At 64.8% G+C, this 56981-nt stretch carries 51 protein-coding genes and 3 pseudogenes; 25 read left to right on the top strand and 29 right to left on the bottom strand.

Annotation, left to right across the window (positions count from 1 at the left end; translation table 11 throughout):
- The first annotated feature begins 335 nt into the window (after positions 1–335).
- Both L810_RS45470 and L810_RS20800 read left to right on the top strand, forming a co-directional pair.
- Positions 336–581 carry a carboxymuconolactone decarboxylase family protein gene (locus L810_RS45470; protein WP_230945775.1) on the top strand — a complete coding sequence of 82 codons (246 nt, stop codon included), beginning with the start codon at positions 336–338 and terminating at the stop codon, positions 579–581.
- 8 nt (positions 582–589) lie between these two features.
- Positions 590–1894 carry an MFS transporter gene (locus tag L810_RS20800; RefSeq protein WP_021160259.1) on the top strand — a complete coding sequence of 435 codons (1305 nt, stop codon included), beginning with the start codon at positions 590–592 and terminating at the stop codon, positions 1892–1894.
- Between the two features lie 235 nt (positions 1895–2129).
- Here the strand turns inward: L810_RS20800 and L810_RS20795 are convergent, their stop codons facing one another.
- The gene (locus L810_RS20795) at positions 2130–2531 is read right to left on the bottom strand and encodes a hypothetical protein (RefSeq protein WP_042975545.1); all 402 of its coding nucleotides are present in this window, start codon (positions 2529–2531) and stop codon (positions 2130–2132) included.
- Between L810_RS20795 and L810_RS20790 the strand changes: the two genes are divergently transcribed.
- Positions 2514–3755, top strand: coding sequence for a YncE family protein (locus L810_RS20790; protein WP_218921738.1), 1242 nt, complete (start codon positions 2514–2516; stop codon positions 3753–3755). The genes L810_RS20795 and L810_RS20790 overlap by 18 nt on opposite strands.
- 20 nt (positions 3756–3775) lie before the next feature.
- Here the strand turns inward: L810_RS20790 and L810_RS20785 are convergent, their stop codons facing one another.
- Positions 3776–6289, bottom strand: coding sequence for an EAL domain-containing protein (locus L810_RS20785; protein WP_021160257.1), 2514 nt, complete (start codon positions 6287–6289; stop codon positions 3776–3778).
- A gap of 275 nt (positions 6290–6564) precedes the next feature.
- On the opposite strand from L810_RS20785, the gene L810_RS47410 reads away from it, so the two are divergent.
- Complete coding sequence (locus L810_RS47410) at positions 6565–7008, top strand: hypothetical protein (protein WP_155836324.1); 444 nt, start codon at positions 6565–6567, stop codon at positions 7006–7008.
- On the opposite strand, the gene L810_RS20780 is transcribed toward L810_RS47410, so the two are convergent.
- The gene (locus L810_RS20780; protein WP_042975541.1) at positions 6975–8141 is read right to left on the bottom strand and encodes a porin; all 1167 of its coding nucleotides are present in this window, start codon (positions 8139–8141) and stop codon (positions 6975–6977) included. The genes L810_RS47410 and L810_RS20780 overlap by 34 nt on opposite strands.
- A 1750-nt stretch (positions 8142–9891) precedes the next feature.
- Between L810_RS20780 and L810_RS20775 the strand changes: the two genes are divergently transcribed.
- Positions 9892–10107 carry a hypothetical protein gene (locus tag L810_RS20775; protein WP_042975539.1) on the top strand — a complete coding sequence of 72 codons (216 nt, stop codon included), beginning with the start codon at positions 9892–9894 and terminating at the stop codon, positions 10105–10107.
- 148 nt (positions 10108–10255) lie between these two features.
- The gene (locus tag L810_RS20770) at positions 10256–11323 is read left to right on the top strand and encodes a double zinc ribbon family protein (RefSeq protein ID WP_042975568.1); all 1068 of its coding nucleotides are present in this window, start codon (positions 10256–10258) and stop codon (positions 11321–11323) included.
- A gap of 238 nt (positions 11324–11561) precedes the next feature.
- On the opposite strand, the gene L810_RS20765 is transcribed toward L810_RS20770, so the two are convergent.
- Entirely contained in the window at positions 11562–11984 is a 423-nt protein-coding gene (locus L810_RS20765) for a hypothetical protein (RefSeq protein WP_042975538.1), read from the bottom strand.
- Positions 11985–12103: 119 nt separating this feature from the next.
- A complete protein-coding gene (locus L810_RS20760; RefSeq protein WP_021160252.1) occupies positions 12104–12457 on the bottom strand; it encodes a winged helix-turn-helix transcriptional regulator in 354 nt (117 codons plus the stop codon).
- 143 nt (positions 12458–12600) lie between these two features.
- On the opposite strand from L810_RS20760, the gene L810_RS20755 reads away from it, so the two are divergent.
- Complete coding sequence (locus L810_RS20755) at positions 12601–13629, top strand: NADPH:quinone reductase (protein WP_021160251.1); 1029 nt, start codon at positions 12601–12603, stop codon at positions 13627–13629.
- A gap of 141 nt (positions 13630–13770) precedes the next feature.
- Here the strand turns inward: L810_RS20755 and L810_RS20750 are convergent, their stop codons facing one another.
- From L810_RS20750 to L810_RS20740, 3 genes are all read right to left on the bottom strand, one after another.
- On the bottom strand, positions 13771–14061 hold the full coding sequence (locus L810_RS20750; RefSeq protein WP_042975536.1) for a DUF1330 domain-containing protein: 291 nt from the start codon (positions 14059–14061) through the stop codon (positions 13771–13773).
- 95 nt (positions 14062–14156) lie between these two features.
- Entirely contained in the window at positions 14157–15212 is a 1056-nt protein-coding gene (locus tag L810_RS20745) for an aldo/keto reductase (RefSeq protein WP_021160249.1), read from the bottom strand.
- An 82-nt stretch (positions 15213–15294) separates the two neighbouring features.
- Positions 15295–15885 (bottom strand): flavodoxin family protein, encoded by a 591-nt coding sequence (locus tag L810_RS20740; RefSeq protein ID WP_021160248.1) that lies wholly within the window; start codon positions 15883–15885, stop codon positions 15295–15297.
- Between the two features lie 118 nt (positions 15886–16003).
- On the opposite strand from L810_RS20740, the gene L810_RS20735 reads away from it, so the two are divergent.
- Positions 16004–16909: a LysR family transcriptional regulator gene (locus tag L810_RS20735; protein ID WP_021160247.1), complete on the top strand. Its 906-nt coding sequence runs from the start codon at positions 16004–16006 to the stop codon at positions 16907–16909.
- A gap of 731 nt (positions 16910–17640) precedes the next feature.
- Here the strand turns inward: L810_RS20735 and L810_RS20730 are convergent.
- Positions 17641–17892 (bottom strand): hypothetical protein, encoded by a 252-nt coding sequence (locus tag L810_RS20730; RefSeq protein WP_059492452.1) that lies wholly within the window; start codon positions 17890–17892, stop codon positions 17641–17643.
- Positions 17893–18830: 938 nt separating this feature from the next.
- Here L810_RS20730 and L810_RS49780 point away from each other — a divergent pair.
- Positions 18831–19062: pseudogene (locus tag L810_RS49780) on the top strand (hypothetical protein); the annotation flags it as partial.
- 267 nt (positions 19063–19329) lie between these two features.
- Here L810_RS49780 and L810_RS20725 read toward each other — a convergent pair.
- Positions 19330–19710, bottom strand: coding sequence for a winged helix-turn-helix transcriptional regulator (locus L810_RS20725; protein ID WP_021160240.1), 381 nt, complete (start codon positions 19708–19710; stop codon positions 19330–19332).
- A gap of 81 nt (positions 19711–19791) precedes the next feature.
- On the opposite strand from L810_RS20725, the gene L810_RS20720 reads away from it, so the two are divergent.
- Positions 19792–20418: an NADPH-dependent F420 reductase gene (locus tag L810_RS20720; RefSeq protein ID WP_021160239.1), complete on the top strand. Its 627-nt coding sequence runs from the start codon at positions 19792–19794 to the stop codon at positions 20416–20418.
- 224 nt (positions 20419–20642) lie between these two features.
- On the opposite strand, the gene L810_RS20715 is transcribed toward L810_RS20720, so the two are convergent.
- Positions 20643–21527 carry a LysR family transcriptional regulator gene (locus L810_RS20715; RefSeq protein ID WP_021160238.1) on the bottom strand — a complete coding sequence of 295 codons (885 nt, stop codon included), beginning with the start codon at positions 21525–21527 and terminating at the stop codon, positions 20643–20645.
- A gap of 106 nt (positions 21528–21633) precedes the next feature.
- On the opposite strand from L810_RS20715, the gene L810_RS20710 reads away from it, so the two are divergent.
- Complete coding sequence (locus L810_RS20710; protein ID WP_021160237.1) at positions 21634–22242, top strand: short chain dehydrogenase; 609 nt, start codon at positions 21634–21636, stop codon at positions 22240–22242.
- Between the two features lie 364 nt (positions 22243–22606).
- Here the strand turns inward: L810_RS20710 and L810_RS20705 are convergent, their stop codons facing one another.
- Positions 22607–23530, bottom strand: a complete 924-nt coding sequence (locus L810_RS20705; protein WP_021160236.1) for a LysR family transcriptional regulator — start codon at positions 23528–23530, stop codon at positions 22607–22609.
- A gap of 67 nt (positions 23531–23597) precedes the next feature.
- Between L810_RS20705 and L810_RS20700 the strand changes: the two genes are divergently transcribed.
- Positions 23598–24215, top strand: coding sequence for a LysE family translocator (locus L810_RS20700; protein WP_021160235.1), 618 nt, complete (start codon positions 23598–23600; stop codon positions 24213–24215).
- 93 nt (positions 24216–24308) lie between these two features.
- On the opposite strand, the gene L810_RS20695 is transcribed toward L810_RS20700, so the two are convergent.
- The gene (locus L810_RS20695; protein WP_021160234.1) at positions 24309–24941 is read right to left on the bottom strand and encodes an FMN-dependent NADH-azoreductase; all 633 of its coding nucleotides are present in this window, start codon (positions 24939–24941) and stop codon (positions 24309–24311) included.
- A 132-nt stretch (positions 24942–25073) separates the two neighbouring features.
- On the opposite strand from L810_RS20695, the gene L810_RS20690 reads away from it, so the two are divergent.
- Positions 25074–25952: a LysR substrate-binding domain-containing protein gene (locus L810_RS20690; protein ID WP_021160233.1), complete on the top strand. Its 879-nt coding sequence runs from the start codon at positions 25074–25076 to the stop codon at positions 25950–25952.
- Positions 25953–25972: 20 nt separating this feature from the next.
- On the opposite strand, the gene L810_RS20685 is transcribed toward L810_RS20690, so the two are convergent.
- Complete coding sequence (locus tag L810_RS20685; RefSeq protein WP_021160232.1) at positions 25973–27448, bottom strand: coniferyl aldehyde dehydrogenase; 1476 nt, start codon at positions 27446–27448, stop codon at positions 25973–25975.
- A gap of 45 nt (positions 27449–27493) precedes the next feature.
- Here L810_RS20685 and L810_RS20680 point away from each other — a divergent pair, with 45 nt between their 5' ends.
- On the top strand, positions 27494–28231 hold the full coding sequence (locus L810_RS20680) for a TetR/AcrR family transcriptional regulator (RefSeq protein WP_257008914.1): 738 nt from the start codon (positions 27494–27496) through the stop codon (positions 28229–28231).
- A gap of 3 nt (positions 28232–28234) precedes the next feature.
- Here the strand turns inward: L810_RS20680 and L810_RS20675 are convergent, their stop codons facing one another.
- The 3 genes from L810_RS20675 to L810_RS20665 form a co-directional block, all read right to left on the bottom strand.
- A complete protein-coding gene (locus L810_RS20675) occupies positions 28235–28744 on the bottom strand; it encodes a MerR family transcriptional regulator (protein ID WP_021160230.1) in 510 nt (169 codons plus the stop codon).
- A 127-nt stretch (positions 28745–28871) separates the two neighbouring features.
- Positions 28872–30116: a saccharopine dehydrogenase family protein gene (locus L810_RS20670; protein ID WP_021160229.1), complete on the bottom strand. Its 1245-nt coding sequence runs from the start codon at positions 30114–30116 to the stop codon at positions 28872–28874.
- A 57-nt stretch (positions 30117–30173) separates the two neighbouring features.
- On the bottom strand, positions 30174–31091 hold the full coding sequence (locus tag L810_RS20665) for an acetoacetate decarboxylase family protein (protein ID WP_021160228.1): 918 nt from the start codon (positions 31089–31091) through the stop codon (positions 30174–30176).
- 151 nt (positions 31092–31242) lie between these two features.
- On the opposite strand from L810_RS20665, the pseudogene L810_RS20660 reads away from it, so the two are divergent.
- Positions 31243–31566: pseudogene (locus L810_RS20660) on the top strand (alpha/beta fold hydrolase); the annotation flags it as partial.
- Positions 31567–31590: 24 nt separating this feature from the next.
- On the opposite strand, the gene L810_RS20655 reads toward L810_RS20660, so the two are convergent.
- The gene (locus tag L810_RS20655; RefSeq protein ID WP_021160226.1) at positions 31591–32310 is read right to left on the bottom strand and encodes a glutathione S-transferase family protein; all 720 of its coding nucleotides are present in this window, start codon (positions 32308–32310) and stop codon (positions 31591–31593) included.
- Between the two features lie 172 nt (positions 32311–32482).
- Here L810_RS20655 and L810_RS20650 point away from each other — a divergent pair, with 172 nt between their 5' ends.
- A complete protein-coding gene (locus L810_RS20650) occupies positions 32483–33463 on the top strand; it encodes a helix-turn-helix transcriptional regulator (protein ID WP_021160225.1) in 981 nt (326 codons plus the stop codon).
- An 82-nt stretch (positions 33464–33545) separates the two neighbouring features.
- On the opposite strand, the gene L810_RS47400 is transcribed toward L810_RS20650, so the two are convergent.
- The 3 genes from L810_RS47400 to L810_RS20640 all read right to left on the bottom strand — a co-directional run bounded on the left by L810_RS47400 (position 33546) and on the right by L810_RS20640 (position 35853).
- Positions 33546–33725: a DUF2827 family protein gene (locus tag L810_RS47400; protein ID WP_021160224.1), complete on the bottom strand. Its 180-nt coding sequence runs from the start codon at positions 33723–33725 to the stop codon at positions 33546–33548.
- Positions 33726–33770: 45 nt separating this feature from the next.
- Positions 33771–34415, bottom strand: coding sequence for an HD domain-containing protein (locus L810_RS20645; protein ID WP_021160223.1), 645 nt, complete (start codon positions 34413–34415; stop codon positions 33771–33773).
- Between the two features lie 199 nt (positions 34416–34614).
- Positions 34615–35853, bottom strand: a complete 1239-nt coding sequence (locus L810_RS20640; protein WP_021160222.1) for an SfnB family sulfur acquisition oxidoreductase — start codon at positions 35851–35853, stop codon at positions 34615–34617.
- A gap of 293 nt (positions 35854–36146) precedes the next feature.
- On the opposite strand from L810_RS20640, the gene L810_RS20635 reads away from it, so the two are divergent.
- The gene (locus tag L810_RS20635; RefSeq protein ID WP_021160220.1) at positions 36147–37418 is read left to right on the top strand and encodes an acyl-CoA dehydrogenase family protein; all 1272 of its coding nucleotides are present in this window, start codon (positions 36147–36149) and stop codon (positions 37416–37418) included.
- Positions 37415–38818 carry an LLM class flavin-dependent oxidoreductase gene (locus tag L810_RS20630; protein ID WP_021160219.1) on the top strand — a complete coding sequence of 468 codons (1404 nt, stop codon included), beginning with the start codon at positions 37415–37417 and terminating at the stop codon, positions 38816–38818. The genes L810_RS20635 and L810_RS20630 overlap by 4 nt, the downstream gene beginning before the upstream one ends.
- Positions 38819–39303: 485 nt before the next feature.
- Here L810_RS20630 and L810_RS20625 read toward each other — a convergent pair whose 3' ends face one another.
- The 4 genes from L810_RS20625 to L810_RS20610 form a co-directional block, all read right to left on the bottom strand.
- Positions 39304–39834, bottom strand: a complete 531-nt coding sequence (locus L810_RS20625) for an OsmC family protein (RefSeq protein WP_021160217.1) — start codon at positions 39832–39834, stop codon at positions 39304–39306.
- A gap of 483 nt (positions 39835–40317) precedes the next feature.
- Positions 40318–41883 (bottom strand): methyl-accepting chemotaxis protein, encoded by a 1566-nt coding sequence (locus tag L810_RS20620; RefSeq protein WP_021160216.1) that lies wholly within the window; start codon positions 41881–41883, stop codon positions 40318–40320.
- Between the two features lie 300 nt (positions 41884–42183).
- Entirely contained in the window at positions 42184–42594 is a 411-nt protein-coding gene (locus L810_RS20615) for a VOC family protein (RefSeq protein ID WP_021160214.1), read from the bottom strand.
- Positions 42595–42744: 150 nt separating this feature from the next.
- Positions 42745–43290, bottom strand: a complete 546-nt coding sequence (locus tag L810_RS20610; protein ID WP_021160213.1) for an AAA family ATPase — start codon at positions 43288–43290, stop codon at positions 42745–42747.
- A gap of 18 nt (positions 43291–43308) precedes the next feature.
- Between L810_RS20610 and L810_RS20605 the strand changes: the two genes are divergently transcribed.
- Positions 43309–44505 (top strand): PDZ domain-containing protein, encoded by a 1197-nt coding sequence (locus tag L810_RS20605; RefSeq protein ID WP_081712884.1) that lies wholly within the window; start codon positions 43309–43311, stop codon positions 44503–44505.
- Positions 44506–44577: 72 nt separating this feature from the next.
- Here L810_RS20605 and L810_RS20600 read toward each other — a convergent pair whose 3' ends face one another.
- On the bottom strand, positions 44578–45279 hold the full coding sequence (locus tag L810_RS20600) for a TetR/AcrR family transcriptional regulator (RefSeq protein WP_042975529.1): 702 nt from the start codon (positions 45277–45279) through the stop codon (positions 44578–44580).
- Between the two features lie 52 nt (positions 45280–45331).
- Here L810_RS20600 and shc point away from each other — a divergent pair, with 52 nt between their 5' ends.
- Positions 45332–47368 (top strand): squalene--hopene cyclase, encoded by a 2037-nt coding sequence (gene shc, locus L810_RS20595; RefSeq protein WP_042975527.1) that lies wholly within the window; start codon positions 45332–45334, stop codon positions 47366–47368.
- 376 nt (positions 47369–47744) lie between these two features.
- Here shc and L810_RS49160 read toward each other — a convergent pair.
- Positions 47745–47855 (bottom strand): annotated as a pseudogene (locus L810_RS49160) (aldo/keto reductase); the annotation flags it as partial.
- A 101-nt stretch (positions 47856–47956) separates the two neighbouring features.
- On the opposite strand from L810_RS49160, the gene L810_RS20590 reads away from it, so the two are divergent.
- Complete coding sequence (locus L810_RS20590; RefSeq protein WP_021160208.1) at positions 47957–48868, top strand: LysR family transcriptional regulator; 912 nt, start codon at positions 47957–47959, stop codon at positions 48866–48868.
- A 173-nt stretch (positions 48869–49041) separates the two neighbouring features.
- Here the strand turns inward: L810_RS20590 and L810_RS20585 are convergent, their stop codons facing one another.
- Together L810_RS20585 and L810_RS20580 are read right to left on the bottom strand one after the other, a co-directional pair.
- Positions 49042–49458, bottom strand: coding sequence for an SRPBCC family protein (locus L810_RS20585; protein WP_021160207.1), 417 nt, complete (start codon positions 49456–49458; stop codon positions 49042–49044).
- A gap of 29 nt (positions 49459–49487) precedes the next feature.
- Positions 49488–50507, bottom strand: a complete 1020-nt coding sequence (locus L810_RS20580; RefSeq protein WP_021160206.1) for an aldo/keto reductase — start codon at positions 50505–50507, stop codon at positions 49488–49490.
- A gap of 321 nt (positions 50508–50828) precedes the next feature.
- On the opposite strand from L810_RS20580, the gene L810_RS20575 reads away from it, so the two are divergent.
- The 4 genes from L810_RS20575 to L810_RS20560 form a co-directional block, all read left to right on the top strand.
- Positions 50829–51173, top strand: coding sequence for a DUF4148 domain-containing protein (locus tag L810_RS20575; RefSeq protein WP_021160205.1), 345 nt, complete (start codon positions 50829–50831; stop codon positions 51171–51173).
- A 294-nt stretch (positions 51174–51467) separates the two neighbouring features.
- Entirely contained in the window at positions 51468–52667 is a 1200-nt protein-coding gene (locus L810_RS20570; RefSeq protein ID WP_021160203.1) for an efflux RND transporter periplasmic adaptor subunit, read from the top strand.
- Complete coding sequence (locus tag L810_RS20565; protein WP_021160202.1) at positions 52664–55855, top strand: efflux RND transporter permease subunit; 3192 nt, start codon at positions 52664–52666, stop codon at positions 55853–55855. Before L810_RS20570 ends, L810_RS20565 begins: the two co-directional genes overlap by 4 nt.
- A partial coding sequence (locus L810_RS20560; RefSeq protein WP_042975525.1) for an efflux transporter outer membrane subunit occupies positions 55852–56981 on the top strand: 1130 nt, incomplete at its 3' end. The genes L810_RS20565 and L810_RS20560, both read left to right, overlap by 4 nt.

Below are 56981 nucleotides of genomic sequence, written 5' to 3'. Positions count from 1 at the left end.
CTTTGCGCAGGGGCAATCCCGCTTGGGCGGGGACAGCGTGCCGCGGCTTATCGGCTTCGGCTTCCACGTCGATCCACGTTGAGCATGACTGCGCCGCGCAGGCATCGACGCCGATTCGGCCAATCTAGCGTGCCGCACGACGTACCCGCAAACAACGATTTCTGTCATCGATATGACGTGGGCGAGAATCCCGAATTCGCACCTTGTCACGCCCCTTGCGCTGCCGGGGATGTGCGAACCGCTGCGTGACGCGCTCCAATATTTTTTTGTTTACCAGACTTTGTTTACCTGAAAACATAGCCCCGCAGTTCGCGCGATTCGCAAAGAGTCTGGACATGTACGGATACGCGTGTCGCCGGCCCGGTATTGATCTGAAGACGCGGCACCCCGTCACGCTTGGAGTAAGCAGTGCGATGAGCGGCTGCGAGAATCAATTGCGTTCCAAGCCTGGCGCTGCCTTGCATCTCGGCACATCGGCCGAGCAGATCCGCGAGGTATTCATTGCAAGGTTTTGCCAGGAATGCGCGGGCGTTCAATGCGGCAGCCATTTTCAAATCCGTCGCCGACACGTTTCAGAATAACGAATAGCATGATGCCCTCGACCCGGTGGCAACTGATCGTGACGTATGTGTGCGCCGACGCAGCCGTGACGGTTTCGTCTCGCATCCTGCAGTTCTATGCCACCTGGCTTTTGCTCAAGGGTCTCGCGAACCCGTCGGCACTCACGCTGACGCTGGTCGCAACGTGGGCGACGACCCTGCTGATCCTTCCGTTCACCGGCATCGTCGCCGACCGGGTCCGCAAAAGTACGGTTTTGCTGGGCGCATCGCTGCTTGCCCTTGCGTCGGTGATACCGGTCGTCGTCGCACTTGCGCTTCACGGCACCAACACGAACTGGCTTATCGTCGTCATCGTCGTCGCAAGCGTGACTTCGAGTGTCGCCGTGGCGGCCCTTATGCCGCTGAGCACGCCGCTCATACCTGAAATTTCGCCGGATGCCGACGAGGTTCGTCGAGGTCTGCGCCTGAAGGCATCGGGTTTCATCCTGAATATCCTGTTCGGCCCGACGCTGGCAGGTTTCATGATCGGGGCATTCGGCGGCGAGTCCGCGCTATGGGTGAGTGTCGCAAGCAGTTGTTTCGGCGTCGTAGCGGCGCTCGCCTTCCACATGTCGTTCAGCGCGGGCCAATCGGTGCACGCGCGCTCCGGCGAAGCGCCGTCGTTTTTCCAGGATCTGCGTCGCGGGATGCAGCGGGTGCTCGGTATTCGCGCCGAGCGGGCGATCGCGACAGCGTCGCTGCTTGCCAACATGCTGTTCGTCCCGTTCGTTTTCTTCCTGTTGCCGGCCAAGGTTCTCGCGGAGGGAGGCTCGATGCTGAACGTCGCCGGCATCGAACTGTCATTGGGTGCGGGCGTATTGGCGGCTTCGGCCTTGCTGATCCAGCACGCACGACGCATTGTTTCCGATCACGCCATTTCGATCGTCGGCATTGCAATGATCGGCGCCTCCATCTTCGCGTTCGGTTGCTCGCACACGCTTCCCGTCTGGTGCATGCTCGGTTTCGCATTGGGTACCGGATTGACGATGTTCAACGCCACCGTCAATTCGAAACGGGCAATGGCCATTCCAGTCGGGCATCGTGCCGGCATGGAATCGAGCCTGATGTTTCTTTGCACGGCCGCTGCTCCATTGGGTATCTGGATGTCGGGCATGGCGCTGAAAGCCTTGTCGCCAAACGCAGTCATCATCTACGGCAGCGAACTTTTCGTACTTGCGCTCCTTTGCATTGCCTTTTCCAGGCCGTTGAGGCTCATGCTCAATTCCGACGATGGCGGCTTGCCCCACTATCTCCAGACCAACCGGGAACTGTTCGACCTTCAATCGCCGTCGTGACCTGTCCATTCCTGCCAGTGCCGGGTGTGGCTTCGTCACCGTCGACGGGGTTCGAGTCCCAGATGAAGCCCGCGTATGGTCGATTCAACCGGATGCAGTCCGTTCGACGCCGGCATCCGACAACGGCTCGCCGTCGGGCTGCAGTCGGCCACTTTCAGACATCCGGCATCACCACCTAGATCGTCATCAATCGGGCTTCGGTCAGCTTCTCGAATAGTTGGCGCGATCGCTCCGATCAAGATGCCACCAAGGTGCCATCGTCGCCAACCCATATCACTGCGGGGATGCTGTAGAAGTAATCGAGCAGTAACAGATCGTGCTCATGGCATGCAGCCTCCGGCCACCTGTCTCGGAGGTAGGAGATGATCTCGTCAGGCGAAGCGTGCCACTGCGCTTGGTGATCGTTGATCGTAAATCGAGGATTCGGATGTTCGGGCGAGACATAGCAATCCGCTCCCGGGGCAATGAACTTGATCCTTCCCGTCCGAAGTAGATGCTCGACGACTCGAAAGAATGCATCTCTATGGCTATGGAAGGCCATACCCGGTGAATTGCCGCCGATCGCGCTGAAAAGACCCGTAATCCAAAGGCCAAACGAATCTTCCACGATTTTGTCGATTTGAGCGGATTCATCCATGACAAAGCGGGCTCGAAAGAAAGCTCGATAGGGGAAGGTAAATCAAAGGCCAAGTGTAATGTTGAATGCCTGCTTCCGGCAAACCGGACCGTCTCTTCAGGTTCGACCACGGTCAACCAGCTCCGACCAGCCGCCCAGAACCAATCGCTCGACGCCACGCGCCAGTCTGTTGATAATCAGGACATGATCCGCCGACGCAACGCGTCAGTGGTAACCCAAACAATCGCGATCGACACGTCTTTTTCGCAATTCTTGCCGGAGTTACTTGTGTACATCGATGTCCCCCGCGGTCTCGTGTTCTTTGACCCAACTGACGCTTTCCTTCCCGAGCCGGCGTTAGTGCAATACGACCGTGATTCGAAAACGATTACATCGGTTGCCGGCGCGCAGACGGACGATACGGCGTGTGACGTATCGCGCGACGGCCGTCGCCTTGCATTGGCATCGGCGTCGTGGATAGTCGCACGCAATACCAACCGTAGCCGCTTGACCGTAGTTGCCGATGGCACCGTCCTGCATCAGACCGACAGGTTTCTGTCGTTCTGGACGCGCCTGGATCCTTCCGGGCGCTATGCGCTGGTAAGCGTCTTCAAGAGCAATGACAAAGGCCGTCCGGTGGTGATCGATCTGGACACCGGCGAGCTTGGCGATCCTGTCGCGCGCGATTTCGATGCACGTTTCGGCGACGTGGATCCGGTCGACGGACTCCTGTGGGCTCCAGACAAACGAACCAGGAATTCGGTGCTGACCGTGAATTGCCGCAGCGGCGAGATCAACACGGTCAACCTCCCGGCGGGCGGCAAGGTCAAGCGCCTGCGCTTTGCGCGCGATGGGTCAGTCATGTTCGTCGCGAGCGACACCAATCAATTGCTGTGCTGTGACCGGAATGGCTCGGTGGTATGGTCGCGCGATATTGGTGAATTTGGCGAGATTCGCTCGGCCAACATCCTGTTCAACGAGAGTGGCAGCCATTTGTGCTTACCCTTGCCGGAAACGGCACGCTGCAATTGGGGCGAGGATCTGGTGATCGACGCACATAGCGGTGCGGTCGAACATGCCATTCAACGTCACCGTGGGCCGCCCGCGCGACTGGCAGCAGATTGGTTCGGCGACCGGCTGCTGACGCATGGCGGTGAAATCATCGATTTTTATACCGGCAAGGTGACGGACATGCTGTCGTTCAAAAGCGGCAGTAGCGCGATCGCGGGGAACCTCGGCTGCTGACATATTGACATCCGACCGCCTCACTCGGTCAGCAATTCGAAACCGCGACGCAACGAGATCCCGGCCAGTTGTTCAGCAGGCTGCGGCCGCGCGAACAGAAATCCCTGCACCTGGTGGCAGCCGATTTCCTGCAGGAACGCCAGCTGTTTCTCCGTCTCGACGCCCTCCATCACGACATCGAGCCCCAGTGCGCGCCCCATCGCAACGATCGCGCGCACGATTGCATCATCCGTGCTGCCCGAACCGCAGTCCGTCAGGAACGACCGATCGATCTTCAGCGTATCGACGGGCAGATCCTTCAGGTACACCAGCGACGAATAGCCCGTACCGAAATCGTCGATCGCCAGGCTGATCCCCCGTGTCGCCAGTTCGCGCAGCAGGATGCCGATTTCCTCGCGGGTGTTCATCGCCATGCTTTCGAGCAACTCGAGCTGCAGGCATTCGGCCGGCAGCGCGGTTTCGCTGAGGATGGTCGTCAGGTCGCTGAGGAAATGGTCGGTAAAGCACTGCCGCGCCGACACGTTCACCGACACCCGCCCGAACTCGAAACCCTCGTCGAGCCAGCGGCGCGCCTGCCGGCAGGCTTCGCGCAGCACCCACCGGCCGATCGGGACGATCAGCGCCGACCGCTCCGCCAGCCCGATGAAGTCGCCCGGCGGCACCAGGCCCTTGCGTGGGTGCAGCCAGCGCAGCAGCGCCTCCACGCCGACGATCCGGCCGCTGGCCAGATCGTATTGCGGCTGGTAGAACAGCCGGAATTCGTTCTGCTCGAGCGCGCGGTGCAGTTCGCCGAGCGTCTCCAGCTGCTCCATCGCCGACGATGTCATCTTGCTCTCGAAGAACTGGAACACGTTCCTGCCTCGACTCTTCGCGCCGTACATCGCCTGGTCCGCGAGCAGGATCAGGTGCTCCGCCTCGGTGCCGTCGTCCGGATAGATGCTGATGCCGATGCTCGGCGTCACGAAGATCTCGCGACCGCCGACATCGATCGCCCGCGCCACTTCGTCCAGCAGCTTGCGTGCAACGCGCCCGACGTCGCGGACATCGTCGAATTCCTCGAGCACGAGCGCGAATTCGTCACCGCCCATGCGCGCCACCGTGTCGTTCGAGCGCACCGACGCGACGATGCGCTCCGCGACCTGCTTCAGCACCTCGTCGCCGGCGTTGTGGCCGAGCGTGTCGTTGACCAGCTTGAAGCGGTCGAGATCGAGGTACATCACCGCGACCTTGTGACCGAGCCGCTTCGCGTGAGCGATCGCGTGCGCGAGCCGCTCCTCGAACAGCGCCCGGTTCGCGAGATCGGTGAGCACGTCGTGCGTGGCGAGATAACCCAGCCGCTCCTCCGCCTGACGCCGCTGCGTGATGTCGGAGAAGATCGCCGCATAGTGCGAGATCTCGTCGTCGTTGTCGCGAATGCTGGTGATCGTCAGGTATTCCAGAAACAGCTCGCCGGTCTTGCGGCGATTCCAGATTTCGCCTTGCCAGTGGCCATCGGTCGTCAGCGAATGCCACAGCTGCTTGTAGAAATCCGGCGTCTGGCGCCCGGAACTCAGCAGGCCCGGGTTGCGCCCGATCACTTCGTCCGCGGTGTACCCGGTCAGGCGCGTGAACGCCTGGTTGACGCGCTCGATCCTCGCGTGCCGATCGGTCACCATGATGCCTTCGAGCGCCGATTCGAACACCCGATCCGCCATGCGCAGGTTGAAGCGCGCGAGACCCAGCGCTTCGTCGCGCTCGCGCACGGCGCTGCGCAACTCGTTCGCGTATTCATGCTCGATGCTCTGCAGCACGTCCGCGAAACAGAGCAGCCCGGTCAGCCTGCCCGCCTCGTCCCGAATGCCGACGTGCCGCATATTGTGCTCGGTCATGAAGCGCTGTGCCGTATACAGGCTCTGCTTCGCGCTCAGCATCTGCAGCGGCTTGCTCGCGTAGGCCCCGACCGCGCCCTCGGACGCGCCTTCCGCCAGGAGCCGGACGATGTCCCGCTCGGTCAGGATGCCGTGCTCGCCGTCGTCGTAGCCGACCAGGATCGCATCGAGTCGTTGCATGCGCATCCGTGCGATGACGTCGTGCAGCGCCACCTGCTCGGACACCACGACGGGCGGATGGATGCGGATCGATTCGATCGGCTTCAGGTGCAGGAAGAACTCCGGCCCCTGGTTCACGACGACGTCGGTCTGCGTCAGCACACCGATCGGGGCGCTATCGCGGACCACCACGAAGTGCCGGACGCCCGACTGCTTGAACTTCATCGCGGCCTCGCCCAGCGGCGTGTTGGCCTCGAGCGTCAGCACCGGATGGCTCATTACCTCGCTGACCGGCCGATCGAGCCCGTGCGGATCGTCGCCGGCCGACAGTGCATCGCGCTCGGTCCAGATCCCGACGACCTGTTCATCCTCCATCACGACGATCGAGCTGCAACGCTCGATGAACATGCGTCGCGCGACCTCCCGCACCGGCGTGGCCGGCGTGCAGGACAGAATCTGACGCGCGACGAGGCGCGCAATCGGAACATCGTAGCTGCTCGGATACATTCTCTAACCAAGACGTAAAGCCCTCGCCGGCGCGCTTCGATCCGGCAACCTTCAGGCTCGCCCGCGGCGACAGGCACGGTGCGATATCGCTTGCCTAGAATGGTTGCGTACTCATCGAACTCGCAGACGGGGCATTGACCCATCGCGTGAGGCGTCGCGGCGGCGGGCGTGGCACATGGGCCGCGACGTCGCATTTGACGATCCCTTGTCCGGCGGGTTCAGACGCCGGAGCGCCGCCCACTCGGAGGCAGCCGCCCTGAGTTAACGACAGATTCGTGGAAGAGTTGAGTGCCGTGACGACATTCGTGCTGCGCGCCGGCAAGTCGAGCGGCTGCGCGATCGATGAGCCGTCAATGCGGCCGAGACACCGCCGGCTTCAGCAGGCCTTTTTGCTACACGCGGGCGACAAGGCGTCGCATGGACCGGCGGCGGCGCTCATGGAGGAATGGATGCCGGTCGCGACTGCCGTGAAGTCCGGGCGATTCGTCGAACGAGACTCGAGATCGGGCGGCCAGCTGCGCCCCGGCCGCTTGCGGCCCGTTTGCGGCCCCGCTTGCAGCCGTCTGACACGAGCGCTCGAATCGTTGACGATCCGAGCGCTCATGGTCATGTGGAACCACCAGAATGCTGCCAGCCCGGCGTATTGCACCCACTACTCCGGGCTTCCGGGCCTGCAATTTGGGGATCAGAAGCTATGGTGCATGCCGATGTTGACTTGAACCTGGTTACCGCCCGACGAGGTGTTGCCAAAGTCGGCAGCCGAAGCCTGAGCGCCCTGGGCATGGACGTAGGCACCGACGGCGTAAACCGACGTGCGCTTCGACAGCGCGTACATGGCACCGAGCGACGCCTGGTTGATCGAAGCCATCGTGCGGCCTTCGGCAGCCTGGCTGGGCGTGGCTGCGGAACCGTAGACATACGTGTACCCGGTGGCCAGCGACAATGCCGGGGTGACCTGGTACTGCAGGAGCGCGCCCAGCACGTTGAAGTGGATCGACGGCTGGCCGTTGTTGCCCTGGTACTGCGCGTTCGAGTACCGCAAGCCCGCCGTGTACGGACCGATCTGGTATTGGGTAGCGACCTGGGCGATGCCCGCGCTCTTGAACGCATTGCCACCGTTATAACCCGAGCTCGGATAGCCCAGCGCGGTACCGAAACCCGGCTGTGCCGTGGCGTTCTGCCACCCGTTCTCACCCTGGTTGGTCGCGCGGAAGTAACCGCCGGCGACGGTCAGGCCGCCTTGAGCGTAGTTCGCCGCCACCGACCACGACTGCCCCGAACCCATCGCACCGGCGACACCGCCGAACGAGTACGCGCCTTCAGCCTGGAAGCCGTTGATGACCGGCGAAATGTACTTCACGGCGCTGTTCTGGTTCGTCGTGTTGTCGTTGTTGTCGACGTCGCCCGGCGTCGAGAACGTCGATGCTGAAATGGCGTCGCCCGTCAGGCCCTGCACCATTTCCGTCACGGCGTCGAGCTGGCGCCCCATGCGCAGGGTACCGTACCGATCGGAAGCAATGCCGACGTAGGCCTGGCGGTTGAACAGCGAACGCGTGGAACCAATCGGCCCCTGGCCGTTTATCCCGCCTGTACCGATGTTGAAACCGTTTTCGATCTTGAATACCGCCTTGAGGCCGCCGCCGAGGTCTTCGTCCCCCTTGAGGCCCCACTTGTTCGAACCTACGGCGCCTCCGTCGAGGCCGAACCGCTTGTGGCCATTGATGTTCGAGGTGTAGCCGATACCCGAATCGAGCATGCCGTACAGGGTGACCGACGACTGCGCCATTGCTGCCGAAGATGCGGCGAATGCGGCAACAGCGATAACGCTGACGTTGATGTTTTTGTTTTTCATCTGTATTTCACAGTCAGGAGTGGTTGTGGGATTGTTTGAAACGGGTTGTGTCGTATTCGCATGCGGATGACGGCGCACGGCCTGCGCGTCGTCTCGACCGCAACGGCCAGCGTCATATTCGCCAGATCGGCATAATCAAATCAATCATTTCGTCATCCTCAAAATTGCATGCGGAGAGGTACCACGCATCTCGACCTGTCCGGCACGCTTTCGATCAGAACAATCGCGGCATCCCGATCTGGATCAAAGCCGCTTCCTTGCTTCCGCTGTCGCTCCGGCCCTACGGCACCGTGAATCGAGAATGTGCCGGGTCGCCTGTTTGCCGCATCGATACCTTGCCTTCCAGCTCCGGCGAAACTTCACCGTCGATCACGCGAAGAAACTTGTCCCCTGCGCGGTGATTTCCGGGTACGCCTTGACCACGAGCGCGCACTAGAGGATTCATTCGAACTGACATCGTCCCGCCGTATTCATGATCCGGCGAACCGATGTACCGAGTCCGCGAAGCCGGACAACTCGAGCCGATCATCGCGCTCAGCCGAACTTTCCCCGATGGCATTTCGGAGCAGTCCGGCGTCGTCACGTCCAGCGCCCGTGCAATGCCCGCGAGCAAGGCCGGCGATGACGAAACCGGACCACGCTCCACCTGCTACAAAAGACCGTCTGGAAGTACCGGCCGCCATTGCAGGCTGCTTGAGCGTCCGGTTCAACCGCTGGCGAAGTACGCGAACCTATTCGCCGGGCACCAACGTGGCCGGATCGCGCTTAGCGAGTGCGAAAGACCATATCAGGAACATAATTTTGCGTCAAAAATTGTTTGATATAAGTTAATCTGGTTTGATGGCGTTGCGCCATGCCGGACTTACCCTTATAGGAACTGGCCCGAGGACACCGCGTCAGCAAGATCTGCGCCGTGGCGTTGATCCACGATCAGACGAAAAACCGTTGCGGAACGGGAGCGCTTATGCGCTGACGGCAGCCCCCCCCTATCCGACGTCGGGCCGAGGTCAAAATGGCAGCGGAAAGCGAGGTATCCTGGCTCGCATCGCAGGGCACTACCCCGTTGAGACAGAAGCAGCGCGTCGTTCTCTCGAAGTGCTCGTTGCCATCGAGGTTTCCGTCGCTTCCGCATCCGCCGCCCAGGCCTTGATGATTCCGTGACCGCGTACGACGCCTTTCGAGAAACGCACCTGGCTGCGTCCGGTACCTGAATGAATTCATGCCCCGTTCGACTCCGTGAACACGTACCGTCCGACATCGATCGATTTTGCGAATTGCAGATGAGCTCGCAAGTGGCTCGCCATGTGTCGTGGCTCCCGCGCACGAGAGCGCAATGTGAACATGCGTTGGCAGACGCGGTCGCACAGCAACGATCCGCGACTCGGTTTCGCCTGATAGCCACGACAGGTGACCGATACGCCTTCGAAATCCACAAGGAAGAAGTCAATCGCCACAGCGTGGGGATGTGAACCTCCTTGGGGACTTCGTAACCGCCAATCACGTGGCATCCGTGCTTACGTTGAAATATCAAATATTTCCACAGTCGATTGATATTGATGCCGCATGCAATGAATTTATTAACTCTTACCCGGCATTCAAGGGTGAAATTTTCATTTTCAAACTTTGCTAATTGAATAATCCCCACGAAAAGAGCCGGTATAATTTTGTCAAGCCATGACAACACTCTTATCAAAGCAGCGATCTTCTCTGTACACATGGTCTACTTCACATTTGGTCTTTTGAGGGCGACATGGATGGAATAACCAAGGCACTTGTCCTGGCCGTGAGGTACATCGATCAGCGGAGCAACTTGCACGCCGAGGACGACGACGTCAATGCGCTTGAGGAGATCGCAGCGGCACTTGCAGTTGCATCGACAACAGAGCAGGATGCCTTTGCCAGGATGGCAACGTCGCTTGGCTTCCCTGAGCTAGTGGAGCAACTCGGCCTGGATTCGCCGCGATGACCGCCTTGCAAGCCCGGCATTTCATCTGAGCCGACGTCAAGGGCTGCGTGGTGCAGCGCATCGGGCGGCAGCCGGCCAAAAAGCGACAGTCGACCATTGTGTCAAGATTGATAACACTGCGAACCATTCCAACAAAGGCAAAACAATGATGACTTCCGGCGACGGTCTGACCAGTCCCGCGCGGCTCCTGCGACTCGCCTCATGGGTAATCGCGATCATCTTCGCCGTCTTTCTGAACATGCTCGGCAGCCTCGTGATCCGCGACATGGCGTTTGCCCCGACGGGCGGCCCACCCGCCATCGAGCAATTCGCCGATGCGCCGACGAAAGCGCGGCTGGACGCAGCGCGACGCAATCTGCAGGCGCAGCACAACGCGCTTGCCGACAAGGCCGACACCATGGAGGTCGCGCGCAGCCGCGCCGCGAAGGAGTATGCGGCCGAGAAGGAAAGCTTCCGCAACTGGCTGGCAACGCGCTCGGTGACCGGCGACAGTGCGAGGGACCCCGACATTCTGGCGAGAACTCGCAAGCTGGATTCGCTCCAGGCCGTGGTGGTCAACTGGCAGCATCAGATCGATGCGATCAACGACCAGCAACGGGCGCTGGCATCGCAGCAGACTCAAGTGGACACGCAGATCGCCGAAGCGGACGCGGCAGCCGAACGGCGCTTCGACGAAGCGACACGGCACTACGAGCTGCAAGTATTCGGGCTGCGGCTTGCGCTGACGCTGCCGATACTGCTGGTTGCGATCTGGTTGTTCATACGCTACCGCAAGATGCGCTACTGGCCTTTCGTGTACGGTTTTGGCCTGTTTGCACTGAGCGCGTTCTTCATCGAACTGGTTCCGTACTTGCCGAATTTCGGCGGTTATGTCCGGGTCCTGGTGGGCATTGCGCTCACGGTGTTCGCCGGCCTTTACATGATGAGGGCCTTTCAGCGCTATGTCGAACGCAAGCGGCTCGAATTGCAGCAGGATCAGGGAGAACGCGCGCGCACGATCGGCTACGAAAAAGCCGTTCGTTCGCTCGAAAAGAAGCGCTGCCCGTCATGCGACAAACAATGGAATCTCGGCGGCGACGACTCCACGTTCTGCGTGCATTGCGGATTACGACTCTTCAATGTCTGTGAATGCGGCGGCCGGAATTTCTTCTTCTTCCCGCATTGCCATCAATGCGGTGCGGCTCAGGGAAATGAGGTGTCGGCGTCATCCGACTGACAGTCGGCGTGTTTTCGACACGCACCGGTGCCGACAGCCTTTAGCGGATCAGGTCAGTCGCGGATTGCCGAAGCAGGCAGTGACCGGGTTCGGCGGCGGATTCAATCGGTCGTTCGGCACGAGCCGCTCGATCGTTCACAATCCTCGGCCCGTCGCCCCCGGCGCGTTGAATCCGCAACCATCCGCGAACGCCGCCGATGCCGTCACGCGAGCGCTTCAGCAACAGCTTCGCCCGGCTTCACTGCCATTCACCGGGATGACAGACCACCCAGCCCGGATGATAGCTGTCCATGTCCGTGTGCCCCCAGCACCAGCCGTGCTGGCGAATGGTTTTCATCATCAGCTCGCGTTGTGCGCACGCACTGCCCGGAGCATATTGCCCGTCAGGCAAGAGTTTCGGTGCCGCGCCGTTCCTGCATTGGCCATCGACCACTTCTTCCTGACGCATCAACGCCTGGACAGCGGGTGGAACGGTGCGGGCCAGCGTGTCCTTGTATTCGATGCAGGCGGCCGCCTTGGGGTCGTTGGACTTGCCGGCACATCGGGACTGGAGCTTGTCGATGTTTCTCGACACTTCTGGCGGATACGTTTCGGCGTGCGCCGCGGCAATACATCCCGCCAGCAACAGGCAGGCGGCAGCAAGAGATCTGAACAAAATCATTTCGTGAAGGACACGATGCGTCGGATAGCCCAGGAACCGGCGAATTATGGCACGTGTGCGTTTTCAACGACTCGCCGGGCAACGGTGTCCGGACATCCATCGCCAACGCGACGGGACACTCACGAACACGGCCGGTGCCCCGCGGATTGCTCCAGTCGCGCGAGGTAAGCATCGCCCCATTGCTTCATCGCGTCGAGCACCGGGGCGAGCGTTCTGCCGAATTCGGTCAACGTGTATTCGACGCGGGGCGGAACCTCGGCGAAAACCGTACGGGTCACGATGCCATCCGATTCGAGCTCGCGAAGCTGCAACGTCAACGAGCGCTGGGTCACCGCTCCGATCAAGCCGCGCAACTCGCCGAACCTTTTGGTACCGCCCAGCAGATAGTGCACGATCAGCGGCTTCCATTTCCCTCCCGCGACATCGACCGTCGCGGCGACCGAGCACGGATACGTGCTAACCGAAGAAGTCATGCCGGCTCCCAATAGGATAATTTCTTTCCCTATATATCAAAGACGTGCCTTCTTGTGCAAAAGCGGCCGACCGCCGATAGTCCCGGCATCGTTACGTCGGCCGCCGATAACCGGCGACCGGACTCATTCAAGGGATCCGATCGATGAAGGCCGCTTATTACGAACGTCAGGGCAACGCTTCGGAAGTGTTGAGGCTCGGAGATTTTCCGGTTCCGCAACCGGGTCCGGGCGAAGTCCGGGTGCGCGTCCACGCATCGGGCCTGAATCCCAGCGATATCAAGGCGCGTACCGGCTTCTCCGGCCCTTCTGCATTCCCGATGGTCATTCCGCATCAAGACGGCGCGGGGGTGATCGACGCGGTCGGTGCCGGCGTTGCGCCGACACGGACAGGCGAACGGGTGTGGCTGTTCGAAGCGCAATATCGCCGCCCCTTCGGCACGGCCGCGGAATATGCGGTCGTGCCGGAAGCACAGGCCGTTCCCTTGCCCGACAACGTTTCGTTCGAGATCGGCGCCTGCCTGGGCATTCCGGCACTCACGGCCCATCGCTGCCTCTTCTCCGACGGCGACATCAAGGGTTGCGCGATACTCGTCCAGGGCGGCGCGGGAGCAGTCGGAACCGCTGCAATCCTGCTTGCAAAATGGGCTGGCGCGTGGGTCGCGACGACCGTTTCAACGCTCGGGCAGGCGGACGCCGCACGGCGTGCGGGTGCCGACCTCGTCATCAATCGACGGCTGCAGGATGTGGTCGCGATCGTGAAGTCGGCAACACGGCAGCGGGGAGTCGATCGTATCGTGGAAGTCAGTCTACAAGACAACCTCGACATCGATATGCGTTGCCTCGCCAACGGCGGCATCATCAGTTCGTATGCCGTAGGATCCGCTGCCGATCAGGTGCCGCTTCCCCTGCTCGACGCCATGATCGCCGGCTGCTCATTCCGGTTCGTCTACATTTACACCGTCCCGGCGGCCGCCAAGTCCGCAGCCGTTTCAGCGGTCAGCCAATGCCTCGCGGACGGCGCCTATGCGCCGACCATAGGCATGCAAGTCGCGCTCGACGCCATCGTCGAAGCCCACGAGGCGCAAGAATCTGGCCAGGTTATCGGCAAGATCATCGTCAGGCCGTCGCTCGTCCGGTCGCATGGGCCGGGGGACATTCAACCGAATGATTGATCACCGCGAGGACGTGTCGGCAAACCAGCGGCCCCGCATTCGCAAGCCGGGCTCCTCCGGCGAAGGACGGCCGCGATTCATGAGCCCCCGGCCGCGAAATCGAACCGAAGACGCTCATGTTCGAATGTGTCGTGATCAGGGTCATGAAGCCCCCTCGAGAATGACGAAGGTACCGGTTGCCGCCCCGGCGCGGAGTGCCTTGGCCGTCTGGTATTCGGGGCTCTCATAGAAACGCCTGGCCTCGGCGAACGAATCGAACTCGAGTACCACGTGCCGCTCATGAGCCTCGCCTTCGAGGTTTTCATACTGCCCCCAGGCCGCAATGACCTTGGGGCCGAAAGCCTTGATTGCATCGCCCGCGGCTTCTGCATAAGCAGCATAGGCGACGGGGTCCGAAACGCTGACATGTGCGACTAGATAACCTTTTGGCATGTCGATCTCTCTTGGGTAGCGGGAACACGCAATTCAATGCGGGGGGGCGATCTTCAACGACTTGCTTCGACCGGATTGAGGTGCATTAGCCGGTTCTATTCCGACGCGACGCGCCGGAAAGGTTGAGGGCGCCTGCCCGCCTCCTGACGCTCGATCATCCAGCCGGGATAGCAGGCCGGCAAAGCACTCACGGCATCGAGACGCGCAAGCTCGGCCTCGGTCAGGACGACATCGACCGCGCCGAGATTGTCTTCAAGCTGTTCGATCCGTTTGGCGCCGACAATCACGCTCGTGACGTGCGGCCTCGCAAGCAGCCACGCGAGCGCGATCCGGGCGACCGAGACATCGTGCGCATCGGCGATGGCGCGCATCTCCGCCACGCACGGCCAGGCTCGCTCAGGATCGACCGGCGGAAAATCGAAATGGGTGCGCCGCGAACCGCTGTCGGTCGACGCACCGGGACCGAACTTCCCCGACAGCAAGCCGCCGGCGAGGGGCGACCAGACGAGCAGCCCCATCTGCTCCTCGACGACGAGCGGCACCAGTTCGCGCTCGATGTCACGTCCGGCGATCGAATAGTAGGCCTGGAGCGTCTCGAAGCGCGTCGCGCGAAGCGCCTCACTCAGCCCGAGCGCCTTGCCGATCTTGCCCGCGCGCCAATTCGACACGCCGACATATCGCACCAGCCCCTGCCGCGTGAGATCGTCGAGGGCGCGCAGCGTCTCTTCGATCGGCGTGACAGGATCGTTGGCGTGAATCTGGTACAGGTCGATATGGTCGACCTGGAGCCGTTCCAGGCTTCTCTGCACGGAATCCATGATGTGGCCGCGCGACGCCCCCTGTTCGTTGGGCTTCCGGCCCATCACGCCGGCCGTCTTGGTCGCGAGCACGATCTCGCTGCGCGGCACGCCGATGTCCCGGAGAGCCTGCCCGACGATGCGTTCAGACTGGCCAAAGGAGTAAATGTCGGCGGTATCGATGAAATTGATTCCGTCGGCAAGCGCGCGGGCGATCAACTGGTTCGCCTCGTCCTGTTCGACGGCGCCGATCGCCTTCCACATGCCGGCGTCGGCGTTGCCGCCCAGCGTCATCGTGCCGAGGCACAACTCGGAAACGTACAGGCCGGTGCGGCCCAGTTGCTTGTATTTCATCACCCTTCCCTTCAAACGTGGCTGGATGGCATGCGGCGGCGTCCGTTCCGTTGCGTCACGTCCCGTCGCGCATGCCGGGATTTCAGTTGCCTCGAGGTGTTCCGGACCGGAACTGTCCGGCGATCGTCGCGACGCGCATGCCATGGCGGCGTGCCGTCTCGAGGTCGCCTGGCGACATTTCCTCGGGCGACGCATCGGCAGGCGTTTGCGCCATCGGCCCGATATAGGCGCCCATGCGATTCAGGTCGTCACGCATCGAGGCTTTCACGTTCGCCGGCTTGATGTCCATGCTGACCCAGATACCGCCGTGCTGCCCGGCCAGCAGGAAGAAGTATTCGAGCGTGTTGAGCTTGTCGCCGTTGATGCTGGCGCTGTTGGTGAAGCCGCCAAAGATCTTGTTCCGCCATCCGCCTTCGAACCAGACCTTCGAGGATGCGTCGGCAAACTTCTTGAACTGCCAGCTCGGGCCGCCCATGTAGGTCGGCGAGCCGAACAGGATCGCGTCCGCGCCGGCGAGCGTTTCCCAGGCATCCGCCGGAATGTTTCCCTCGCTGTCGATCGCGACGAGCACGGCGCGGGCGCCTTCGGCGACAGCGCTTGCCATGCGCTCGGTATGCCCGTAGCCGGAGTGGAATACGACGACTGTGTTGACCGGAGCGGCGTGTGGTGTCATGGCTGCTTCCTTTCGTTCGGGTTGTCCGCGGTGGACAACATGGAAAGCCACTCTACCGAGCCGCAACTGAGTTATAAACGATGACAAATTGAACGTTCTGTTACTCCCTGGGTGAACAATGCAAAACCTCGACGCGCTTTTGATCTTTGCCCGTGTCGCCGAAATGACGAGCTTCACGCGCGCGGCCGAAAGCCTCGGTATTCAGAAGGGACGTGTGTCGATGGTGATCCGTGAGCTGGAGCGGGATGTGGGCGTTGCACTCCTGCACCGGACCACGAGGCGCGTTCAGCTGACTGAAGACGGGCGCGCCTTTTATTCACGCGCGCGCGACCTGCTGGCCGAAGTACAGGAATTGCAATCGATGTTCTCCGGCAACGGCACACCGTTGCGGGGAAGGCTGCGTGTCGACATGCCCACCGAGCTCGCACGCAGCGTCGTGATTCCCGCACTCCCGCAACTGATGGCGGCGCATCCGGAACTGGAACTGGAACTTTCGAGCACCGATCGGCGTGTCGATCTCGTCCAGGAAGGATTCGATTGCGTGATCCGGCTCGGGCCGATCGTCGACGAGACGCTGATTGCCCGGCCGCTGGGAAAACTGCGGATGACCAATGCGGCGAGCCCGAGCTATCTGGCGCGGTACGGCACACCGCACACGCTCGATGACCTGCGCACGCAGGGACACCGGATGATCCACTACACGCTGACACTCGGTGCCAGGCATGCCGGATGGGAATACCCGGACGGCGACGGCTATGCGTCGCTTCCGCTGCCGAGCGCGATGCAGGTCAACAGTGTGCAGACCTATCATGCAGCCGGGCTGGCAGGCCTTGGGTTGATCCAGGCGGGATATCCGACGCTTGCGCATTACATCGAAAGCGGCGCGCTGGTGGAGGTGCTGCCCGACTTGCGTCCCGAGCCGCTCGCCGCGTCGCTTGTCGTGGCTCATCGGCGCAATCTGTCGCCTCGCGTCCGGGCCTTCATGGACTGGATCGAGGGGGTGTTGGAGCCTTATCTTGATTGAGCGGCGGGTGTGGTGGTTTATGTCCAGCGCGGGTCGTTCGGTCATTCGGCGACACCTTCGTCGATCAGGCCTTGAATCGCGCTGGCGCTCGTACGTTCGTCGAAGGTCGCTTACTGGAACGCGAGTCGAATGGTCGCGGCGGATCGCAATCGCTTGCCGCTCGCATCATGGTATTGAGGCCGGGATCAAGCGCGTTCGGTCCAGGACGCCCAAAGCGGGGCAGTCGCCGAAAATTGCCCGTTTCGGCTACGTGGACGATTGGTCCTCGTGCGGCTCGTAGAGGTTTATGAACACCGAGTTCGGTATCGACCATGCAGTACCCGTGGAATCCGTCACGATCCAATCGCCCTCCCTGACTTTTCGCCAACCGTCCGGTGTCAGCATTCGCCAACCACCGTCTGTTCGTTCGATGTGAGGATGCTGGCACGGGTCAACAACCTGCTCCGCGTCAACGACGGAATTTTTCTTTCGAAACTTCATCTCTTGCTCCAACGATTGATTCAATCTCTCGCCTTCAAGAACACGAACACGGCTTTGCGACTGTGACACTCCGGACCAAAATCAAGGGAAGCAGTCAAAACACGACCAGCCGCAGCATCCCGATCACAGCGGTTGACACCATTTGCGCAACCATTTTTTGTTCGCATTGCTAACACATACGTTGTGTGACTTCGTCATCGAATCGCTTTCTCGTTCAATAGCTTCCAGATGCGTAGCCGGCGCCGCCGGATTCAGCGGCTGACGCTGCAATAGATCAGCGAGCGAAGACGCTGGCTGTCGACCTGATAAAGCGGATGGCGCTCCGGGTCCAACACCATGTCGGCGTCGGCCAGCAGCGCACGCCACATTGCAAGCACTGCCACGGCACCGCTGAGTGCCAGAGTACGCGTCTCGGGACTCCCGTCGGTGCCGACATCGGTCAGATGCCGACGGATCTCGCGTTCGGCGCAGGCAGTCAACATTTGATACGTCAGGGTCCGCATGGAATGTCGAGTCGATCAATAAGAAAGCGCCGTCAAACACGTTACGGCCCCGGTACGCGACGCGAGCCGAGCTGCGCCGATTGCAATGTCGAGTTGTCCTGATTCAGGTGGCAGCCACGACACCCCTGCCATCCACCGAGCAACACCTGATCGCGATACTTCACGGACAACGCCGTGTCTGTCGCCCGTCGCGGTATCGCGGTTGCCAGCAGCGTTTCGAGTGAAGCGCGGCAGCGGCTGATCGCGACGCGCCGATCGTCTCATGTGAAAACAGGCGCCCACGTAGTTATCGGTGGATATGATGAACTCCCGGGTAATGCACATTAAATAATGAAGTACCGCCGAGACCGCATTTCGACGTTGGAACAGAGATTGTGAGATGCAGGACATTGATCGCCGCAAACGCCTGACCATTAGTGAGCATCAGCGGATGTGTCGGCACATCAAAAATGACCAGCCGGATACCGGGCCAATACGATATTGACTAATTGACTCCGAACCACGCACCGATTCCAAATCCCTTCGCGGACCTCGAAACGTCAGCCATTGCAAGACTTCACCTGGTGCAATATCACGTGCACCCGATGAAGCCGTCCCGGCTCGCGCGTACGCCCCCGTGCGTTTCAATCATCACACGTCCACAAGCTGACAACGCCCACTCCCTTCGCCAATGCCTGAAAATTTCGCTGATCATCGAACATACAGCGTCTCGTTCTCCATATTTTTCTGCATGGTACAACAAACCAAAGCCGACTGAACTCATTTTTCATGTTCCAGTTACCTAGTTATAAATATAAGTCTATTTAATATATTAACGCTAATTTACATATGACTCCCTTTCCCGCCCACTCTTGTGCCGATCCGCCCTGGAAACCCTTGACGCAAATGAGCGTCAGTGTTTCGGAGGCAATTTTCCCAACAGGAACGGAAGGTTGGCGATGAAGCGCAAGCAGTACTCGGTGGGGCAGATCGTGGCCGCGCTCAGCGGACTGAGTTGGGCATGCCAGTGGCGGATCTGGTTCGGCAACGGGAAATATCCGAGCAGACGTGTTCAAGCGTGAAGGTTGGCGCGTGAGTCGGAACCGGGCCTATCGACGCTACGCGGAAGAACAACTGCAACCGCGCTCGAAGCTGCCGACGCGCCGCAAGGTGATCGCGTCGCGCCGTGAGCCCTGACGGCCGCGGACATCGTCAGTCGTGCGGCGCTGGCCATGTAGGTCTACCGCTACCAGGCGCAGATCGACTTCGACCGGAAATATTGCGCGAGCCGCCCGCGCCGGCGCCGAATCGCGCCAGTGTCTGCCGGAACGAATCGACCACTTTTTTCGTTCTGCACCATACCTCGATAGTTTCACCCTGATGGCGTCTCGAGTGACCGCGCGAACTACGAGCATGCCGGCACATAAAAGGCCTGAACCCAACCCGAATCCCCTCCCTCTACTCCGCATGCTCACGATCGAACGCACGATTACTCGCCTCGATCGCCGCGAGCGCATTCTCCGCCCACGCCTTGAGATCGATGACGAGTGGAAGCAGCGTACCGGCCAGAGAACTCAGCGCGTACTCCACACGCAGCGGCAGTTCGTCATAGGCATTGCGCACCACCAGTCCGTCGCGCTCCATCGCGCGCAGCGTCTGGGTCAGCATCTTCTGCGACACACCTTCCAGGCGACGCTTGATGTCGCCAAAACGCATCGGCCCATCCTTCATCGCGACCATGGCCAGCACGGTCCACTTCTGCCCGATACGCGCAAGCACCGCGCGTGACGGACAGACTTTCAGGAACGCATCGGGCGGCAACTCGATCTTCTTCGTCATGGTTACTCTCAGGTACCTAATTGATTGCAGAAACCGGAATTGAAAGAATGATGCCACCCAATCAATCGTGAGGTACATGCCATGAAGATCGCATTCCTGGGCGGTGGAAACTTTGGCGGGAATCTGGCCGAATTGCTGGTCACGGCGGGACATGATGTGGTGGTCGGCTTGCGCAATCCCGCGAGGGTGCGTCCGGGCGCCCGATACCGAATCGTGTCGCTGGAAGAGGCTGCGGCGCATGGTGATGTTGTCGTCATCGCCGTCCTCTATCAGGCGTGCGCCGAGGTACTTCCCTCCCTTGCACATCAGCTGGCCGGCAAGGTCGTTGTTGACGCAACGAATGCGCTGAAGGACGACTGGTCGCCACTTCCGCTGGGGGTCGACGGATCGGCAGCCGAGGCGATCGGCCACTTGCTGCCGGGCGCGCGTCTGGTGAAGTGCTTCAACACGGTGTTCGCCGACATCATGACGCCGGATCGCATCGATCGGGGCGGCCATGCCGTTACGGCATTCATCGCGGGCAACGACGTCCAGGCCAACACGACGGTCGCCGGGATCGCGGAAAGCGCGGGGTTCGCGCCCGTCGTGACCGGCCCCTTGAACAACGCCCGTTATCTCGAGGCCATGGCACACCTCAATATTCAGATCGCCGTAGGTCGGGGCGGCGGAACGAATGCCGGCTTCGTGTACCACCGCGCGCTCGCTTAGAAACCTGGGCGTTCAACCTCGACGCGGTCGCCAATGGAATCCCGGCCGCGCAGAAATGGCGCGGCGCCAGCGGGCTGGCGATCGCTTCGGCTCTCAAGTGCCACGCACTCGCGACGCGTCGCCTGCTTCCCGTTGGTTCAGTTGGCACATAGACACCAGCAACGCGTCGTTTCCTGTCGACATTCGATTCGCCACGAATCCACGATCGCTACCTGCGTTCGACTTCAGCGCCCCGCACCATGTTCGATCAAATGCTCGACGAAACGAGTCAGCTTCGGCAATGGCCGCCGATCGTGCCGATACACGACATGAACCGGGTGCGGCGCCGGCAAGTACGCTTGCAACACCGGCACCAGCGCGCCACTCGCCAGATCGTGCGCCACCAGAACTTCAGGCTGCAGCAACAATCCCGCGCCCGCGATGGCGGCCATGCGCAGCCCGTTCCCGTCGTCGCACGTGAAGACCGGATCCTGCGAAACCTGCGGCCCGTCCCACCCGCCGAGCTTCCACCCGTTACGGCCGTTCCACACCGAGTGAGACAGGCAGTGATGCATGCCCAGATCCTGCGGCGTCTCCGGACGTCCATGCCGCGCGAGGTAACCGGGCGATGCGCAAATCACCATGCGATACATGGTCAACGGCTTTGCGATCAGATCGACGTCACCCAGTTCGCCAATTCGAACGGCGAGATCGAATCCCTCGTCCACCAGGTCGACGACGCGATTGCTCAACGCCAACTCGATGCGCACGAGCGGATGCATCTGCTGGAACGTCGCGGCCAGCGGCGCGACGACGCATGCACCGAAGGTAATCGGCGCGCTGATCCGCAACGTGCCGGACGGCGACGCACGCAATCGCTCGACCGACGTCTCGGCGATCCGCACCTGTTCAAGCGCGCGCCTGGCGTCTTCGTAGAACACGCGCCCCGCATCCGTCAGGCTCTGCCGTCGCGTGGTGCGCTCCAGCATGCGCGCGCCGAGGCGCTCTTCAAGTTCGCGCACGTACTTGCCCACCATGACCGCCGACATGCCAAGCCGCCGCGCCGCCTCGGTGAAGTTGCCCCCTTCCACGACGGCAACGAAGGTTTCCATTGAACGCAGCTTGTCCATATTGCGAACCAGCGATTAGTAGTGTCGGAAATTAGAGCACATTTATCTCAATATTGGTTCGAAGAACAATGGCTGCTCCAACCTGAAACCGAAAAGGAGTGGTTCCATGAAGATCGTTGTAATCGGCGCCGGCGGAGACGTCGGTCGTGCCGTGGCAGATGAGCTTGCGCGTGACGGAAAACACGAAGTCGTTCGCGTGGGTCGCACTTCCGGCGACCATCAGGTCGACATCACCCGTGACGAGAGCGTGAGTGCGCTGTTCGAGAAGATCGGGCAAGTCGACGCAATCGTCGTCGCCGCGGGCAATGTCATCCTTGCCCCGATCGAGAAGATGACGGCGGCCGACTTCCACCGGGGATTGCAGGACAAGCTGCTGAGCCAGGTGCGTGTCGCACTGGTGGGCCAGCACTATCTGGTCGACGGCGGGTCGATCACGCTGACCTCGGGCATCGCGGTCGACGATCCGATTGCGCAAGGCGCCCATGCCGCTGCGTCGAATGCCGGGATTGAAGGATTCGTGCGCGGGGCCGCGTGCGATTTTCCGCGCGGCATCCGGATCAACGTCGTGAGCCCGACGGTGCTGACGGAATCCATGGATCGGTTCGGTCCGTTCTTTCCCGGCTGCGAGAGCGTGCCGGCGTCACGTGTGGCCATGGCCTATCGACGCAGCGTGGAAGGCGTGCATAGCGGTCGCGTCTATCGGGTCGGTCATTGACGTTGAGGGCTCGCACCGCGAGCCGGAATTCCTCGCGCCCCTGCCTGCCCCAGATTCCGCCACGCCATCACCGCACCGGCCACCAGCAACAGAACCGAAACGATCAATGCCCGCGCCATCCCGTGAACGAACGTCGCGCCGTCTGCCGCCCGAACGGATCTCTGGCTGGTCGTACATGCCGACCTCAGACATGCGCCGACGATTCGCGCGGCAATCGACTTCATCGTGGACGTGACGGGCAGGACGTTCGCGCCGGACGCCCGACCGTAGCGACGGCGACTACGGTCGCCCGATCGTGCTGGCCGAGCCGGCCGTCAGCACGCCGCTCATCGTCAACCGCCCGTCGACAGCATCCGCGCGCCGTTCAGGCCACCGCCCTCAACCACGCAAGCACATCCGCCTGCGCACGGCCTGCCACCACTGGCTCCGGCGTCAACAGGCAGTAGTGCGAACCATCCTCGACGAACCCCATCGGCGCGACCAGCACACCGCTTTCGATATCGTCGCGAACGAGATGCCACGGGCCGATGGCGACACCCAGCCCCGCAACCGCCGCCTGCAGGCTGAAGTAGAAATGGTCGAACACCTGCCCGCGCCCGCGCACGGCCGGCTGATGCGCGGCAACCGCCCATTCCTTCCACGCGTCCGGCCGTGTCCGCGTGTGCAACTGCGGAACGTCCGTCTTCAACGAGCGACTACCGCGACGAGCGGAAAACCACGCATCGACCTTGTCCGGCCGGCACACCGGCCCCACCCGCTCCGCGAACAGACGCTCCGCGTGGTAACCCGCCGGCCACGCAAAGTCGTTGCGTCGAATCGCCATGTCGATGCCGCTGTCGAATGAAAACGGGCCACCCGCGGCCGCCAGGTGAACGTCGACGCCCGCATGTCGCGCCTGAAAATCCGGCCAGCGCGGAATCAGCCAGCGCATCAGCAGCGTCGGCTCGCACGACAGGACCCAGCGCCGCGCCCGGGCGGCCTCGGTGCGCAATTCCTGCGCGGCGTGACGCATCAGCCCCAGACCGTCGTGAACCGCCTGCGCCAGCTTGCGGCCCGCGTCGGTCAGGAACACGCGCCGGCTGCGCCGCTGGAACAGCGCCACGCCCAGGTCGTCCTCGAGCAGCCGCACCGCGCGGCTGACTGCGCCGTGGGTCAGGCACAGCTCGTCGGCGGCACGGCTGAAATTTTCGTGACGCGCCGCCGCCTCGAAGCAACGCAGCGCCATCAGCGAAGGCAGGTTCGCGCGCATCGGTTGTGAATCCCACTCACCATTCTGGTCAGAAATCATCGCTATTCCGGATGAAGCATGACCCATAAGATTGCGCCATCAAACCATCAATCGCAAGGACAGGACGATGACCGAACTGATAGTCGTAGTCACCATCACGCTGCTGGCCGTGATCAGCCCGGGCCCGGACTTCGCGATGGTCACGCGCAACAGCCTGATGCTGTCGCGCCGCTCGGGCGTGCTCACCGCGCTGGGTATCGGGCTGGGCGTGACGGTTCACGTGAGCTACACGCTGCTGGGCGTCGGCCTGCTGATCCGGCAATCGTTGTGGCTCTTCAATGCCGTCAAGCTGATCGGCGCGATCTACCTGGTCTACCTCGGCGTGAAGATGCTCATGACGAAAGCTGGCAGCGGGCAGACCGACGCGCCGGCCGCACCGCTGTCGGACCTGGCCGCGTTGCGCACCGGCTTCCTGACCAATGCGCTGAACCCCAAGACCACGGTGTTCATCGTCAGCCTGTTCATGCAGGCCGTGCGGCCCGACACACCGCTGATCGTGCAGATCGGCTACGGTGCATTCATCGCGCTGGCGCACGCCGGCTGGTTCAGTCTGGTGGCCGTGTGCTTCTCCGCGACGGCCGTCCGCGATCGCCTGCTGTCGCTGCGGCACTGGATCGACCGCACCTTCGGATGCCTGCTCGTCGGCTTCGGCGTCGCGCTCGCCATCGCGCGCGGCGGGCGCTGATCCGGGCGTCCACGCCGCACGCCGACACAAGCGCCGGGTGCACACCGCCCACGCACCGACACGCCGACGCACCGGATACGCTGCGCGGCAGCGTCAGAACCCGCGCGCGATCGATCGGGCTTCGTCGATCGCGCGGCTGCGATCGACCTTTCCGTCGGCACCGAACAACGTACGCTCGACGACGATACCCGTGACGTCCGTCACGCCCACGAACCTGAGCCAGGTTTCCATGTACGGGCGCTGAAGATCGAACTCGGCAGCCGGCGTAAACGAACCCGGCGACTGATAACCGAGCCCACGCGCGTAGACCACGGCCGCCTTTTTCCCGGCCAGCTTGCCGGTGAAGCCCGCGTCGTCGAACGTGAACAGCACGTCCTTCTGCGAGATCGCATCGATCAGGTGCTTGAGCTTGTACGGAATACTGAAGTTCCACAGCGGCACGCCGAACAGAAACTTGTCCGCTGCGTGGAACGGCGCTGCGAGCTGCTCGATCCGCTGCCATGCCGCCGCCTGCGACGGTGTCAACGCGGTGCCGCTCAGCCCCGCATATTTCGCGGCCAGCGCGTCTTCGTCGAATTCGGGCATCGCCAGATCCCACACGTCGAGCTTCCGTATTTCATGATCGGGGTGCGCGTGCCGGTACGCGTCGAGAAACGCATTGCACACGTCGATGGATGCGGAATATGCCTTGTTGGGTGAGCCTTCGATATAGAGCACGCACGTCATGGAGCCGGTCCTTGCCAGGAGTGACGGCGACGCGCCGGATGCGCGGTCGCCCACTACGGTTCGCAGCGTATCGAGCCCGCTTATAATTTGGAAACGATATTAATTGATTGAATTAACCCGGATTTGTGATCAATGGAGAATCCTCTCGACACGGCGCTGCTTCAAACGTTCGTCGCCGTCGCCGACGTGCGGAGTTTCACCGGCGCCGGTCGCAGGCTGAATCTCAGCCAGTCCGCGGTCAGCGCCCAGATCGTTCGTCTCGAAGAACAGGTCGGCCAGGCGCTGCTCGTGCGCAATACGCGCAGCGTCACGCTCACCGCGCATGGCCAGACGCTGCTCGGTTACGCGCGCGCGATGCTCAATCTGAGCGGGGAAGCGAGGGCGCGGCTGGGAGCCGGCGACGCAGCCGATACCCGGCTGCGCATCGGCGCATCGGAGGATTTCGCGGAAGGCTGGCTGCCGGACGTGATGCGCCGCCACGCGGCCACGCGGCGCGGCTTGCGGCTGGACCTGACGGTCGACATCGGCGACAGCCTGTTTCGGCGGCATGCCAGCGGCGAATTCGATCTCGTGATCGGCAGCCGGTGCGCGCACACGGATCAGGGCGCGACGTTGTGGCAAGAGCCGCTCGTCTGGGCATTTGCGCGCCACGAGCGGTTGCCGGAAGGCGAGGTGCCGCTCGCGTGCTTCCCCGATCCTTGCCCGTACCGGGGCGCCGCCCTCAAGGCGCTCGCGCTGGCCGACCTGCGCTACCGGATCGCGTGCGAAAGCCCGAGCGTCAGCGGCATCCGGACATGCGTGCGCGCCGGCATCGCCATCGCGCCGGTGCCGCGCAGCGCGATCGACGGCACGCTCCGGGAGCTCGGCGTGGCCGACGGCTTGCCGGAACTGCCGGAAGTCGAATTCGTGCTGATGCATGACGCGCGGATGCCGGCCGCGGTCGAATTCGCCGCGACGATCTTCAACGAAGCCGCCGTTCGCACGGGAGCGGGCAAGCGCACTACACCCTAGCAGGCATCGTGCGGCGCCGTTCAGCGCTTGGCGCTCAATCCCGCGCGCACGCCCACCGGTTCCCGGCTGCGCTCCAGTAACGCCGCCAGCGAGAGATCCGCGAGCTTGCCGAACGGCGCGCGCAGCAGGCTCGGCAGGTTCCAGCGCCCCTGCACGAACACGCCCTTCGCGTGGCTCATCGCGCGGAATCCCTCGATGCCGTGATACGCGCCCATCCCGCTCGGACCGACGCCGCCGAACGGCAGGTCTTCCTGCGCGACATGCAGGAGCGTGTTGTTGATGCCGACATTGCCCGACGTGGTGCGCTTGAGCAGCGACTCGCAGTCGCCGTCCTGCGCACCGAAGTAATACAGCACGAGCGGACGCGGACGCGCATTCACGTAGTCGACGACTTCGTCGATCGTGCGATACGTGCGCACCGCCAGGATCGGCCCGAAGATTTCTTCCTGCATGACGGCCGTATCGTCGCCGGCGCCGACGATCAGCGTGGGCGCGAGCGTCCGCTTGCGGGTCGCCGCCTGCTGCGGGTTCACGCCCGCCTCGATCACGCGCGCGCCCTTGCTGCGCGCCTCGTCGACGAGCCCCTTCAGGCGGTCGTAATGCCGGTCGCTGACGATCGACGTGTAATCCGGGCTCGTCGGCCCGTCCGGATAGAAGCGCGCGACGGCCGCATCGTATTGCGTGACGAACGCGTCCAGGTCGTCTTCATGCACCAGCGCATAGTCGGGCGCCACGCAGGTCTGTCCGCCGTTCGACAGCTTGCCGAACACGATGCTCGACATCGTCCGGCCATCGACATGCCCCCGCGCGACGATCGCCGGGCTCTTGCCGCCGAGTTCGAGCGTCACCGGCACCAGGTTCTCGCTGGCCGCCTTCATGACCTTGCGGCCCACCTGCGTGCTGCCGGTAAACAGCAGATGGTCGAATGGCAGGCCGCTGAAGGCCGCACCGACTTCCGGGCCGCCGAGCACGACCGCGACTTCTTCGCTCGGAAAGGTCTCCGCGAGCATCCGGCGCATCACCTCGCTGGTGCGCGGCGTCAGTTCCGACGGCTTGAGCATCGCGCGGTTGCCCGCGGCCAGCGCGGTCGCCAGCGGAATGAAGGTGAGCGAGAACGGGTAATTCCACGGCGCCATCACGCCGACCACGCCAAGCGGCTGGTACTCCACGTGAGCCTGCCCGGCCCGATAGAGAATTCCGACGTGCCGGCGCTGCGGCTTCGTGAAGCGGCGCAGGTTGCGCGTCAGGTAGTCGATCGCCTGGATCACGCCGACCAGTTCCATGATCGCAGTCTCGTGCCGCGAGCGATTCCCGAAATCGGCGCTGATCGCCTCCTCCACTTCGCGGCGATACGCCAGCACCACGGCGCGCAGCCGCGCGAGCCTGGCCTTGCGCTGCTGCAAGGTCGGCGGCCCCTCGCTGACGAACGCGTTGCGCTGGCGGGCCAGCAGCACCGCCGGGTCGAAGCTCGAGATGGATTCTGCGGAAACGGCCATGGTGCACCTCACGAGGTTGCGTGGATGTAGACACTGTCAACTTGCATGCGGCGGATCATAGGCCCACAATGTTTTCCCTGTCAACATAGGAGCAATACGATGTCGTCGGATGAGGATGCGGACGCCGGGCAAAAGGCTTATCACCACGGGGATCTGCGTCGCGCGATCATCGAAACGGCGCTCGACACGCTGCAGGAGCAGCAGGGCTGGCAGTTCACGCTGCGCGAAATCGCGCGGCGCGCGAACGTCAGCCACTCCGCGCCGTACCGGCATTTCCCGGACAAGGCCGCGTTGCTGCACGAGCTCGCACTGATCGGCTTCGATCGCCTGCGCGACGAGCTCGCCGCGTCCATCGATCCCGCGGCGAGCGCACCGGACGTGCTGCTGGCGCTCGCGTATGCCCATCTCGCATTCGGGCAGCACAACCCGGATCTCTATCGACTGATGTTTGCCGCGGATGCCGGGGAGCCCTCGGACATCCATCTCGATCCACGCGTGCAGGCGCCTTTCCTGCTGGTCGTCGACATCCTGGAACACGGCCAGCGCGCCGGCACGATCCGCGCGCGCCCGGCGCTCGGCCAGGCGACCGCCTGCTGGGCGCATCTGCATGGCCTGACGATGCTGGCGATCGACAGGCGGCTGGTGCGCGAAAAGGTCGGCGATCACGCGATCGAAGATGCGCTGACAACCTTGCTGGACGGACTCGTACTGCCCGCCAGCCCTGCGCGGGAAGCGAAGACGAAAACAAAAACAAAAGCAAAAGCAAAAGCGAAAGGGTCTTGACCTTCAACTTTGCTTAAAGGTTATGGTTTGCCTCGGCAGCGTATCGAGGCCATGGGTATGTGTACTGCCATCCGACAATCCGGCGGCGGCCTCGCCGCCCTCCGCCGCATCCCCCGGCGGGACCCGCGACAGCAATCGTTTCGCATGGGTCGCACAATCGACCGACGCCGGTTTCGCCGCGATTTCGGCGATCAGCGACATGACCTGCGCCTTGCTGCGCGCCAGCCGCGCCTCCAGTGCCTCGATGTCCCGCACCTTGCGGTGCAGCGCGTCCAGCAACGCATCGCATGGCCACTGCGCGAGGCCGGCTGGAATCAGCATGCGAATCTCGTCGAGGCTGAAATCCGCCTTCTGCGCGGCCGTAATCAGGTCGAGCACCGTCACCGCTTCCTGCGGATAGGAGCGATAGCCGTTCGCTTCGCGCGCGACGAGCGTCAACAGACCGATGCGCTCGTAGAAGCGGATGCGCGAAGGAGTAAGGCCGGTGCGTTCCGCCAGTTCCCCGATCTTCATGTTCCGATACTCCTTCGCCGGATCGCATCCGGCCATCCGTCCCGTCGGGGCTGCAGGTTGTCTCCTGAAATTGATTCGCTATCCGATCTTTATCGGCTTCCTGTCGCAGTGCCGACGGCGCGCACGATCAAATCACGTCGAAACGCAGCCCCGCGTGGCGAACCAGGCGTTCGATGTAGCGTTCGTCGAACATCGTCGCGGGCGTCCAGAAGCCACCGCCGCGGCCGATCTTCACGCCGTCTCCGCTGCAGTCCAGTGCGAGACCGATCGCGGCCTGGCCGAGCATCTTGCCGGTAGAGCCATAACCCGGATCGCGGTCGCCGGTGACTTTCACGCGCAAGGTCCGCCCGTCGTCGGCGCGACCGAAGAAACGCAAATCGTAGCGGCCGGCCAGCTGGGCGGCCGCACTCGGCCCCTCGCCGGGCTTCGGCAGCAGAAAACGCTCCATCAGGCTGCGCACCGGCTTGATGAGGACACCGACCATGAACGCGCCGAGGCCGGCCACCATCGTCATCGCCGTCAGGCGGCCCTTGAGGCCCGTGCCCGTCATCACCGCTTCGTCGTACGTGAAGCGGCTGCCGTACGCGTTGCCGGCCAGCGCATTGGAACGATGCACGACACGCTCGTTGATCGCGGCCATCACGAACGGCGCGATCCACGCGTCGAAGTCGCGATCGAACGCCGCGGATCGCACCGCATGCTGGCGTATCGTGAAGCCGTGCCCCTTCGGGCACAGCGAATAAGGATCGAGCAGCTCCCTGCGCAACGCGGGATCGGCGGCCGCTTCGCGGACGACGTTGATCACGCTCGCCACCGTGCCGCCCGACGCGCCGCCCTTCAGCGTCCTGACGCGCATCTTCACCTGCGCGGCCGGCACGCCCCACCGCTGCCGCGCCTGCTGCTGCAGGAAGAACGCGCCCATGTCCGACGGCACCGAATCGAAGCCGCAGCAATGGACGATGCGCGCGCCGGATTGCCGCGCCGCCGGTTCGTACCTGTCGATCATCCGTTTGATCCACTGCGTCTCGCCGGTGAGGTCGCAGTAGTCGGTGCCGGTTTCCGCGCAGACCCTGACCAGCGGCTCCCCGTAAAGCGCATAGGGGCCGACGGTGGACACGACCACGCGCGTCTGCGCGCAGAGCGCTCGAAGCTGCGCTTCGTCGGCCGCATCGGCAACGATGATCGGCACCGACTGCCCCGCCGCACCCAGCGTATCCCTGACCTGCCTGAGTTTCGCTTCGGAGCGGCCGGCGATGGCCCAGCGCAGCGTCTCGCCGGAGCCCGACAGGTACTCGGACAGGTAGCGGGCCAGGATCTGCCCGACGAAACTGGTGGCGCCGAATACAACGAGATCGTGGGTCGGCTGGGTCATCGGCGGTTCCTCATGGGTGATTCCTTCGGCGCGGGGGTGCCGCGAACGGACGTGGCGTCAGCGCTGCTTTCCGGGTGCATCGAAGGCCTTCAACGGGGTCGGCAGGTTCAGGACCAGCTGCGCGTCCTTCACCACGTCGAGACGCAGGATGGTGGACGCGCCCAGCCCGTCGAGCAGTTGGCTCAACGGGCCGCCGTGCCGCACGAGCTCGACGTTGCGCGGCAACAGGCGCTGGGCGAACGATAGCGCATTCGTCTGCACCGATGACTGGTGCCATTCGCCGTCGATGCGATTGATCATCGTCGTCGAGCCCATGTGCGACTGCGATGCGACGTGGGTCAGTTCCGGCAGCGGCGCGCTCAGGCTCAGGTCCGGCCGGCCGCCCGGGCCGGCGATGCGGGCGCGGGCGGTGGCGCCGAGGTCCACGTCGATATCGGCGAGCCACTTCGGCAACTGATAACCGTGCACGCCGCGCACTCGCGCGATTTCCGTGGTGACCGGCAGCGCGAGCACGTGCGCGAAGAAGCTCCGGCGCCGCATCGAATCGATCAGCTCGCGCGCGTGCGACCCCGTCGCGCCGGGCCGGCGGATGACCACCGCGACGGACACTTCGTCATACGGATCGTTGTCGCACACCGAATACGAGAAGAAGGTCAGCGCGACCAGCCCGTACCCGGGCAGCGCACGCAGCGGTTCGAGCGGCACCGGCAGCGTGGTCCGCAGGCGTTCGAGCGGCGCAAGGAACAGCAGCTGGATGCTGCTGGAACGGTAGTAGAAATTCGGCGCCCAGGTCGGGCCGACCCGCGAAGCAACCTGACGCTTCGGAATCCGACGGAAAAAATCGATGTTCCCCGCCGCGGGATCGCGCGCCACCTCGTCGAGGTCGGGATTCATCCGGAACCGGTCGTAGTACCCGCCTTCGGGCACGTCGACCGTATGCGGCCCGAATTCGACCTGTGTCAACCGCCTGTCCATGTTCGTCGCCTCTCGTCGATGATCGGCCGTGGCAGGCAACACCCGAAGCCTGCTGACTCACCGCCGTCAGCAAGCACTCTAGGATTGAAGTCGACTTTAAGGTCAAGGACCGAAATAGAGGGGCACGTCGGATCGCGTCGGGACAATCGCCCCGTTCCACGGCTACAACCGCGACGGCGCCAGACCGTCGCAAGGCGTCATCCGGAACGGGTGGCGGCAGGGCATGATGGGCAGCACGAAGGCCCACTACGACGGCATCGTCGCGTTCTCGCAGACCGATTTCACCGAAGACCTGAAAAACACCACGATTCCCGTTCTCGTGATGTATGGCGACGACGACCCGATCGTCCCGTATGCCGATTCCGGTCGCCTGTCGGCGAAGCTGGCGAGGAGCGGCACGCTGAAGACGTACCGGGGCTTCCCGCACGGCATGCCCACGTCCAACGCCGACCTGCTCGCGCTCATCCGCGGCTGAACACGGCAAGCGCCAGCGCGGCCTTCAGCGGCAATCGTCGCCGAAGGCCGTCTCCCCGCGCCTGTCCGCTCCCGACGGCAGCGAGTCGTGCCCGCGAAGAAAATCGGGAACCGCTTCTCCGATCGAGGCGAGATACCCGGCCATCGCGCCGGCGACCTTGCGCACGGCGGGACGTGCGGTCATGCGCTCACGCCACGCGAGCAGGCGCGGCGTTTCGTCCGTCATCGGTGCGCCCTTGCGCGCGCCGAACAACTGCGCCATGTAGAACGCGATGTCGGCGTACGAATACGCACCGGCCAGAAACTCGCGATCCGCCAGCTCGTGCTCCATGCACCGATAGTACCGGGCCGCTTCGTCACGCGCGGCCCGCGCGGCCGGATCGTCCGGCGTCGCTTCCAGCCCCATCAGCCGGACGACGTGCGGAAAGTAGATTTCGTCGCTGCCGTGTTCGAGCTGGCGCGCGATCGCGCGCGCCGCCGGATGCGCCGGCCACAGCGCGGGAGCGGGCTTCAGATCCTCGAAGTACTCGAAGATCTGCGTGGAATCGAAGAGTTCCAGATCGCCGTCGATCAGCACCGGCACCTGGCGCTTCGGGTTGATGCGCACGACATCCGGATGTTTGGGGTCGTAGCCGCGACGCTGGCTGAAGGGCGCCATCACCAGCTCGAAGTCGATGCCCTTCTCGTGTGCCGCAATCTCGACCTTCGCTCCAAACATGCTCAGCGGCCCGGAAATTATCTTCATGGTTCGCACTCCAGTGAGGTCAGGCGCTACCCGCGTCGAACACCGGGCGGCTGTACCCGCATGCGCGCGTTCATGCCGGAACCCGGTGTCGATCAAGCGGATCGGGAATACGACACAGCATAAGTCCGATAACATGACACCTCATGTCAGGTATTCGAGGTAACGTGCGCTCATGAAAGCAAGCCGCCTGTTGTCGATCATGATGATGCTGCAAGCGCGCGGCCGGATGACGGCACCGGCGCTGGCCGCCGCGCTGGAAGTGTCCGAGCGCACGATCCTGCGCGATATCGACCAGCTTTCCACGGCCGGCGTGCCGATCTGGGGCGATCGCGGCCGCAACGGCGGCTTTCAGTTGAGCGAAGGCTGGCGCACCGACCTCACGGGGCTCACCGACCACGAGGCGCACGCGCTGATTCTGGCGGGTCTGCCCGGGCCCGCGCGAGAACTGGGCCTCGACGGCCTGGCGGCCTCCGCCCGGCTGAAGATGATGGCCAGCCTGCCGCCCGGTTCGCGCGAGCACGCCGATCGTGTCGCCAGCCGGCTGCACGTCGACACCGTGGATTGGTACCGGGCGCAGGAAACGCCGGCATTCCTGCGCGAAGTCGCCGATGCGGTGTGGGGTTCGTACCGTATCGACGTGAAGTACCAGAGCTGGCGCGGCACGTCCCGCCGCGCGCTCGAGCCGCTCGGCCTCGTGCTCAAGGGCGGCGCCTGGTACCTGATTGCCAGGATGGTCGGCAAGCCCGGCGCACTCACGTTCCGGCTCGCGAACATCCTCGAACTCCACGCATCGCGCCGCCGCTTCAGGCGCCCGGCGCGATTCGATCTGGCGACGCACTGGCGCGACGCGATGACCCGGTACGAAACCGATCTCCATCGGCTGACCGCCCATGTCGCGGTGTCGCCGCGCGGCGAAACCTGGCTCGTCAACGCGCGAATCAGGACCGCGCCGGTCTTGCAGCATGCGGGGAGTGCGGAGGTACCGCCGGGATGGAAGGAGTATCTGATACCGATCGAATCGATCGAGCACGGCGCGCGGACACTGCTGGGGTACGGCGCGCACGTGAAAATCCTGGGGCCGCAGGCGCTCAAGGATCAGTTCATCGACGCGCTATCGCAGGTGAAAGCGCTTTATCAGGCGGGGGGCGATTGAAGCATGGGCTTCGATTGCAGGGCAGCCGTTGCGCGATGCGCTTCCACGCTGCAGGCTCGCAAAAAAAAGCGACCTCTACGGTTCATGCTTTGGTAACGTCGATATTCGGCTCCGCGATGGACAGCCGTCTTGCCTGCCCGGTCGGGCGATACTCTCCGCGATGCGGACGAGTCGCCGATCGTTCTTCGACGCATATCGGATCCCAACCGTAGTGGAAGGGTTTCATCGTGAAATCGTTCGCACAATGAAATGAAATCGTCATTCCCGATTCCGGCCGACTGCTCATCCGAAGGCTCCGTCGACGAAATCAGATCTCGTCGGCGAACTCGTCGAGAAAGCGCTGCAACCGGTCGCGACGAACGATCGCCATCCGGGTACCGGTGACGGTCTGGAAACCGGTTGAAAGCCTCAGCAGTTTCGTGCGGAAGTGATCGATCGCGAAACGCGTGTCGTCGAGTTCCCGTTCCGATGCGTGCGGATCGGCCGGGTCGTACAGCGCACTGCCCATCCGGCCCGCGACATAAAAGCATCGCGCGACGCCTACCATGCCGATCGCATCGAGCCGGTCGGCGTCCTGCAACACCTTTGCTTCGAGCGTCGTCGGCGCGATACAGGCCGAGAAACTGTGCGCTTCGACCGCGTGAGCAACGGCGTCGATCTTCGCGTCAGGCCAATCCAGCGACTTCAGCACCTGCCGGGCCTTTTGCGCCGACAGCCGCGATGCCTGCGCGCGAAGCGGGGAATCCTTCTCCACCGCCACGCAGTCGTGCAGCAATGTCGCGGCGAACAGCACCTCGGCGTCGCCGCCTTCCTCCGCGTGGATCGCGGCCGCGTTCTTCCATACGCGTTGCAGATGCGAAGTGTCGTGGGAACCGTCGCCGTCGGCGCCGCTCCAGTGAGCCAGCAGGGCCTTGGCCAGATCCTGAAAGGGTGTGAACGCAGGGAGGGTCATGAGGGGCGGCAGTCGGGGTCGGGATGCCGATTATCGCCGCAAGTGCTTCACGGCACACGATCGGCAGCCCGATCCGCCGTTGATCCCGGCGACTGCGCGTCGAACGCAGTGCCGGGTTCGCCACACGATCGTGCGGATGCATCAGACCGCGGCGGTTCACTCGGTCATCGCCGGGCGAAAAACCACGATCGCAACGGCTTCAATTCCACGCATGGCGCGCCGGGCGCACGCCGTTCAGGTAGTAGTTGCCGACGAGGTGATATTTCCAGCGCACCGGATCGTGCAGCGTATGCGTGCGTGCATTGCGCCAGTGCCGGTCGAGGTTGTGCTCGGAAAGCGTCGCCTGCGTGCCGGCCAGTTCGAACAGCTTCTCGCCCGCGAGCAGCGCGATCTCCGTCGTCAGCACCTTTGCCTCGCCCACCGCCACCGACGCGCGCGCGACGTCGTCCTCGGTCACGTCGCCGCGCGCCGCGATCTCGTCGAGCGTGCGCGCCGCGCGCTCGAGCAACGCCTCCGCCGCATGCAGCTGAATGTGCAGATGGCCGATCTCGCGGATCGTCAGCGGATCGTCCACCGCACGCTCGACGCCGCTGTCGACCCACGGCCGCGTGCGTGTGCGCACGAACGCCAGCGTATCGTCGAGCGCGGCCCGGGCGATGCCCGCGTCGATCGCGGCCTGGATGATCTGTGACAGCGGCCCGTTCAGCGTCGGCAGGTCCGACACGCGTTGCGCCGGCAGCACGTGCGACGCAGGCACGCGCACGTTGTCGAGCACGACCGTGCCGCTCGCGGTGGTCCGCTGCCCGAATCCCGACCAGTCGTCGATCACGGTCAGCCCCGGCGCCGGCTGGCGGATGTATGCGAGCCACGCGCGGCGCTCGTCGTCGAGACCGAGCACCGGCACGTAATGCGCGAACAGCGCTCCGGTCGAATAGAACTTGGTGCCGTCGACGACGTAATCGTCGCCGTCCCGGCGCACGCGCGTCTTCAGGTCGAGCACGTGTTTCGTGCCCTTCTCCGAAAAACCGTTGCCGAACCGCTTGCCGCTCAGCACTTCGGAAAAGAAGAGGCGCTTCTGCGCGTCGGTGCCGGTCAGCGCGATCACGTCGACCAGCCCGAAATGATTCTGCGGCAACTGCCCGAGCGACGGATCGGCCGCGGCGACGATCTTCACCACCTCCGTCAGCGTCACATGCGAGACGCCCGCACCGCCGTAAGCCTTCGGCACCGTGATGGCCCACAGCCCCGACTGCGAGAACCATTCGATCTCGTCGCGCGGTAACCGGCGCTCGCGGTCGCGCTCGGCCGCGCCTTGCGCAAGCCGTTGCGCAAGCGCGTGCGCGGCCGCGATGGCCTGTGCGTCGTCGGCGATCACGCTGGCCGCCTGCGGTTGCGTATCGGCCGGTCGTTCCTGGATCGTGGCGCTCGTCTCTGACATCGGGCTCTCCTGCTGGTTGACGGAAACGTTCAATCTAGCAGCGCACCGAGCGCCGGCAAACCGAGCGATTCGCACAACGATATTCCTTCGAACGACAAACGATGCGGCACGCCGCGCGAAAAAAACCGCGCGTCAGCAGCGACATCGACGCCCCGGCATCGATGCCACGGCGCGTCGCCCGCGTAATGCCCGGCAGCGATAAGGATGTACGAATCCGTTATTGGATCGTCCGCATCGTGCTTCCTATACTGGCCTGCCGGCATCGACGGCCCCCGCCTTTCAAGGACCACCGCATGACTTCATCTCCCGCCGCAACCGAACTTTCCACCGGCACCGACTATGACGCGCTTGCCAGCCGCTTCAGGCCGATCTTCGAACGCATCGCGGCCGGCACCGCGGAACGCGAACGCCGCCGCGAACTGCCGCACGAGGCGATCGGCTGGCTGAAGGCCGCCGGCTTCGGCGCCGTCCGGCTGCCGCTGCGCGACGGCGGCGCCGGCGCATCGCTGCCGCAGCTGTTCCAGTTGCTGACCGAGCTCGGCGCCGCCGATTCCAATCTGCCGCAGGCCTTGCGCGGGCACTTCGCGTTCGTCGAGGACTGGCTGAACGCGCCGCCCGGCGCCGATCGCCAGACGTGGTTCGATCGCTTCGCGAGCGGCCAGCTCGTCGGCAATGCATGGACCGAGACCGGCGACGTGTCGCTCGGCCAGACCATCACGAAGGTGTCGGAAAAGAACGGCCGGCTCGTGCTGAACGGCCGGAAGTTCTACAGCACCGGCAGCCTGTTTGCCGACTGGATCGACGTGTTCGCGCAACGCGCGAGCGACGGCAGCGACGTGATCGTCGCCGTCGCGACCGCGCAACCCGGCGTGATCCGCGAAGACGACTGGGACGGCTTCGGCCAGACGACGACCGGCAGCGGCACCACGCGCTTCGAGGACGCGACGGTCGACGCACGGGACGTGATCGACTTCGCGCGACGCTTCAAGTACCAGACCGCGTTCTACCAGCTCTTCCACATCGCGACGCTGGCCGGCATCGGCCACGCGATCGTGCGCGACGCCGGCGAGCTGGTGCGCCACCGCACCCGCGTGTACAGCCACGGCAACGCACCGCGTGCCGGCGACGACGCGCAGCTGCAGCAGGTGGTCGGCGAGATCGCGTCGTGGGCCTACGCGGCCGACGCGCTCGCGCAGCGCGCCGCGCAGCCGCTGCAACGGGCCTACGAAGCGCACTTCGGCGGCGACGCGGCGGCCGAGCACGATGCGAACGTCGCGGCCGAGATCGAATCCGCGCAGAGCCAGCTCGTCGTGTCGGAACTCGTATTGCGTGCGGCGACGCACCTGTTCGACGCGCTCGGGGCGTCCGCCACGCGCAGCACGACGGCGCTCGACCGCCACTGGCGCAACGCGCGCACCGTGTCGTCACACAATCCGCTCGTCTACAAGGCGCGGATCGTCGGCGACTGGGTCATCAACGGGCGCACGCCGCCGTTCGTCTGGCAGGTCGGCAACGGCACGGGCGCGGGCGCGGACACGCAAGCAGAAACCGGAGCCGCGCAATGAGCAAGACCGGCAAGACCATCCGCTTCAACGCGTTCGAGATGAACTGCGTCGGCCACCAGTCGCCCGGGCTGTGGGCCCATCCGCGCGACCGGTCGTGGCAGTACAAGGATCTCGACTACTGGACCGACCTCGCCCGCGTGCTCGAGCGCGGGATCTTCGACGCGATCTTCATCGCGGACGTGATCGGCTACTACGACGTCTACAAGGGCAGCAACTATCACGCGCTGCACCAGGCCGCCCAGATCCCGGTCAACGATCCGCTGCAGCTCGCCGCGCCGATCGCGATGGCGACCGAGCATCTCGGCATCGGCATCACCGCGTCGACGACGTTCGAACACCCGTACACGTTCGCGCGCCGGCTGTCGACCGCCGATCATCACACGAAGGGCCGGCTCGCGTGGAACATCGTCACGTCCTACCTCGAAAGCGGCGCGAAGAACGTCGGCGATCACGGCCTGCGCACGCACGACGATCGTTATGCGGTCGCGGCCGAATACGTCGAGGTGCTGTACAAGCTGTTCGAAGGGAGCTGGGAAGACGGCGCGGTAGTGCGCGACCGCGACGGCCGCGTGTTCACGCATCCGGAGAAGGTGCACGAGATCGGCCACAAGGGCCGCTTCTTCGACGTGCCCGGCTACCACCTGTGCGAACCGTCGCCGCAACGCACGCCGGTGCTGTTCCAGGCCGGCGCGTCCGGCCCCGGCAAGGCGTTCGCCGCGCAGCATGCCGAATGCGTGTTCGTCGCCGCGCCGACCCGCGCGCAGCTCGCGCGCTACGTGGCCGACGTGCGCGCGCAGGCCACCGCCGCGGGGCGTGACGCGAGCAAGGTATTGATCTACAACCTCGTCACCGTGATCGTCGACGAAACCGACGAGAAGGCGCAGGCCAAGTTCGACGAATATCGCAAGTACGTGTCGTATGACGGCTCGCTGGTATTCATGTCCGGCTGGACCGGCATCGACTTCGGCCAGTACGCGCCGAACGATCCCGTCCGGCGCGTCGAGACGAATGCGATCGTGTCGGCGGTCGAACACCTGTCGGGCGGCGACACCGCCTGGACGATCGAGGAACTGGCGGCCTGGGGCGGCATCGGCGGCCTGGGCCCGGTGTTCGTCGGCTCGGCGGCGACGGTCGCGGACATCCTGCAGGAATGGGTCGCCGCAACGGACGTGGACGGCTTCAACCTCGCGTATGCGGTCGCGCACGAAACCTTCGAGGACGTCGTGCGTCATCTCGTACCTGAACTGCAGCGGCGCGGCGTGTATCCGACCGGCTATGCGCCGGGCACGCTGCGCGAGAAACTGTTCGGCGGATCGGCGCGGCTGCCGGACGAACATCCGGCCGCGCAGTTCCGCGACATCGAGCAGGTCAAGCGCGATGCCGAGCGGGTAGCGGCCTGAGCGGACGGCATTGCGGCAGCTGGTCGGCCCGTGTGCGGGCCGGCCGGCTTCACGGCAGGCAGCAACCGGTGCGTCGGGCCGCTCGCCCGACACCTCTCCCGATCGCTGCTCTCCCCCTCACTCGAGGAAGCCCGATGCAGCCCCGCCGCGCGTTCTGCCTGCGCACTCGCGCATCGACAGCAATGCAGATATCGCGGTAACGATGACGCGCGCACTGATGAAAGCGCGCGTTTTCCAGCGGACGAACATTCGCGCGATCTGATTCCGGACTGATTCATCACCGATTCGTCGCTGGCATCTCCCGACCCCGATCCGGCACACGTTCAACGCCAGGGCAACGCATCCGCAGTGTCACGCGCGTGCGGCGAGCATCGCCGTCGTATCGGCGCCCCAACAGGGTGCGCGGGAGATCGAGCGTGCCCGCTCACGTCGCAGCCCCGAACGATGCCGCGACGCGCCGGTGCACCGACGCACATCAACCGTGCTCAACCGTGCGTATGCCGCAATTCGCCGTCGATCGTCTGCGGCAGCGTCAACAGGTTGAAGATCGGGCACACGGCCTCGACCGCCTGATGCAGTGCACGAATCGTCTCCGGCGGTTCGGGCGACACGATATCGAGCGTGTAGCGGAGGTTGTGCGGAAACACCGGCACATGCTCGAAGCCCGGCTGCTGCGCGAGCGGATGCTGGTCGCCGGTCACCTCGACTTCGATCGAGTCGATCTTCAGGCCGCGCTCCGCGGCCTGGATCAGCGTGATGTGCGTCAGGCAACTGCCGAGCACGCCGAGCTGCAGCTCCGGCGACGCCGGCCCGAGGTTGTAGCCCGCAAAGTCGGGCGGACTGTCGCTGATCACCTGGAAATCGCGAATGCGGATCTCGCGCACGCCGCTGCGGCCCAGTGCACGCACGGTCGCTTTCAGCGGCGTCGCCTTGAATTCCGGATCGTTGCGCGCGGCATCCTTTTTCGCGAGCCAGGCGTCGCGCTTCTGTTCGAGATAGTCGTTCAGTGTCGTCATGGTGGGGCCGGTAAGGTCGCAATCATCGGCCTCGCATGCGACGGCCGGTTGAGGGGAGTCGTCATGCTATTCCGATCCGCTTCGGCCACTAAACGATCTTTCCAGCAAAGCAATTCGCGCCGCGCGATGTCACATTGCAACCTCCGCGTTCAGGAACGCGTCGGCAGTTATGCACCGGCCGCCGACTTATCCACAATTTCCGTGCATAACCCTGTGGAGAACCTGGCGGCAATCGCGCTGCCGCCCTTGCCGACAGGTGTCGCCGCGCCGCCGTCGCCGCATCGCGGGCACTGAACGAGAACAGCGGCGCATCGGGTTCGACGCTCGCCTGGATCCGGTTCCTCATCGTGCCGGCGCGTCGGTTGAGTCAATATCGGCAGGCAGGATGTCCGCACCAGAAGCGTGCTGCTTCGACGACGTCCGCACCGTGTCCTGCCGCGATCGCGGCCCGACGATCCGGTGCCCGTCGCCCGCGTCGAGGCATCACGCGAGCGCGTCGTCACGCAGACGGAACTGCGCGACCGCCGCGCTCAGCCGCGCGCCTTGTTCGTCGAGCGACAGCGCGGCGGCCGCGGCCTCCTCGACCAGCGCGGCATTGCGCTGCATCGCCTGCTCCATCTGGATGACCGCGGCGTTCACCTGCTCGATGCCCGACGATTGCTCTTCGAACGCGTGGCTGGTGTCGCTCATGATCGTATTGACGCGCTCGACCGCGGCGACGAGCTCGGCCATCGCCGAGCCGGCCAGTGCGACGAGACCGCTGCCGTCCTCGACGCGCTGCGCGGAATGGCCGATCAGCTCGCGGATTTCCTTCGCCGCCGACGCGCAGCGCTGCGCGAGCCCGCGCACCTCGGTCGCGACGACCGCGAAGCCGCGCCCTTGCTCGCCCGCGCGCGCGGCTTCGACGGCGGCGTTCAATGCGAGGATGTTGGTCTGGAACGCGATGCTCTCGATCACGCCGACGATCCCGGAGATCTTCGCGGAACTGTGCGAAATCGCCGACATCGTCTCGACGACGCGCTGCATCGCGTCGCCGCCGCGCGACGCGATGCCCGCCGCGCCCTCGACGTAGGTGCGGGCATCGCGCGCGTTGTCCGCGTTCTGGCGCACGGCCGCCGTCAGCTGCTCGACGCTCGCCGCCGCCTGCTGCAGCGAAACGGCCTGCTGCTCGGTACGCGCCGACAAGTCGACGTTGCCGCTCGCGATCGTGCGGACGTCGCCGACGATCGTCTCCGTACTCGTGCGCACCTGGTTCACGGTGTCGACGAGGCCGTCCTGCATCCGCTTCAGCGCATGCAGCAGATACGCCATCTCGTTCTCGCCGGGCACGACGACCGTGCCGGTCAGGTCGCCCTTCGAGATCTTTTCGAACTGACCGACCGCGAGCCTGATCGGCTCGATGATCGCCTTCGCGAGCACGCGCTGCGCCACGAAGCCGACGACGAGCGCGAGCACCGCGACCGCGACCATCCCCCACACGATCCGGTGGAAAAGGACACCGGCCGCCTCGTAGCGCGCCTTTTCTCGCGCAACCTGGAACGATTCGAGCGCATCGATCGCCTCCTGGTACGCGGTGAACAGGGCCGGCGGCGCGGTGCGTTGCGTGTCGAGGAAGCCGAACGCGTCGTCGCCGTCGAGTTGCGCGAGCGCCTTCAGGAACACGCCGTCGAGCAGGGCCCGACGGCGATTCTGCAGCGTGTCGAACAGCGCCTGTTCGTCGGCGCTGCGCGCATGCAGGCGCGCGTAGGCATCCAGTTCGTCGTTGCTCTGCTTGAGGAGCGCGTGGACTTTCGCGACCTCCTCCTTCGCCGACCGGCCGGCACTGATGACCTGCGCGACGTCGCTCATCCGTTCGCGCAGCACGAGCATGCGCTCGGAGCTGGTCTTCAGGTGCAGCAGCGACGCGGTGTCGTCGCGGTACATCGCCTCGAGCGAACCGTTGCCCATATAGAGGGCCGCGATGCATGCGCCGACCACCAGCACGAGCAGCACGGTATAACCCGCGATGGTCGCGACGAGGCCACCACGGATAGTGAGTTGTTTTCGCATGACGTTCCCTTGCGCCGGCCGGGCGCGGCCAGCGGCGGATGTGGATTCCGGATCACGAAAGACGCGCGCCGTGTCGCAACACGCGGCGCATGGGCTGCGAACGGGTTAACGGCGGGTGGAACGGGGAGGTTTTATCCGCACGCGACGCGAATCTTGACGATTGCGACAAAGGAAGCGGAAAGATGCGCTCGACTCGCGCGCCAAGCAGTGCCAACGATTGCGTGGGTCGCTTTCCGCGAGCGTCGGGCGGAACATGAGGAACACGAGGCACGCGAATCGCTCGACGCGCCCGACAGGTATCTAACCGCCGCCGGCCAGCCGTGACCGGATCTCATCAACCGGGAGATCGCGCTGATGCGTCGCGATCTGCCATGTATTTCCCCAGCGGTCTTTCACCATAGCCCGCCTGTCGCCATACGGCATGTCGGCCGGCGCTTCGAGCGGAATCGCGTGTGCCGCGAGCGCCCGCCGATAGGTCAGGTCGGTATCCTCGACATAGACGTACAGAAACGCGGACATCGGATCGCGCAGGCCGTCTTCGCCGCTGATCATCACGACGGAATCGCCGATCCGGATTTCCGCGGGCAACCCGGGGCGGAACGCGCCCTGGGCGTGAAACACCGATCGCATGAATTCGATCAGGTGTTCCGGATCCGGCACCACGATGCGGGGCGTGACGGTATGCCATCCGTCGGGCTGGAATCGGGCCATGTCGGGCAGCCTCCGAAGAGATTTCCGCCGGTATTCTCCTCCGGCTCCCGCGCACTGCAAAGGGCACGCCGCGGCCGGCCGGAATGCCCTTGGGTCAATCGACGCTGAGCGGTCTCGCGCCCTTCCCGGTGGACGATCGACGGACCTCCCTCACGAACCCGGCTTGACGACGCCGGCTTCGTCATAAGCGACGATGTTCAACCCTTCCGTCGCCGTCGGCGCGACGAAGTACCGCGTCATCCTGTCGAACTCGGCGTCCGATGCCTGGAACGGATGATCGCCCCGCGCATTGCGCGCGCGCAGCCGCAACTTGCAGACCGCATCGGTAACGTCGAGGTAATGCAGCCGATGGCCGCAGCCGGCGGCCTGCGCAACGGCGAGCCCCCATGCGCGCGCGGCGACGGTATTGAACGGCACATCCAGCACCACCGACACGCCGGCCTGCAGCACCGCGCGGGCATGATCGGCAATCACGACGCCGACGCGCCTCGCACACCGGACGTAGTCGTCGATCGACAGGATCTCGCCCGGATAAAGATGCGCGAGCCACGCGTCTTCGCTGATCGAAACGACCGGCCCGGCGCTGGCAAGCCGCGCGACGAGCGTCGATTTTCCGGACGCGATCTTGCCGCATACCATGTGGAGCAACACGGCATCGTTCGATGCAGTTGCGTGGAGTGACTTCGCTGTCTGCATTTCCAGGCTCTCCGTCGCATGCCCAGAAAGCAAAAACCCGCCTTCCGGGCGGGTTGTGACGATATCCATTCAGTCGATCGTTATCCCGCCGGCAACATTGCGGCGCGAATAATCGAACGGGTTTGCGAATGGGTCATGCGCATCAGAATAATCAACTGCCCGATCGCGAGCAAGCGGATTCGAAGCGGCATACTTCAACCGGCAGGCTTAAAACTGATACGCTTGCCGGAAAATGAACGGGGAATTCCGTGGCGACTCCGCGCCACCTCCATTCAAATAACAGAACAGATAAGAGGGCATTCCGAGATGAAACGTGGTTTTGTATTTGCCGCCGTGCTGGCGACGTCGTTATTGGCCGCGCAAGCGGCACTGGCGCAGGAAAAGGCCGCGCCGCCCGTCTATACGTGGCTGTCCGAGCGTTTCCCGGATTACACCCGCTACGATTCCCCCGTATTGACCATCAGCGATTCGGGCCTGTCGGCAGACCAAGGCATCGTCGACGCGCAATTGACGCTCGTCCAGTCTCCGCAAGGCGTCGACTCGGTACTGGGGCTGGCCGTCGCGTTCCATACGACGCAGAAGTGGAATTTCAATACCGTGCGCGATTACGGGACATACGGCACCCACTACCGGCAGCCGAAGATCCCGGTCGTGATTCCGACGCTGAACGGCGGCGGCTACGCCGACACCCCATACTGGAACACGTCAGCCGATGGCGCCAAGACCTGGCCCGTCAACGGCGGCGTCTTCGTCATGCTGGACCGCCTCTACCTGAAGACCTACGAGATCAGCGGGACCGACCTCGTGCTCAGCCTCTCGGACTACGACCCGGTCGGCAAGGTCTTCCGGATCCGGATTCCGTCCACGTACCTGTCGCGCTTTCTCACCAGCATTCCGAACGACCGCCGTCTGGTGCCGGAGGAACTGAAGGACCGTCCGATGGGCTTCGGCGTGCATTTTGTCGAGCTGGACGAAGGGATACAGGAGGGGATGAAGGTCCCCAGCAGCGCGATGCAGATCCTCGGTGTGTTGCCCGGCACCGTCGCCGATCGCGCCGGCCTGAAGAACTACGACGTGCTGATCCGGTTCGGCGATCGCCCGCTCAAGACGATGGCCGACCTGGCCGACGCCGTGCATGCGACCGCCAAGGGCACCGTGGTGCCGCTGACCGTCTGGCGCGATGCCAGGGCGGTCACGCTGCAGGCGCAGTTCTGAGCGCGCCGCCGGACCGGCGCGCGAATGCGGCCTGACGCCGCGGCGCACGCGTGACGCGTGACGCGTCACGCGTCACGCGGCCCCGTCGCGCCCCTTCGGAAACTCGCCACGGCTCATCGCGTCGAGTTGCCGCTCGATCTCCGCGCGCAATTCGGCGGAGATCTCGACGCTGTCGAGCAACTGCGAGATCCATAGCCCGTCGGCGGCGAGCCGGCAGATCATCAGCGTCGCGGCCTGCTCGAGCGGCACCGGGTCGGGGCGCGTCCATTCCCGCATCGGCACCGACCATCGTTCGCGCGTGTCCTGGTCGGTAATCATCGACGCGACGAGCACGCGCAGCACATCGGTACTCGCGACCGGCTGCGACTCGTCGAGCACAGCGTGCATGTAGGCCCGCGCCGCCGCACCGGCGCCGCCGGCATCCGCCGCCACCCGCTCGGCCATCTGCGCGGCGAACCGCCCGGTCGCCTGACCGAACAGCGCATCCAGCAGACCCTGTTTGTTCGCGAAGTGATACTGCAACGCGCCCTTCGTCACGCCGGCGCGCTCGGCCACCGCATCGAGCGTCAATGCGGCCACGCCGTGATGTGTCGCGATTTCCGATGCGGCCGCCAGCAGCTGCGCGCGCACCTGGTCCGGTGCTTTTTTTCGACGCACGCCGGCGGTGGCGACGGTCGGCGCCGACGAGGCTTCAGGCGCCCGCGCACCGGCCACGGCAGCCGGTTCGGCAGGCTCGGCCACATCGTGCGGCGCGGGTTCGAGGTGCTTTTTCATGGTGCGGATGTTAGCACCGGGCGTCTCGATATAAACATTCCGGCTGGATGGTATGATCCGCCGCATGACTCAATCCACCCTCTCCCCCTGGTCCGCGCTCGACACCGCCATCGCCCGTGGACGCGACGCCCTCGTGCGTCTCCAGCAGCCTGACGGCAGCTGGTGTTTCGAACTCGAATCCGACGCGACGATCACCGCGGAATACATCCTGATGATGCATTTCATGGACAAGATCGACGATCTCCGCCAGGAGCGGATGGCGCGCTATCTGCGCGCGAACCAGCGGCTCGACACGCACGGCGGCTGGGCGCTGTACGTCGACGGCGATCCGGACGTGTCGTGCAGCGTGAAGGCGTACTTCGCGCTGAAGGCGGCCGGCGACAGCGAGCACGCGCCGCACATGGTCCGCGCGCGCGACGCGATCCTGAAGCTCGGCGGCGCGGCACGCTCGAACGTGTTCACGCGCATCCTGCTCGCGACGTTCGGCCAGGTGCCGTGGCGCGCGGCGCCGTTCATGCCGATCGAATTCGTGCTGTTCCCGAAGTGGGTGCCGATCTCGATGTACAAGGTCGCGTACTGGGCACGCACGACGATGGTGCCGCTGCTCGTGCTGTGCTCGCTGAAGGCGCGCGCCCGCAATCCGCGCAACGTCTCGATCCGCGAGCTGTTCGTCACGCCGCCGGATCAAGAACGCCGGTACTTCCCGCCCGCGCGCGGCATGCGCAAGCTGTTCCTCGCCCTCGACCGCACGGTGCGCCATGTCGAGCCGCTGATGCCGAAGGGCCTGCGGCAGCGCGCGATCCGCCACGCCGAAGCGTGGTGCGCGGAGCGCATGAACGGCGAGGACGGGCTCGGCGGGATCTTCCCGCCGATCGTGTACAGCTACCAGATGATGCAGGTGCTCGGCTACCCGGACGATCATCCGCTGCGGCGCGACTGCGAGAACGCGCTGGAAAAGCTGCTGGTCACGCGGCCGGACGGCAGCATGTATTGCCAGCCGTGCCTGTCGCCGGTGTGGGATACCGCGTGGAGCACGATGGCGCTCGAGCAGGCGCGCGGCGTGGCGGTGCCGGAAGACGGCGAGCCGGACGACGCGCGGCGCGCACTCGACGCACGCATCGCGCGCGCGTACGACTGGCTGGCCGAACGCCAGGTGAACGACCTGCGCGGCGACTGGATCGAGAACGCGCCGGCCGACGTCCAGCCGGGCGGATGGGCGTTCCAGTACGCGAACCCGTACTACCCCGACATCGACGACACCGCGGTCGTCACCGCGATGCTCGATCGCCGCGGCCGCACGCATCGCAACGCGGACGGCACGAATCCGTATGCAACGCGCGTCGCGCGCGCGCTCGACTGGATGCGCGGGCTGCAATCGCGCAACGGCGGATTCGCGGCGTTCGACGCCGACTGCGACCGCATGTACCTGAACGCGATCCCGTTCGCCGATCACGGCGCCCTGCTCGATCCGCCGACCGAGGACGTGTCGGGCCGCGTGCTGCTGTGCTTCGGCGTGACGAAACGCGCGGACGAACGCGCGTCGCTCGCGCGCTGCATCGAATACGTGAAGCGCACGCAGCAGCCCGACGGCAGCTGGTGGGGCCGCTGGGGCACGAACTACATCTACGGTACGTGGAGCGTGCTGGCCGGCCTCGCGCTCGCCGGCGAGGACAAGTCGCAGCCGTATATCGCACGCGCGATCGAATGGCTGCGTTCAAGGCAGCATGCGGATGGCGGCTGGGGCGAGACGAACGACAGCTATATCGACCCGAAGCTGGGCGGCACCAATGGCGGCGAGAGCACGTCGAACTTCACCGCATGGGCGCTGCTCGCGCAGATGGCGTTCGGCGACTGCGAATCCGATTCGGTAAAGCGCGGCATCGCGTATCTGCTGTCGGTGCAGCAGGAAGACGGTTTCTGGTGGCATCGTTCGCACAACGCACCCGGCTTCCCGCGCATCTTCTACCTGAAGTATCACGGCTATACCGCGTACTTCCCGCTGTGGGCACTCGCGCGTTATCGGCGGCTGGCAGGCGCGGCGGCGGCGGCGCCCGCGGCGGTCGATGCGGCCGACACGGCCGTCGCCTGAACGATCGCGCGCCGCGGTGCCCGACGGCACCCGGCGCGCTCGCTGTCGCTGTCGCTGCCGCTGTTGCATTCCCCTTCCCGCCGAATCATGCGGCGCCCTTCTCCCGCATCCTCGCAAACGCATCGCGCAAATCAGCGCAGAACGCATCGCCCGTCATCGACAGCAGCTGAGACGCGGACGTCACCATCGGGCACAGCCTGCTCGAACGCCTTGGCCGCCACGCACTTGCCCGCATACGCGGCCATTACCCGATCGATCAGCGTGCCGCCCGGCGCTCAACGATCGATCGGCAACGGCGCATCGGCCGCGACGAACTGCTGCCCGCGCATCTCGCGCCGGAAATCGGCGGAGATATCGAACGTCGATGCCGCTGAACTTCGACGGTGGCGACCGCTTCAGCGTCGGGAATGTCGCGGAACATGTTGCCGAGCGGCGCCGCGCCGAAACCGAGCCGGTTATCGGCCGACAGGATGTCTTTGAGACTTATCGGTTGCTCCGGGTCGGACAGGAAAGTGAACCCAGTCTAGGTTGCACACATAAGTCCGCCCAAGACATAATTCATCAAACTTGAGTCCCATAAGGTCTTGCATGCTCGACATCCGCCAGCTTCAGTATTTCATCGCGGTCGCGGAAGAGGAACACGTCGGCCGCGCGGCCGAACGCCTGCACATTTCGCAATCGCCGCTCAGCCGCCAGATCGCGCAGCTCGAGGAAAAGCTCGGGCTGACGCTGTTCGAACGCAGCCAGCAGCGCATTCGTCTGACGCGTGACGGCCGCACGTTCCTCAGCGAAACGCACGCGTTCCTGCGTCACGCGAACCGCCTCGAATCGCTCGCGCGCCGGCTCGGCCGCGGCGACGAAGGCGGCCTGTGCATCGGCTACCTCGAAACGGCCACGCACTCGGGCGTGCTGCCGCGCGCGCTGAAGACGCTGCGTGCCGATCGCCCGTCCGTTCACATCGCTCTGTACAACTATCAATCGGCCGCGCAGCTCGAAGGCTTGCGCGAACGCAGCCTCGACATCGCGCTCGTCACCGAACCGCCCGCGCCGGACGATCCCGAACTCGATTCGATGAGGGTGTTGAACGACCCGATGCTGCTCGCGATGCCCGACGGGCACCCGCTCGCAAAGAAGAAGACGCTCGTCGCCGACGATCTCGCCGCGCAGGCGTGGATCGGCGTAACGCAGCACGAAAGCGCGCCGCGTCACGGCGCGTTCGTCGCGGCGTGCGCGAAAGCCGGGTTTTCGCCGGACATTTCGGTGGAAGCGACCGAGCCGCTCGCGGCGCTCGGCCTCGTCGCCGCCGGGCTCGGCGTGACGATGATCCAGCAGAGCCTGCGTCACCAGGTGCCGGAAGGCGTCGTGCTGCGCGAGCTGCCGTGGTTCAGCTACCGCACGCCGCTGTGGGCCGCGTGGCACAAGGTCAACCTGCGGCCGCTGGTCGGCATCTTCCGCGAAATCCTGACCGGCGAAGAAGTCGTCGCGGTGGCCGGAAAGTAACGCTGCGGATGGCCGGGGGGCCTGCACATCGGTGCGCTCGCGCAGGCGAAGCAAACATGCCAACGCCTTCGCTGCGAGCCTGAACCCGCGACAAAGGCGCTGACGGAGCCCGATATCGCCGGGCTCCTGCTCACGCGATGCGATGCGACGCGATGCGCCGAGTTGCGCTGCCGTCAGGCCGCCGCGAACCGCTTCGCCAGTTCCGCGAGGCCGTCTTCGTAGATCCCGCGGAACAGCTTGACGGTGTCGTCGTAGGTCGCGCCGCGCGGCGTGAACGTGCCCGACCACTCGACGGTCGACGCGTTCGGGCCGTTTTCGCGCACGCGCAGCGTGGAGCGATAGTTCACGACCGGAAACGGCGCCTCGAGGATCGCGTACGTATAGCTGCGTTGCGCTTCGTCGAACGCCACCAGTCGCTCGACGATCGCCTCGCCGGCCGGGTTCGCGAGACGCCGCACGCGTCCGCCTTCGCTCAGTTCGCTGTCCGGAATGTACGACAGCCAGTCAGGCAGCGCCCCGAAGCCGCCGATCAGTTGCCAGACCGCCCCGGCCGAAGCCGGGAGTTCGATGCTTGCATTGGCCTGTGCCATGTCATCACCTTTCGGGATTGACGTCAGGATCAACGATCGGCCGGCAACGGCGCGTTCGCCGCGATCAGACCTTGCTCACGCATTTCGCGCCAGAAGTCGGCCGGGATCACCACGTTCAGCGCTGCCTGGTCTTCCGCGATCCGCTCCGGACGGCTCGCGCCCGGAATCACCGCGACGGTGGCCGGATGCGACATCGAGAACTGCAGCGCGGCGGCCTTGATCGGCACGTCGTAGCGCGTCGCGATCGCCTTGATCCGCTCGACCTTCGCGAGGATGTCCGGCGACGCCTTCTGGTATTCGAAGTGCGTGCCGCCGGCGAGCACGCCCGAGCTGTACGGGCCGCCGACGACGATCCCGACGTTCTGCGCGGCAGCCGCCGGCATCACGCGCTGCAGCGCGCGCTCGTGGTCGAGCAGCGTGTAGCGGCCGGCCAGCAGCATGCCGTCCGGTTGCGGTTCGGCCAGGTCCAGCACCAGTTCGATCGGCTCGACGCGGTTCACGCCGAGGCCCCATGCCTTGATCACGCCTTCTTCGCGCAGCTTGCTCAGCACGCGGAACGCGCCCTTGCGCGCCACTTCGAACTGCGCGAGCCATTCGTCGCCGTAGAAGTCCTGCGCGATGTCGTGCACCCAGACGATGTCGAGGCGGTCGGTGCGCAGGCGCTTCAGGCTGTCCTCGATCGAACGCAGCGTCGCGTCTGCCGTGTAGTCGTTGACGATGCGGTTCGGCCGGCCGTGTTCGAACAGGCCGCCCTTTTCGCCGAGATCGCGCGCCGACACGTCTTCGATTTCGTCGAGGATCACGCGGCCGACCTTGGTGCTCAGGACATATTCGTCGCGCGGGTGGTTCGCCAGCGCATCGCCGAGGCGGATTTCCGCCAGGCCCGCGCCGTAGAACGGAGCCGAATCGAAATAACGGATGCCGTGTTGCCATGCCGCTTCGACGGTGGCCGCGGCTTCCGCGTCGGGGATGTTGCGGAACATGTTGCCGAGCGGCGCAGTACCGAAACCAAGGATCTTGTTACCGGGCAGCTTGTCTTCGAGACTCATGATTTTCTCCAGGGAATGAGGGAAAGCGGGTTCAGTCTAGGTACGTCGGTTAAGTCTGTCCAAGACGGAATTCGACACACTTGAGTCCCCGGAGGTCTGAACGGCCGTTTCAAGGCCGGCGTCGACGACCCGCCCCGGCACCCCGTTCCGGCCGGACGCACGACCGGCAAGGCTTTCGACCGAATTCACACCCGATTCGTGATTCCAGATCAAAAATCATTTGGGCCGGCAGCCGTTTTTCCCGGGCGCCGCGATACCTATATTGGCTGCACTCGCAACGACATCGACGTGGTTGCGGTTCACTCGACCCGACAGGTACCCATGATGAAAACGCTGATTTCTTCCACGCTTGCCGCACTGATCCTTTCCGCACCGGCGCTGTCGTTCGCGCAGCAGGCCGACCATCAACTGACCCGCGCCGAAGTGAAGGCCGAAATGGCCCGCCTCGCGGCGGTCGGCTACACCCCGGCGCTGGACCACAACCAGTACCCGGTCGCGATCCTCGCCGCTGAAAAACGCGTGCGTGAAAACGCCGTCGCACACAATGCGCCGGGCACCGCACCGGCCGCCGCGACATCCGGTTACGGCAGCGAAGCGCGCACCGCCGGCGAATCCGGCCGCGTGACGACGATCAACGGCCGCGACTCGATCTATCGCGGTCATTGAGCCACGCCGACACGCAAGAGCGTCCGCCTCCCGATACGCGCCGCCGCTCGTCCCGCCCTTCCGCATGGCCGGCCCGAATCGCCTGAACAGGCATTCGGGCCGCGTGTCGTCGCCGCATTTTTTCTCCCCCGCCCTGCCCCCGCGAAACCCGCTCGCACATCGTCACCGCGTACGCCGATTCGTGACTGCGCAGTACAAGTTCTTATGCCGCTTCATCCGTTTATCCGCCGCGCGCCGCGCCGGATACTGCGCACCATCCGGCGCCAGGCGCCCCACTCGATATTTCGCACACGTATGAACCGATATCCAGGATTGAAGCGCATCGCGCGACCGGCCGTGCTGGCCGCCATTCCACTGGCCGCGCTCGTCGCGTTGTCCGGCTGCCGGTCGGACGACAAGGCGCCGGCCGCGACGCCGAGCGTGATCGTCAGCGCGCCCGTCGCGCGCGACGTCAACGACGTCGACGTCTATACGGGCCGCTTCGAAGCGGTCGACACCGTCGACGTGCGCCCGCGCGTGAGCGGTTATCTCGACAAGGTCGCGTTCCAGGACGGCGCGACCGTCCGCAAGGGCGACCTGCTGTTCGTCATCGACCCGCGCCCGTATCAAGCGGCCGTCACGGCCGCGCAAGGCACGCTCGAACGCGCGCAGTCGCAACTGAAGCTGAGCCGGCAGGATTTCGAACGCGCCAGCATCCTGATCAGGACCGACACGATCGCGCAGAGCCTCTACGACCAGCGCAGGCAGGCCGTGCAAAGTGCGCAGGCCGAGGTGACGAGCGCGCAAGGTGCGCTCGAACGCGCGCGGCTCGACCTGTCGTTCACGCGCATCGTCGCGCCGATGTCCGGCCGCATCAGCCGCAAGCGCGTCAGCGAGGGCAACCTCGTGAAAGGCGGCGACAGCGACGCGACCGTGCTGACGACGATCGTGTCGCAGGACCCGATCGACATCTACTTCGATGTCGACGAGGCAAGCTACCTGCGCTATACGCGCGAGGCGCAAAAAAGCGGCGGCAGCGCGTCGTCGCGGCAGGTCGCGATCGCGCTGCCGGGCGATGCGCAGCCGTCGCTGACGGGCACGATGGATTTCGTCGACAACCGCCTCGACGACTCGACCGGCACGCTGCGGCAACGCGCGCGCGTCGCGAATCCGGACCGGCGCCTGAGCCCCGGCCAGTTCGGCCGCGTTTATCTGTCGAGCCGCGTCGCGCATCACGCGTTGCTCGTGCCGGATGCGGCCGTCGCGACCGATGCGACGCGCCGCGTGCTGTATTTCGTCGACGCGAACGGCACCGTCGCGATCCGCCCGGTGACGCCCGGCCGCCTGTACGGCAACCTGCGCGAAATCGATGCGGGGCTGAACGCGGGCGACCGCGTGATCGTCGACGGCTTCCAGCGCGTGCAGGCCGGCGACAAGGTCAAGGCCGTGCCGCGCGCGATCGAAGCCGCCACGTTGACCCGCGCGGCGAGCGGCACGACCGGGAGCGCGCAATGAACCTCGGCCGTCTGTCCGTCCAGCAACCGGTGCTCGCGATCGTCCTGTCCATCGTGCTGACCATCGCCGGTGCGCTGGCCTATTTCTCGCTCGCGGTGTCCGAGTATCCGGACATCGCGCCGCCGACCGTCGTGATCCAGGCGACCTATCCGGGCGCGTCCGCGGAAACGGTGTCGCAAACGGTGTCGACGCCGATCGAACTCGAAGTGAACGGCGTGGAGGACATGCTGTACATGTACAGCCAGGCGACGTCCGACGGCAGCCTGAACATCACCGTGACGTTCAAGCCCGGCACCGACGTCGACAAGGCGCAGGTGCTCGTACAGAACCGCGTCGCGCTCGCGACGCCGCGCCTGCCGGAGCCCGTGCAGCGCAGCGGCGTGTCGGTGCGCAAGTCTTCGCCGACGCAGCTCGGCACGATCTTCCTGTACTCGCCGGACCAGCGCTACGATCCGCTGTACGTGTCGAACTACGCGATCCGCAACGTCGCGGACGTGCTGAAGCGGATCGAGGGCGTCGGCGACATCAACCCGCTCGGCGCACGCGAATACTCGATGCGCATCTGGCTCGATCCCGAGCGCGTCGCGTCGTTCGGCCTGAGCCCCGGCGACCTGATCGCCGCGGTGCGGGCGCAGAACACGCAGCTCGCGGGCGGCGTGGTCGCGCAGGCGCCGATCACGAACCAGGCGTTCCAGCCGAACCTGATCTTCGAAGGGCGGCTCAAGCGCCCCGAGGATTTCAGCGACATCGTCGTCAAGCAGGGCAAGGACGGGCGGCTCGTGCGGCTGAAGGATGTCGCGCGCGTCGAAGTCGGCGCACTCGCGTATGCGACCGACAGCTACATGCTGCGCCACCCGACGATCGCGTTGCAGGTGCTGCAGCAGCCCGGCGCGAACGCGGTTGCGACGATGGATGCGGTCGAGAAGAAAATGGCCGAACTGGCCAGGGACTTCCCGAAGGGCATCGTCTACAACATCGGCTACAACCCGACTGCCTTCATCGGCGACAGCATCCACGAACTCGTCAAGACCATCTACGAAGCCGTCGTGCTCGTCGTGTTCGTCGTGCTGCTGTTCCTGCAGGGCTGGCGGCCGTCGATCATCCCGATCCTGTCGATTCCGGTGTCGCTCGTCGGCACGTTCGCGGCGATGGCCGCGCTCGGCTACTCGATCAACAACCTGACGCTGTTCGGCCTCGTGCTCGCGGTGGGGATCGTCGTCGACAACGCGATCGTCGTGGTCGAGAACGTCGAGCGGCATCTGTCGGCCGGTGCCGGGCCGCGCGACGCGACGCTGCTGACGATGAAGGAGGTGGGCGGCGCGCTGTTCGCGATCACGCTCGTGCTGTGCGCGGTGTTCGTGCCGACCTCGTTCATTCCGGGCATCTCGGGCCAGTTCTTCCGCCAGTTCGGTGTGACGATCGCCGTGTCGACCGCGATCTCGTTCTTCACGTCGGTGACGCTCGCGCCCGCACTCTCCGCGATGATGCTGAAAGCGCACACCGGCGATCACGATGTACCCGCACCGGCGTCGCGCCGGGCCGCGCCGTTCGCGCCGGCGATGCGCGTCGCGCGGCGCTTCTCGAACGCGTTCAACCGCATGTTCCAGCGCCTGTCCGATGCGTATGGCCGGCTCGTCAGGAAGGTCGTGCGGATCATCCCGGCGATGGGCGTGCTGTACGTGGTGCTGATCGCCGCGACCGGCTACCTGCTCGTGTCGAGCCCGAAGGGCTTCATTCCCGCGCAGGACCGCGGCTACCTCGTCGTGCTCGTGCGGATGCCCGACGGCGCGACGCTCGAACGCACGAGCGCGGTCGCGCGCAAGATCGAGGACATCGCGCTGTCGGTGCCCGGTGTCGCACGCGTGCCGGTGTTCTCCGGCGTGAACGCGGCGACCGGCACGAACTCGGCGAATAGCGCCGGCCTGTTCCCGGTGTTCGAGCCCTGGCCCGAACGCAAGGCGCGCGGCCTGACGATCGACACGATTGCCGCCGAGATGCGCAAGCGGCTCGCGGCCGTCACCGAGGCGTCGATCGTCGTCGCGATGCCGCCGCCGGTGCAGGGCCTCGGCAGCACGGGCGGTTTCGCGATGCGGCTCGAAGACCGCAACGGCCTCGGCACCGCCGCGCTCGCGAAGGCGACGCAGGATCTGGTGGCGGCCGCGAACCGCACGCCCGGCATGGTCGGCGTCTATACGCCCTACTCCGCGACGAGCCCGCAGGTGCACGTCGAGCTCGACCGCGAGAAGGCCGAGATGCTCGGCGTGCCGAGCCAGGCCATCAACGACGCGGTCGAGACGTATTTCGGCTCGACCTACATCAACGACTTCAACATCGTCGGGCGCACCTATCGCGTGACCGCGCAGGCCGACCTGCCGTTCCGCGTCGGCGCTTCCGACCTCGCGCGGCTGAAGGTGCGCAACCGCGACGGCGAGATGGTGCCGATCGGCAGCGTCACACACATCGACGACACGCTCGGCGTCGATCGCGCGCCGCGCTACAACCTGTATCCGGCCACCGAGATCAACGGCGATACGGCACCGGGCCTCGGTTCCGGCTTCGCGATCAAGACGATGGAATCGCTCGCGAAACAGGTGCTGCCGCCCGGCATTTCGTTCGAATGGACCGATCTGTCGTATCAGCAGACCACGGCCGGCAACACGGGGCTGCTCGTGTTTCCGCTGTGCGTGCTGCTCGTCTACCTGGTGCTCGCCGCGCAGTACGGCAGCTGGAGCCTGCCCGTGTCGATCCTGCTGATCGTGCCGATGTGCCTGCTCGCCGCGTCGCTCGGCGTGCGCGCGCTCGGCCAGGACGTGAACATCCTCACGCAGATCGGCTTCATCGTGCTGGTCGGGCTCGCCGCGAAGAACGCGATCCTGATCGTCGAGGTCGCGCGGCAGCTGGAGGCCGACGGCACCGAACTCGTCGAGGCCGTCGTCGAAGCCTGCGTGCAACGGCTGCGCCCGATCGTGATGACGTCGCTCGCGTTCATCCTCGGCGTGCTGCCGCTCGTGATCTCCGAAGGCGCCGGCGCGGAAATGCGCCAGGCGGTCGGCGCGGCCGTGTTCTTCGGGATGATCGGCGTGACGTTCTTCGGGCTGCTGTTTACGCCCGTGTTCTATGTGATGGTTCGCCGGCTCGCGTTGCGCAAGGCCGCTGTCGCGACCGTCGCGACGGAGGTGGTGCAATGAAGTTCGTTCGACTCGTGGCCGCGCTGTCCGCGGCGGCCGTCCTGACCGCGTGCACGAGCGCGCCGGTCGCCACCGTCACGCCGCCGCCGCTGGCCGCGACCTATGCGAACGCGGATCTCGCGGCCGGCGGCCCGGCCGCCGACACCGGCGCGTGGTGGCACGCTTTCCACGACCCGATCCTCGACCGGCTGGTCGACACGGCGCTCGCGAACAACCTCGACCTGCAGGCTGCGGTCGCACGCATCGACGCGGCGCGCGCGGTGCGGATCGGCGCGGCATCGCAGTGGTTCCCTTCGGTCGACCTGAACGCAGGCGCCGGCCGCCAGCGGCTCTCCGCCTCGCAGGCATTCCCGACCGATACGCCGACGACCGGCAACGCGTTCGACCTGAATGCGAGCCTCGCGTGGGAAATCGACATCTTCGGGCGCATCCGCCAGGGCGTGTCGGCCGCCGACGCGGATATCGCGTCCGCGCAGAACGATGCGGCGGCGGTGCGGATCGCGACGATCGACGAAACCGTGCGCACTTACGTGACGGTGCGCGGGCTCGAGCAGCGGCTCGCGCTGGTCGAGGCCAACGCGTCGAGCCAGCGCAGCACCGAGGAATCGACGCGGCGCCTGTTCGACGCGGGCGTCGTGCCGGTGGCCGACGTGGACCGCGCCGCCGCGCAGACGGAAACGACGCTGGCCGAGCTGCCCGCGCTGCAACTTCAGCGGCAGGCCGCGATCCACCGGCTGTCGATCATCACAGCGTCCACGCCGCAGGCCATCTACGCGCGCGTCGATCCGCCCGCGCCGGAACCGGTGTGGACGGCCGCCGCGCCGGGCGTCGGCACGCCGGCCGACTTGCTGCGCCGCCGGCCCGACGTGCGCGCGGCCGAGGCGCGCGTCGTCGCCGCCTATGCACGGATCGGCGTGGCGGAGGCCGACCTGAAGCCGCACCTGCAACTGATCGGCGTGATCGGTGCGGCGATCGACGGCTTCTCGGGCGCGACGCTCGCGCGTTCGCTCGCATGGATGGCCGGCGCCGGTGCGAGTGCGCCGCTGTTCGACGGCGGGCGCCGGCGCAGCGCCGTCGCGTTGCGCCGCGCGCAGGCCGCACAGGCGGTCGCCGCGTATCGCTCGAC

This window comes from Burkholderia sp. AU4i, from assembly GCF_000466765.1.
GTDB lineage: Bacteria > Pseudomonadota > Gammaproteobacteria > Burkholderiales > Burkholderiaceae > Burkholderia > Burkholderia cepacia.
Note: the sequence above shows the minus strand (reverse complement) of the source record. Positions and strands in the feature narration are given on the sequence as shown.

Bases quoted from the DNA above. Each gene is read 5' to 3' on its own strand.
- L810_RS20770 (WP_042975568.1), top strand. From the start codon at position 10,256: ATGACTTCCGGCGACGGTCTGACCAGTCCCGCGCGGCTCCTGCGACTC.
- L810_RS20705 (WP_021160236.1), bottom strand. From the start codon at position 23,530: ATGATTTCTGACCAGAATGGTGAGTGGGATTCACAACCGATGCGCGCG.
- L810_RS20795 (WP_042975545.1), bottom strand. From the start codon at position 2,531: ATGGATGAATCCGCTCAAATCGACAAAATCGTGGAAGATTCGTTTGGC.
- L810_RS20680 (WP_257008914.1), top strand. From the start codon at position 27,494: ATGCGGCGGATCATAGGCCCACAATGTTTTCCCTGTCAACATAGGAGC.
- L810_RS20685 (WP_021160232.1), bottom strand. From the start codon at position 27,448: ATGGCCGTTTCCGCAGAATCCATCTCGAGCTTCGACCCGGCGGTGCTG.
- L810_RS20750 (WP_042975536.1), bottom strand. From the start codon at position 14,061: ATGCCAAAAGGTTATCTAGTCGCACATGTCAGCGTTTCGGACCCCGTC.
- L810_RS20605 (WP_081712884.1), top strand. From the start codon at position 43,309: ATGCCCAGAAAGCAAAAACCCGCCTTCCGGGCGGGTTGTGACGATATC.
- L810_RS20690 (WP_021160233.1), top strand. From the start codon at position 25,074: ATGGAGAATCCTCTCGACACGGCGCTGCTTCAAACGTTCGTCGCCGTC.
- L810_RS20620 (WP_021160216.1), bottom strand. From the start codon at position 41,883: ATGCGAAAACAACTCACTATCCGTGGTGGCCTCGTCGCGACCATCGCG.
- L810_RS20785 (WP_021160257.1), bottom strand. From the start codon at position 6,289: ATGTATCCGAGCAGCTACGATGTTCCGATTGCGCGCCTCGTCGCGCGT.
- L810_RS20735 (WP_021160247.1), top strand. From the start codon at position 16,004: ATGCAAAACCTCGACGCGCTTTTGATCTTTGCCCGTGTCGCCGAAATG.
- L810_RS20670 (WP_021160229.1), bottom strand. From the start codon at position 30,116: ATGACCCAGCCGACCCACGATCTCGTTGTATTCGGCGCCACCAGTTTC.
- L810_RS20635 (WP_021160220.1), top strand. From the start codon at position 36,147: ATGACTTCATCTCCCGCCGCAACCGAACTTTCCACCGGCACCGACTAT.
- L810_RS20600 (WP_042975529.1), bottom strand. From the start codon at position 45,279: ATGAAAAAGCACCTCGAACCCGCGCCGCACGATGTGGCCGAGCCTGCC.
- L810_RS20675 (WP_021160230.1), bottom strand. From the start codon at position 28,744: ATGAAGATCGGGGAACTGGCGGAACGCACCGGCCTTACTCCTTCGCGC.
- L810_RS20710 (WP_021160237.1), top strand. From the start codon at position 21,634: ATGAAGATCGTTGTAATCGGCGCCGGCGGAGACGTCGGTCGTGCCGTG.
- L810_RS20585 (WP_021160207.1), bottom strand. From the start codon at position 49,458: ATGGCACAGGCCAATGCAAGCATCGAACTCCCGGCTTCGGCCGGGGCG.
- L810_RS20700 (WP_021160235.1), top strand. From the start codon at position 23,598: ATGACCGAACTGATAGTCGTAGTCACCATCACGCTGCTGGCCGTGATC.
- L810_RS20725 (WP_021160240.1), bottom strand. From the start codon at position 19,710: ATGACGAAGAAGATCGAGTTGCCGCCCGATGCGTTCCTGAAAGTCTGT.
- shc (WP_042975527.1), top strand. From the start codon at position 45,332: ATGATCCGCCGCATGACTCAATCCACCCTCTCCCCCTGGTCCGCGCTC.
- L810_RS20580 (WP_021160206.1), bottom strand. From the start codon at position 50,507: ATGAGTCTCGAAGACAAGCTGCCCGGTAACAAGATCCTTGGTTTCGGT.
- L810_RS20760 (WP_021160252.1), bottom strand. From the start codon at position 12,457: ATGACTTCTTCGGTTAGCACGTATCCGTGCTCGGTCGCCGCGACGGTC.
- L810_RS20740 (WP_021160248.1), bottom strand. From the start codon at position 15,885: ATGACACCACACGCCGCTCCGGTCAACACAGTCGTCGTATTCCACTCC.
- L810_RS20640 (WP_021160222.1), bottom strand. From the start codon at position 35,853: ATGTCAGAGACGAGCGCCACGATCCAGGAACGACCGGCCGATACGCAA.
- L810_RS20650 (WP_021160225.1), top strand. From the start codon at position 32,483: ATGAAAGCAAGCCGCCTGTTGTCGATCATGATGATGCTGCAAGCGCGC.
- L810_RS45470 (WP_230945775.1), top strand. From the start codon at position 336: ATGTACGGATACGCGTGTCGCCGGCCCGGTATTGATCTGAAGACGCGG.
- L810_RS20565 (WP_021160202.1), top strand. From the start codon at position 52,664: ATGAACCTCGGCCGTCTGTCCGTCCAGCAACCGGTGCTCGCGATCGTC.
- L810_RS20645 (WP_021160223.1), bottom strand. From the start codon at position 34,415: ATGACCCTCCCTGCGTTCACACCCTTTCAGGATCTGGCCAAGGCCCTG.
- L810_RS20720 (WP_021160239.1), top strand. From the start codon at position 19,792: ATGAAGATCGCATTCCTGGGCGGTGGAAACTTTGGCGGGAATCTGGCC.
- L810_RS20615 (WP_021160214.1), bottom strand. From the start codon at position 42,594: ATGGCCCGATTCCAGCCCGACGGATGGCATACCGTCACGCCCCGCATC.
- L810_RS20755 (WP_021160251.1), top strand. From the start codon at position 12,601: ATGAAGGCCGCTTATTACGAACGTCAGGGCAACGCTTCGGAAGTGTTG.
- L810_RS20590 (WP_021160208.1), top strand. From the start codon at position 47,957: ATGCTCGACATCCGCCAGCTTCAGTATTTCATCGCGGTCGCGGAAGAG.
- L810_RS20630 (WP_021160219.1), top strand. From the start codon at position 37,415: ATGAGCAAGACCGGCAAGACCATCCGCTTCAACGCGTTCGAGATGAAC.
- L810_RS20665 (WP_021160228.1), bottom strand. From the start codon at position 31,091: ATGGACAGGCGGTTGACACAGGTCGAATTCGGGCCGCATACGGTCGAC.
- L810_RS20695 (WP_021160234.1), bottom strand. From the start codon at position 24,941: ATGACGTGCGTGCTCTATATCGAAGGCTCACCCAACAAGGCATATTCC.
- L810_RS20745 (WP_021160249.1), bottom strand. From the start codon at position 15,212: ATGAAATACAAGCAACTGGGCCGCACCGGCCTGTACGTTTCCGAGTTG.
- L810_RS20715 (WP_021160238.1), bottom strand. From the start codon at position 21,527: ATGGACAAGCTGCGTTCAATGGAAACCTTCGTTGCCGTCGTGGAAGGG.
- L810_RS20730 (WP_059492452.1), bottom strand. From the start codon at position 17,892: ATGCGGACCCTGACGTATCAAATGTTGACTGCCTGCGCCGAACGCGAG.
- L810_RS20625 (WP_021160217.1), bottom strand. From the start codon at position 39,834: ATGACGACACTGAACGACTATCTCGAACAGAAGCGCGACGCCTGGCTC.
- L810_RS20655 (WP_021160226.1), bottom strand. From the start codon at position 32,310: ATGAAGATAATTTCCGGGCCGCTGAGCATGTTTGGAGCGAAGGTCGAG.
- L810_RS20775 (WP_042975539.1), top strand. From the start codon at position 9,892: ATGGATGGAATAACCAAGGCACTTGTCCTGGCCGTGAGGTACATCGAT.
- L810_RS47400 (WP_021160224.1), bottom strand. From the start codon at position 33,725: ATGACGATTTCATTTCATTGTGCGAACGATTTCACGATGAAACCCTTC.
- L810_RS20780 (WP_042975541.1), bottom strand. From the start codon at position 8,141: ATGAAAAACAAAAACATCAACGTCAGCGTTATCGCTGTTGCCGCATTC.
- L810_RS20575 (WP_021160205.1), top strand. From the start codon at position 50,829: ATGATGAAAACGCTGATTTCTTCCACGCTTGCCGCACTGATCCTTTCC.
- L810_RS20610 (WP_021160213.1), bottom strand. From the start codon at position 43,290: ATGCAGACAGCGAAGTCACTCCACGCAACTGCATCGAACGATGCCGTG.
- L810_RS20570 (WP_021160203.1), top strand. From the start codon at position 51,468: ATGAACCGATATCCAGGATTGAAGCGCATCGCGCGACCGGCCGTGCTG.
- L810_RS20800 (WP_021160259.1), top strand. From the start codon at position 590: ATGATGCCCTCGACCCGGTGGCAACTGATCGTGACGTATGTGTGCGCC.
- L810_RS20765 (WP_042975538.1), bottom strand. From the start codon at position 11,984: ATGATTTTGTTCAGATCTCTTGCTGCCGCCTGCCTGTTGCTGGCGGGA.